Annotated in this window: 40 protein-coding genes; 20 read left to right on the top strand and 20 right to left on the bottom strand. The window is 42.4% G+C overall.

The window, feature by feature from the left end; all coding sequences use genetic code 11:
- Positions 1 to 144 precede the first annotated feature (144 nt).
- From VB775_RS19990 to VB775_RS20005, 4 genes are all read left to right on the top strand, one after another.
- A complete protein-coding gene (locus VB775_RS19990; RefSeq protein ID WP_281006696.1) occupies positions 145 to 384 on the top strand; it encodes a thioredoxin family protein in 240 nt (79 codons plus the stop codon).
- Positions 385 to 395: 11 nt separating this feature from the next.
- Positions 396 to 1,397 (top strand): permease, encoded by a 1,002-nt coding sequence (locus VB775_RS19995; RefSeq protein WP_281006695.1) that lies wholly within the window; start codon positions 396 to 398, stop codon positions 1,395 to 1,397.
- A 17-nt stretch (positions 1,398 to 1,414) separates the two neighbouring features.
- Entirely contained in the window at positions 1,415 to 2,575 is a 1,161-nt protein-coding gene (arsB, locus tag VB775_RS20000) for an ACR3 family arsenite efflux transporter (RefSeq protein WP_342593579.1), read from the top strand.
- 71 nt (positions 2,576 to 2,646) lie between these two features.
- The gene (locus VB775_RS20005) at positions 2,647 to 3,141 is read left to right on the top strand and encodes an HNH endonuclease (protein WP_281006694.1); all 495 of its coding nucleotides are present in this window, start codon (positions 2,647 to 2,649) and stop codon (positions 3,139 to 3,141) included.
- A gap of 407 nt (positions 3,142 to 3,548) precedes the next feature.
- Here VB775_RS20005 and VB775_RS20010 read toward each other — a convergent pair whose 3' ends face one another.
- Positions 3,549 to 5,783: a PhoX family protein gene (locus tag VB775_RS20010; RefSeq protein ID WP_281006693.1), complete on the bottom strand. Its 2,235-nt coding sequence runs from the start codon at positions 5,781 to 5,783 to the stop codon at positions 3,549 to 3,551.
- Positions 5,784 to 5,979: 196 nt separating this feature from the next.
- On the opposite strand from VB775_RS20010, the gene VB775_RS20015 reads away from it, so the two are divergent.
- The gene (locus VB775_RS20015; RefSeq protein ID WP_281006692.1) at positions 5,980 to 7,071 is read left to right on the top strand and encodes a L,D-transpeptidase family protein; all 1,092 of its coding nucleotides are present in this window, start codon (positions 5,980 to 5,982) and stop codon (positions 7,069 to 7,071) included.
- Between the two features lie 105 nt (positions 7,072 to 7,176).
- Here the strand turns inward: VB775_RS20015 and VB775_RS20020 are convergent, their stop codons facing one another.
- Both VB775_RS20020 and VB775_RS20025 read right to left on the bottom strand, forming a co-directional pair.
- Positions 7,177 to 7,959, bottom strand: a complete 783-nt coding sequence (locus VB775_RS20020; protein WP_281006691.1) for an MBL fold metallo-hydrolase — start codon at positions 7,957 to 7,959, stop codon at positions 7,177 to 7,179.
- A 65-nt stretch (positions 7,960 to 8,024) separates the two neighbouring features.
- On the bottom strand, positions 8,025 to 8,624 hold the full coding sequence (locus VB775_RS20025; RefSeq protein WP_281006690.1) for an anthranilate synthase component II: 600 nt from the start codon (positions 8,622 to 8,624) through the stop codon (positions 8,025 to 8,027).
- 232 nt (positions 8,625 to 8,856) lie between these two features.
- Between VB775_RS20025 and VB775_RS20030 the strand changes: the two genes are divergently transcribed.
- Both VB775_RS20030 and VB775_RS20035 read left to right on the top strand, forming a co-directional pair.
- On the top strand, positions 8,857 to 9,768 hold the full coding sequence (locus tag VB775_RS20030; RefSeq protein WP_281006689.1) for a tetratricopeptide repeat protein: 912 nt from the start codon (positions 8,857 to 8,859) through the stop codon (positions 9,766 to 9,768).
- Between the two features lie 21 nt (positions 9,769 to 9,789).
- Positions 9,790 to 12,063, top strand: a complete 2,274-nt coding sequence (locus VB775_RS20035) for a hypothetical protein (RefSeq protein WP_281006688.1) — start codon at positions 9,790 to 9,792, stop codon at positions 12,061 to 12,063.
- A 480-nt stretch (positions 12,064 to 12,543) separates the two neighbouring features.
- On the opposite strand, the gene VB775_RS20040 is transcribed toward VB775_RS20035, so the two are convergent.
- The 3 genes from VB775_RS20040 to VB775_RS20050 are packed head-to-tail and all read right to left on the bottom strand — an operon-like array spanning position 12,544 to position 14,986.
- Complete coding sequence (locus VB775_RS20040; protein WP_281006686.1) at positions 12,544 to 13,740, bottom strand: WD40 repeat domain-containing protein; 1,197 nt, start codon at positions 13,738 to 13,740, stop codon at positions 12,544 to 12,546.
- Positions 13,741 to 13,759: 19 nt separating this feature from the next.
- The gene (locus VB775_RS20045) at positions 13,760 to 14,053 is read right to left on the bottom strand and encodes a hypothetical protein (RefSeq protein WP_281006685.1); all 294 of its coding nucleotides are present in this window, start codon (positions 14,051 to 14,053) and stop codon (positions 13,760 to 13,762) included.
- Positions 14,054 to 14,113: 60 nt separating this feature from the next.
- Complete coding sequence (locus VB775_RS20050; protein WP_281006684.1) at positions 14,114 to 14,986, bottom strand: 6-carboxytetrahydropterin synthase; 873 nt, start codon at positions 14,984 to 14,986, stop codon at positions 14,114 to 14,116.
- 243 nt (positions 14,987 to 15,229) lie between these two features.
- On the opposite strand from VB775_RS20050, the gene VB775_RS20055 reads away from it, so the two are divergent.
- The gene (locus VB775_RS20055) at positions 15,230 to 15,892 is read left to right on the top strand and encodes a Uma2 family endonuclease (protein WP_281006683.1); all 663 of its coding nucleotides are present in this window, start codon (positions 15,230 to 15,232) and stop codon (positions 15,890 to 15,892) included.
- A 32-nt stretch (positions 15,893 to 15,924) separates the two neighbouring features.
- Here the strand turns inward: VB775_RS20055 and VB775_RS20060 are convergent, their stop codons facing one another.
- Both VB775_RS20060 and VB775_RS20065 read right to left on the bottom strand, forming a co-directional pair.
- Positions 15,925 to 16,239 carry a type II toxin-antitoxin system RelE/ParE family toxin gene (locus VB775_RS20060; RefSeq protein ID WP_281006682.1) on the bottom strand — a complete coding sequence of 105 codons (315 nt, stop codon included), beginning with the start codon at positions 16,237 to 16,239 and terminating at the stop codon, positions 15,925 to 15,927.
- A gap of 6 nt (positions 16,240 to 16,245) precedes the next feature.
- Positions 16,246 to 16,503, bottom strand: a complete 258-nt coding sequence (locus tag VB775_RS20065) for a ribbon-helix-helix domain-containing protein (protein ID WP_281006681.1) — start codon at positions 16,501 to 16,503, stop codon at positions 16,246 to 16,248.
- Between the two features lie 129 nt (positions 16,504 to 16,632).
- Between VB775_RS20065 and VB775_RS20070 the strand changes: the two genes are divergently transcribed.
- Positions 16,633 to 18,705, top strand: a complete 2,073-nt coding sequence (locus tag VB775_RS20070; protein WP_281006680.1) for a pentapeptide repeat-containing protein — start codon at positions 16,633 to 16,635, stop codon at positions 18,703 to 18,705.
- A gap of 505 nt (positions 18,706 to 19,210) precedes the next feature.
- Here the strand turns inward: VB775_RS20070 and VB775_RS20075 are convergent.
- From VB775_RS20075 to argS, 7 genes are all read right to left on the bottom strand, one after another.
- On the bottom strand, positions 19,211 to 19,648 hold the full coding sequence (locus VB775_RS20075) for a response regulator (RefSeq protein ID WP_281006679.1): 438 nt from the start codon (positions 19,646 to 19,648) through the stop codon (positions 19,211 to 19,213).
- Between the two features lie 659 nt (positions 19,649 to 20,307).
- Entirely contained in the window at positions 20,308 to 23,034 is a 2,727-nt protein-coding gene (locus tag VB775_RS20080; protein ID WP_281006678.1) for a PAS domain-containing protein, read from the bottom strand.
- Between the two features lie 110 nt (positions 23,035 to 23,144).
- Positions 23,145 to 24,530 (bottom strand): phosphoglucosamine mutase, encoded by a 1,386-nt coding sequence (gene glmM, locus VB775_RS20085; protein ID WP_281006677.1) that lies wholly within the window; start codon positions 24,528 to 24,530, stop codon positions 23,145 to 23,147.
- A 262-nt stretch (positions 24,531 to 24,792) separates the two neighbouring features.
- Complete coding sequence (locus VB775_RS20090; protein ID WP_281006676.1) at positions 24,793 to 26,307, bottom strand: tetratricopeptide repeat protein; 1,515 nt, start codon at positions 26,305 to 26,307, stop codon at positions 24,793 to 24,795.
- Positions 26,308 to 26,371: 64 nt separating this feature from the next.
- Positions 26,372 to 26,968, bottom strand: a complete 597-nt coding sequence (gene clpP / locus VB775_RS20095) for an ATP-dependent Clp endopeptidase proteolytic subunit ClpP (RefSeq protein ID WP_281006675.1) — start codon at positions 26,966 to 26,968, stop codon at positions 26,372 to 26,374.
- A 411-nt stretch (positions 26,969 to 27,379) separates the two neighbouring features.
- Positions 27,380 to 27,607 (bottom strand): DUF6737 family protein, encoded by a 228-nt coding sequence (locus VB775_RS20100; protein ID WP_281006674.1) that lies wholly within the window; start codon positions 27,605 to 27,607, stop codon positions 27,380 to 27,382.
- 110 nt (positions 27,608 to 27,717) lie between these two features.
- A complete protein-coding gene (gene argS, locus VB775_RS20105; RefSeq protein ID WP_281006673.1) occupies positions 27,718 to 29,463 on the bottom strand; it encodes an arginine--tRNA ligase in 1,746 nt (581 codons plus the stop codon).
- Between the two features lie 348 nt (positions 29,464 to 29,811).
- Here argS and VB775_RS20110 point away from each other — a divergent pair, with 348 nt between their 5' ends.
- A complete protein-coding gene (locus tag VB775_RS20110) occupies positions 29,812 to 30,354 on the top strand; it encodes a hypothetical protein (RefSeq protein ID WP_281006672.1) in 543 nt (180 codons plus the stop codon).
- Here VB775_RS20110 and VB775_RS20115 read toward each other — a convergent pair.
- Entirely contained in the window at positions 30,351 to 30,899 is a 549-nt protein-coding gene (locus tag VB775_RS20115; protein ID WP_281006671.1) for a 2'-5' RNA ligase family protein, read from the bottom strand. The genes VB775_RS20110 and VB775_RS20115 overlap by 4 nt on opposite strands.
- 221 nt (positions 30,900 to 31,120) lie before the next feature.
- Here VB775_RS20115 and VB775_RS20120 point away from each other — a divergent pair, with 221 nt between their 5' ends.
- The 10 genes from VB775_RS20120 to mtnA all read left to right on the top strand — a co-directional run bounded on the left by VB775_RS20120 (position 31,121) and on the right by mtnA (position 40,316).
- Positions 31,121 to 31,672, top strand: coding sequence for a hypothetical protein (locus VB775_RS20120; RefSeq protein ID WP_281006670.1), 552 nt, complete (start codon positions 31,121 to 31,123; stop codon positions 31,670 to 31,672).
- 31 nt (positions 31,673 to 31,703) lie between these two features.
- A complete protein-coding gene (locus VB775_RS20125) occupies positions 31,704 to 31,850 on the top strand; it encodes a hypothetical protein (RefSeq protein ID WP_281006669.1) in 147 nt (48 codons plus the stop codon).
- A 152-nt stretch (positions 31,851 to 32,002) separates the two neighbouring features.
- Positions 32,003 to 33,601, top strand: coding sequence for a lysine--tRNA ligase (gene lysS, locus VB775_RS20130; RefSeq protein WP_281006668.1), 1,599 nt, complete (start codon positions 32,003 to 32,005; stop codon positions 33,599 to 33,601).
- A 194-nt stretch (positions 33,602 to 33,795) separates the two neighbouring features.
- Positions 33,796 to 34,845 (top strand): metal ABC transporter solute-binding protein, Zn/Mn family, encoded by a 1,050-nt coding sequence (locus VB775_RS20135; RefSeq protein ID WP_281006667.1) that lies wholly within the window; start codon positions 33,796 to 33,798, stop codon positions 34,843 to 34,845.
- A 140-nt stretch (positions 34,846 to 34,985) separates the two neighbouring features.
- Positions 34,986 to 36,344: a ribosome biogenesis GTPase Der gene (der, locus tag VB775_RS20140; protein WP_281006666.1), complete on the top strand. Its 1,359-nt coding sequence runs from the start codon at positions 34,986 to 34,988 to the stop codon at positions 36,342 to 36,344.
- 68 nt (positions 36,345 to 36,412) lie between these two features.
- On the top strand, positions 36,413 to 36,679 hold the full coding sequence (locus tag VB775_RS20145) for a hypothetical protein (protein ID WP_281006665.1): 267 nt from the start codon (positions 36,413 to 36,415) through the stop codon (positions 36,677 to 36,679).
- Positions 36,680 to 37,099, top strand: a complete 420-nt coding sequence (locus VB775_RS20150) for a type II toxin-antitoxin system VapC family toxin (RefSeq protein ID WP_281006664.1) — start codon at positions 36,680 to 36,682, stop codon at positions 37,097 to 37,099.
- 100 nt (positions 37,100 to 37,199) lie between these two features.
- Positions 37,200 to 38,630 carry an adenylate/guanylate cyclase domain-containing protein gene (locus tag VB775_RS20155; protein WP_281006663.1) on the top strand — a complete coding sequence of 477 codons (1,431 nt, stop codon included), beginning with the start codon at positions 37,200 to 37,202 and terminating at the stop codon, positions 38,628 to 38,630.
- A 143-nt stretch (positions 38,631 to 38,773) separates the two neighbouring features.
- Entirely contained in the window at positions 38,774 to 39,139 is a 366-nt protein-coding gene (locus tag VB775_RS20160) for a hypothetical protein (protein ID WP_281006662.1), read from the top strand.
- Positions 39,140 to 39,212: 73 nt separating this feature from the next.
- Positions 39,213 to 40,316 (top strand): S-methyl-5-thioribose-1-phosphate isomerase, encoded by a 1,104-nt coding sequence (gene mtnA / locus VB775_RS20165; RefSeq protein WP_281006661.1) that lies wholly within the window; start codon positions 39,213 to 39,215, stop codon positions 40,314 to 40,316.
- Between the two features lie 34 nt (positions 40,317 to 40,350).
- Here the strand turns inward: mtnA and VB775_RS20170 are convergent, their stop codons facing one another.
- The 4 genes from VB775_RS20170 to VB775_RS20185 all read right to left on the bottom strand — a co-directional run bounded on the left by VB775_RS20170 (position 40,351) and on the right by VB775_RS20185 (position 43,616).
- On the bottom strand, positions 40,351 to 40,872 hold the full coding sequence (locus VB775_RS20170; protein WP_281006660.1) for a hypothetical protein: 522 nt from the start codon (positions 40,870 to 40,872) through the stop codon (positions 40,351 to 40,353).
- A 397-nt stretch (positions 40,873 to 41,269) separates the two neighbouring features.
- Complete coding sequence (locus VB775_RS20175) at positions 41,270 to 41,497, bottom strand: hypothetical protein (RefSeq protein WP_281006659.1); 228 nt, start codon at positions 41,495 to 41,497, stop codon at positions 41,270 to 41,272.
- A 61-nt stretch (positions 41,498 to 41,558) separates the two neighbouring features.
- Complete coding sequence (locus VB775_RS20180; protein WP_281006658.1) at positions 41,559 to 43,379, bottom strand: S8 family peptidase; 1,821 nt, start codon at positions 43,377 to 43,379, stop codon at positions 41,559 to 41,561.
- Between the two features lie 87 nt (positions 43,380 to 43,466).
- A complete protein-coding gene (locus VB775_RS20185; protein ID WP_094529854.1) occupies positions 43,467 to 43,616 on the bottom strand; it encodes a DUF2256 domain-containing protein in 150 nt (49 codons plus the stop codon).
- Positions 43,617 to 43,989 lie beyond the last annotated feature (373 nt).

The following is a 43,989-nucleotide window of genomic DNA, read 5'->3' on the forward strand; positions in this document are numbered from 1 at the left end:
GTAGTTTTTTCTTCTCGTCTTCTGAAAATTCGATTGTAATCATGAATTAATTTTGGCGGCAGTATTAAATTCTTTAGCCGATTATCCCATTTTCTCAAAGCTCAAGTTCTGACCGTCTAAAGTATATATAATTAGGAGTAAGTAATGGATACGGTCAAAATTGAAATTTTGGGTACGGGTTGTAAGAAATGCCAACAGCTAGAGAAAAATGCAAAACAAGCAGTGACAAACCTGAATCTTACGGCAGAAGTTTTGCATATTACCGATCCTGTGGAGATTTCCATGCGCGGTGTAATGACAACTCCCGCGATCGCCGTTAATGGCAAAGTTGTCGGCAAAGGTTTAATCAGTGTCGAACAGATCCAACCGCTATTACAAAATTAGAGGGGGAAATCATGTTCGATCCCTTCTATCCCTTTGATTGGTTAGCCACGCAGATTGTATCGGGATTAATGGGAATATCGGTAAAATCCCCCCTTGGTTCCAGCTTGCATTTTTTCTTCTATGATGTGCCGAAAGTATTGACCTTGCTGGCGGTGATTAGCTTTGTGATTGGCACTCTCCAAAGCTTTATGTCTCCTGAAAAGGTGCGCCACTTCCTTGAGGGCAAACGCACATTTGCAGGAAATATAATGGCGGCGATGTTGGGAGCAATTACACCTTTCTGCTCCTGTTCGGCAGTACCGCTATTTATTGGATTTTTGCGGGCGGGTGTCCCGCTTGGGGTCACCTTCTCCTATTTGATTTCCGCGCCGATGGTGGATGCAGTTGCCATTTTCTTGTTGTGGAGTCTATTTGGACTACAAGCAACTTTAATCTATGTTGGGTTTGGTGTTAGCTTGGCAATTTTGGCAGGTTTTATCATTGGCAACTTCAAGCTAGAAAAGTGGGTGGAGCCATCAATTATAAAAATGCAACAGCTTTGCCAAACAGGTGAGGTTGAAACAGAAGACGAATCCTTTAGCCCTGTAATTTCATGGAAAGAGAGAATTTCCGAAGCACAATTTCAGACCACAGAAATCTTAAAATCAGTATGGCTTTATGTGGTGATTGGGATTGCGATCGGTGCTGGCATTCATGGCTACGCGCCAACGGAGCTAATCACTCAGTGGGCGGGGCGCGATAATCCTTTTGCAGTCCTAATCGCAACCTTGATTGGTGTGCCACTCTATACCAATGTTGCGGGTGTACTTCCCATTGCTGAGGCTTTGGTAAATAAAGGAATGCCTTTGGGAACGGTGCTATCCTTCACGATGGCAGTAACAGCGCTATCTTTGCCTCAGATGATCATTCTCAAAAGGGTATTATTGCCACAACTTCTATTTATATTCATAGGGCTGACCACTGTGGGAATTATTACAGTGGGTTACATTTTTAATACGCTGCTACTCTACTAAATTTCATCAGGTAAACGATTATAAATACACATAATTTCCATCAACAACAATCGTCTGTTGGCTCAGGACTGAGCTTTTTTGAAAAGTACCTGACCGTTTGGGTCGCCCTTTGCATTGTGATCGGCATCGCGATCGGTCGGATCTTTCCTGATGTCACTAAATCCCTAGATGCGATGAGCATTTATGAAGTGTCAGTACCAATCGCCATTTGTCTATTCTTCATGATGTATCCGATCATGGTGAAAATTGACTTTACCCAAGCTAAAAACGCTCTTCGCACCCCCAAGCCTGTCATCCTTACCCTCGTAGTCAATTGGCTCATCAAACCCTTCACAATGGTTGCCTTTGCCACCTTCTTTTTGGGAACCATATTTCGCCCCTTGATCGCAGGTACAGAAATCCTACGAGGAGCCGAAGTTGCCCTTGCTGATTCCTACATTGCAGGTGCAATTTTATTGGGAATTGCCCCCTGCACAGCAATGGTGATGATGTGGGGATATCTGTCCTATGGTAATCAGGTTTTGACTCTGATCATGGTGGCGGTTAACTCCTTAACGATGTTATTGCTCTATGCTCCCCTTGGTAATTGGCTATTACGCGCCAGTGATTTTATTGTGCCTTGGCAGACGATGGTTCTCTCAGTTTTAATTTATGTGGCGCTACCTCTATTTGCTGGCATTTATAGCCGCTACTGGGTGATTAAAAGCAAAGGCAAGAAATGGTTTGAGCAGAAATTTTTGAAGGCGCTATCTCCCGTTGCCACGATCGCTTTACTGACCACTCTGATTATTCTCTTTGCTTTCAAGGGAGAAGTAATTGTTAAAAATCCTCTGCATATTCTCCTGATCGCCGTGCCGCTATTTATCCAAACCATCTTTATTTTTACGATCAGCTATGTTGCGGCTCTAAAATTGGGTATGGACTATGAAGACTCGGCTCCTGCGGCAATGATCGGCGCTAGTAATCACTTTGAAGTGGCGATCGCCACAGCAGTTGTTCTATTTGGCTTAAACTCAGGGGCGGCTCTAGCTACAGTGGTAGGAGTATTGATCGAAGTACCTGTAATGTTGATGCTGGTGGAATTCTGCAAGCGCACTGCTTTCTGGTTCCCGCGCCATCCTGATAAAGCCTTATTACATGATCCCCGATGTCCATCAATTTCTACAAGTCCTGAGTAATCAGCTAGATAATTATCTAGCTGATTTTTGGCTACCTGTGGTAGCATCTCTTGTAAGTTCTCTTGATGGTAATGGCAAAAGTCCTTGTACTAAATGCATCCTATGAACCGCTGAACATTACAAATTGGCAGCGAGCTATTGTGTTGGTTATAAAAGGCAAGGCTGAGCAAGTAGAACATAATGGCAAGATGATTTATCCTGGGATGCCATTACCCACGGTGATCCGAATGCTGCAATATATCAGCATTCCCTACAAAGAAATTCCGCTTACCCGTCGTAATATTCTCCACCGTGATGCTCATTCCTGTCAGTACTGTGGACATACAGGTGATGATTTGACGCTCGATCACGTTTTGCCGCGATCGCGTGGTGGTGGTGATAGTTGGGACAATATTATTACCGCTTGTGTCCGTTGTAATGTCAAAAAAGGCAATCGTACCCCTAAGGAAGCTTCGATGCCACTACGCAAGCAGCCACGTCGTCCCCACAGTGGTTTGCATTTCGAGGTGACGAAATATCTGCGATCGGGAAATCATGACGAATGGCAAAAATATATTATTAGCTGATGTTACATGGAACGCTGAGAATAGGGCTTGGAGACCAAGCCCTACAACCAATATGGAGGGATTTGGTCTCCAAAGCCTCTTTTAAGATGACATAGAAACAGTATGGCGATCTTTATTCTACGTAACATCAGTTATTAACTTAGTCCAATATCAAAACAAATAAACTCAATAATCGAGTGGTGGCGCGAAGCGCCACCACTCGATTATTGAGTTTATTTGTTTTAACGTGAGTTCAATATAGCCATTTGCGGCGTGCTTCGCACGCCGCAAATGGCGAAAAATGGTAAGAATCGCTTAGCGATTCTTACCATTTTTCGCTTTCGTCGAACTGACGTTAACAACACAAAATGGCTACGCCATTTTGTGTTGTGTATTAAGGGTTCGCTTATGCGAACCCTTAATACACATTAGATCGAGCTATTGCTAATTTTGCGAATGGCAACTACTGCTGGTTTTGGTGAATCATTAGGCTTGAGGGAGGGCCAGTTGGAGCCGATGGGAACTTTACGAGTTTGCATAAACTCTTTGCCATCTGTGGTTCGCATCGCAAATTGACGAGATTCAAATGCCATATCTTTGCGAGTGCCTCTAATTTCCCCAGGGTGCTGCACTGCTAAGAATAACGTCTGCTGATCGCTAGAGAAAAATGGTCCTGTGGTTTCACATTCCATTGGACCGAATCCAAATAGAAAAGCCTTCCCAATATCAGCTCCAGATGTTGGTAAAAACCAGATAGAACTGTTACCGTAAAGTCCGCGCAAGTCTGATTGACTAACACATTTCCCAGACTTGTCTTTGCGACTAGGAATCGCGAGGTTATACTTGTCAGTTGATATGTCGGTAACCATCCAGAGATGGCCACTGCGATCAATCGCTAAGTTATCGGGATTTGCAAAACCTAGACCTCCCTCCGTAGGTTCGCCACCTGTAGCAATCATAGACCATTGGAAGTTCATCGCATTGGGTTGATTTTCCTGCTCGTTTAAACGCATGATCCAGCCATATTCGTAAGCTTTGCCATCAGCACCTTTAAAGATTCTCAAATCTGGACTACCATCGCTATTACTAGCAGCACCTGATGTAAAAGTAATAAATAAAGAACCATCGGTGGCTACTTTAGTGTCTTCAGGACGTGCGGCACAGGTTGCGCCAATAGCATTAGCCGCATAGTGAGCATCGATTAAAATTGCGCCTTGCTTTTCGCGATCGCTACCTACATACAAATCACCCAAGGTTTTGAACTTGGACTTAAATTCCGAAATCTCCTCTTCTTTAGTTGCTCGGAAAATGCCACCTGCGGGTCTTTGGGGAAGAGGCAACATTTTCCCAGCAAGGACATCTAATCTATGTGGATTGATTGGGGTAGAAGGTTCTAAAGCTATCCAGCTACCCGTACCATCCGCATTAAACTTAGCCGCGTAGAGCATTCCTGATTCCAAAAGTTGAGAATTCCTCTTGTCTTTAGGATCGTTAACAAGCCCTTTGCTAACAAATTTATAAAGGTGTCCTCCACGGCGATCGCAACCCGAATAAAATACCAGTGGCTTGTCAGCTTCGGCGCGAATGCCTACCGCTTCATGGCGATAGCGACCTAGCCAAGTGTGCTTTGTGCCATAATCCTCAGGATTAGCAGGGTCAATTTCTACCATCCAGCCGTATTTGTTACCTGCTAAGCCAAACACATTGGCAACACCATTGAGATCACCACTGTCTTTAATGAATTTCTTCTTGCTCGGATCGAGGGAAGTTCCATCAGGCATTACTGGTTCTGGTACAAAATCTTGAAAATTCTCTTCGGCGCTAAATACAGTTCCCCAAGGGGTTGTACCACCCGCACAATTGTTAAATGTGCCGATAATGAGATCACCGATTTTATCGGTGTAGCCTAAACCCTTCTCTTTGCGAAAAATTATGGTAGCGGGACCAGTTGTCTTGAGATAGCGACCATCATCTAAACCTGAGATGCCAGTAATGCGGCGATCGGCTTTGGAATTTGTTCGCACCCATTTACCTTCAGAGGTTCGACGTACAGAAATTATACCAATTCCCAAATCAATCAGTGCTTCTTTGGAGATCAACTCAATTTTGGCTTTGAGAGGATCATTTGCGGCTAAAGACCATGCATCGATATCCTTAGTACCGAGAGCTTTAAGGGCTGAGTCAACTTCATCGAATGGTAAATTTTTGCCAATAACCTTTGCGTAGGACTGCTCCCAAGGAATACTACTAATATATTCAAAATTGACAGTTAGATATCCTTCATTCGCGCTTGTTTCAATAAGAGATAAATAGTCATTGTTATAGCCAAAACGCGAGTCACCCACTGGGTCGCCCCATGCGGCAATGACATCATAGACAAATCCTTCAGGTAAAACTAGATCGTCAGCTACTTCAAAAGTTCTATAAAATTGACTCTGTTTTGACGGTGCAATCGCATCAGTTATCAATGGCATTGGTCCTTTAATCGGTTTAAAGTTTAACTGTGAAGAAGATGTTGCGGCTAGCGCTTCACTGTTTCCTTCAGCTCCCATAAAAGGCATAGAAAATTTGGAGACTGAGCAATCGCGAGATCCTACGTCCAATAACATTGCTCCGCCAATTCCACCGATAAAAGTTAGGAAATCTCTGCGTTTAATGGTCATGTTTTTGATAACTTTCTAAAGTTAATTTCGTGAGGATTGACGATAGCTCTAACTTTAGCGTGAGGAGTTTAAGGCAAGGTAAACCTATGGATATCGTTACTCTGTTACCCTATATATGAGCTTCGAGGAATATGCTAAACTGCATAGCTACTTTGGATAATTCAGTCAAATCTAAGCGCAATAGTAATTGGAAATTATGGGGATGCGATCGCAAAATCTTTTATCTTCTTTTGTGCGCGTCATTATCGCTGCCAATATATTTACTTTTATTTCACTCAGTGGGAATCCTCAAAATGATCTTACTTGGGCAAAAAATCTAGACACTAAAAGTAATTCATCTAATCCCAAGCGCTTTTTATTCATCGATTTACAAAATCATTGGTCACGATTGTTTGTTGAAGGGTTATTGTCACAGACAGCTTTAAAAGATGCTTTAGTGAATTCTGATACAAATAGCCAATTTCAGCCCAATCGCTCTATTACCCGTGCTGAACTTGCCAACTTATTAGAGATTGCCTTTGCTAATCGCAATGTTCCCAAGATTACAACGCGCTTAAATGAGCCTGCCACCAAAGCCGAGGTCTTAGTGGCGATCGCCCGTGAACTCAACCTCAATAGCAAAGCTCACAAAACACCGCAAACATATTTGCTATCAATGTATCGTGATGCTTTAAAAGTCCCTGACTATGCTATCCCTGCGATCGCTACACTTACTCAACGAGGTTTAGTCACTAACTATCCCGATCCAAGGATTCTTGCGCCTACTAATGCGATTACTAAGAGTGAACTAGCCGTCTTGCTTTATCAAGCTCTTGCTTATCAAAAGAAATTGCCAGCACTAAGCTCTCTCTATACAATTAATCCCAATCGACAACTGTGGGATCGGGAACTGATGCAGGTGACACGCCTTGAAGTTAGCATCAGCAAGCGCAAGGTTACTGCCTTTCACGGGGAAATACCTTTGAAGACCTATCCTGTAGCAGTGGGGAAAGAAGGCTGGAGTACCCCAATCGGCAATCATCGGGTTTTACAAACGATTGAGTATCCTGCTTGGCAAAATCCCTTTACAGGTGCTGTAATTCCGAGTAGAGATCCTAACAATCCTCTAGGCGATCGCTGGATTGGCTTTTGGACAAATGGTAAAGAGTGGTCTGGTTTTCATGGCACTCCTAACCGAGCCTCAGTGGGGCAAGCGGCTTCCCATGGTTGTATCCGTATGTATAACGAAGATGTCCGAGAACTGTTTAGCCAAGTAACCGTAGGAACTATCGTGAGAGTATCGCCATAAACAAGGAGGCTTGCTTAGCAAGTCTCCTTGTTTTATGGCAATAAAAGCCTGATAAATGAACTCACCGCTGCGCGGTGAGTTCATTTATCAGGCTTAGTTAGCTGTTTATGATTTGAGAATGCGCACTACCGTAGTTTGCGGCAGGCTATTAGCATTCAGCTCTAGCGTTGAGCCTTCGAGTTTACGCACTGTGTCGGGGGGCATAAGGGCGAGGAAATCATCTACGGATGCCAATTGACAAGAATTACTAGATTTGTCAGTACGGTAATAAGTGGGGATGACAATGCGGGGATTAAGTTCTTGGACGATCGCCCTTGCTTCGGCTGGGGAATAAGCTTTTAGTTGCATTGGATCAGTGCCTTGAGGATTACCGCCAATGGGCAAGATCAAAACATCGGGACGACCCATCAAAATTCTTTGAGAAGCTGTGATTGGTGCGGCGGCTCCACCTAAATGCAAGATAAAAATACCCGATTGTTTCCAGCGCCATGCCACATTCCGACCAAATCTACGACCACCGATGCGATCATGATCCATCGTAATGCCTTGAAGATTAATCCCCTTCAGATTGTAAGAACCTGGCTCAGACAAAACTCGTGTATCCTTGGGAAGATTTTCTAAATATCCTTCATCTAATAATCGTGAGCTAATTAAAATATAGTCAGATTTTGCCGTAGGAGAGGTTAATTTGGCTGTACAACCAGCAGGACGGAAAGGATGTGTTAAAAAACGGACATTATCCCCTGAGATTAAAAAAGATAAATGTCCCAACCACTGAAGTCTTAGGGTTGAATTAGTCTGCGAGTTGGCTGCGTCAGCGATGATTCCTGCGGTAAATGCTGAGATTAGTCCACCTTGGGCGAGTCGAAGAATTTGTCTGCGGCGCATGTTGTTTAGTTAATTGAGTATTTTTTGGGTTGCGTGAGGAATGCCCCACCACGATACTTTAGGTATTAGACTGTGACGCTCAATCCTTTGAGGAAGTTTCTCAGCAAGTCTTTACCTGCCTCAGTCAAGATACTTTCGGGGTGGAATTGTACACCTTGAACGTGAGGATATTGCTTGTGTCGGACTCCCATGATTATGTCATCTTCAGTCCATGCTGTAACTTCAAGTATATCTGGGCAATTGTGGCGATCAATCACCAGACTATGATATCGAGTTGCGGTAAATGGGTTGGCTAGTCCTGCCAAAATACCGACTCCCGTATGATAGATTTGTGAGGTCTTGCCATGCATTAAGTAAGGCGCGGAGACAACTTTGCCGCCATACATCAAACCCATACTCTGATGTCCGAGACATACGCCTAAGATCGGAGTGGTTGCGTCCATTTCCCGAATAATATCTAGAGATACGCCCGCTTCTTCGGGACGACCGGGACCTGGTGAAATTACGACTCCTGCGGGGCGAAGTTGCTTGACTTCTTCGATGCTTATTTCGTCATTTCGCTTAACTATAATTTCCCCTAATGTGGGGAATTCAGGCAATAATTCCCCAAGGTACTGTACAAGGTTATAGGTAAAGCTGTCGTAATTGTCGATAACGAGAATCATGTTTACAGGACTTGTATTTGTGAAGCTTACTTACAGCAATTACCGATCGAACAATCCCCAAGAAATTTTTTAAAAGGGTTGCAAAGCAATTATTTCAAAAAATTTCTTGGTTTGGGTTGGAACTCAAATCGCTGTATAAAGCTTAGGGCTGAGTAGCGATCGCTAATTTATTACTCAAATTTAGCTTTCTCAATTTAACATTCTTTATCAAGAATTCAGACCAGAAAAGATTATGAAACCAGTTTTGGGAGTTGTCGCGTCGGTCTTAATCGTTGGGGTGTGTGCAGATGTGGCGATCGCCCAACTGCGTGAAACTCCAGCCAAAAAAGTACAGTTTCAGCAACAGGTTGTTGTCCCACCTAACGAAACTGCCGATCAGCTTTTGGAGCGTGGTAATGCCTATGTGCGTTTGGGGAATTTAGAAGGGGCGGTGGTAATTTTTCGGGCGGCGATCAAGAAAAATCCTGAGCTTACTGCTGCACATTACAACCTCGGTCTAGCCTATGTGCAGGGAGGCAAGCTCAAAGAGGCTATTTATTCTTTTCAACGGGCTACCAGACTCGATCCGAAGTTTGCGATCGCTTACAGTAATTTAGGTGCGGCGCAATTGCAGTCGGGTGATCCGACCCAAGCAATTCCCAATTTACAAAGAGCAGTTCGTCTTGATCCAAAACTCTCAGTAGCTTATTACAATCTCGGTCTAGCCTTTAAAGAAAAAAAAGACATTAATAATGCGATCTCCAATCTCAATCAAGCTCTCAAGCTAAATCCTCAAGCGCCTGAAACGATCTATAACTTAGGGCTATTAATTCAAGCTCAGGGTGATCTCCAAAAGGCGATCACCTACTATGCCAAGGCGCTACAACTAAATCCTGAATATGCAGAGGCTTATTACAATTTGGGGGCAGCTTTATTAATTCAAGGTCAGACTGAAAAGGCGATCGGGCAACTGCGTAATGCTTTGCAATTCCGTAAAAACTATGCGGAGGCTTTTTATACGCTTGGGGTGGCGCAGGTAAGGGCTGGACAGAAGCAAGAGGCGATTCAATCTTTTATTCAGGCGCAAGCATTTTTTAATCAGCAAAAAAACATTACATGGGCGCAACAAAGCGATCGCCAGATTCAACGGTTACGCAGTAACTAAATAAATTAGGTAGGTTAAAAAATGATTAACGAATCAGAAATCAAACAAAAGATTTGGAAAAAGCTTGACAAGCTAAGAGCAACAAGTAATTTCGTAATGGGTGATGGCAAAATGCTAGAACTCATCGCAGCCACGAAGGGAATGGAAACCCTTGATAGTATTTTAGATGATGAAAAATCTATTCAACTTTTGTCACGCGACAACGAAAGTTTTGTCCCGCCACTTTACGTTTTTAATTTCATCAACGAAATTGCAAAATCTGTTAACCCTAAGTCACACCTAGATCCTTGGATTACCCCTTCATCGCCTTGCAACTTTTTTGATTTTGGACAGACAATAGCTTATTGCTTAAACGAACCAATAATTGAAATCATCAATACATTTTCCCCAAATAACAAAACTAAAATTCATTTAGGTGATATTTCAAAAGAGCTACAATATGTCGGAGCAAAATTTGATTTGGTTACTTCCTTTACGCCATTTTGTGTAAGACGAAAAGAAAGGATAGAGATTGATGGAGTTTCACTACCTACCGATCTTGGCTTTGCCACAATAATGCAATCATCATTACTTTTAAATGAAACAGGAAAGGGGGTTTTTCTGACATCTCCGTCCTTTCTATTTGTTGACAAAAACAAAGAAATTTTAAGCAAGCTTGGGTTGTTTGTAGATGCAGTTTTTGCCACCCCAAATGGAATATTTCGCCCGCGTGCTGGCGTTAATGCAATTATCATTGTTCTCACTAAGCAATTAAGAGAAAATACTTTTGTTGCGGAGATATCAAGTGAAGAAAAACTTAATAAAGCTATATTTGACAACTACATACATTGCAAAAAAGGCAAAGAAATTCAACTGGGATGTTTTGTTGACATAAAAAAATTTAGTTCAGTTCAAGATTTAATTTTAGAAGATGAGATACAAAGATTATCTGAGCGCATTGGAAATCCAGTAGTTGATTTAGGTGAAATAATACTGTCTATTAACAAACTAGATAAGAAACAAAAGAATCAATTTGAATATCTACCGAATTCAATTTATTTGTCAAACTTTAAAAGCCATATAGTTGCTAATCCATCAGAAATAGATGTGGAGTCAGATTCTGGATATCAAATTCAGCTTGATGAATCAAAAGCAAATTCTATTTATGTTGCAAACTATTTGAATAGTTATACTGGTCAAAAACTAAGACAGCGTACTGTAGTTAAGGAAATCTTAAACTCTTATCAAGTACTTAATTGTCCTTTGTACTTGCCAAATATAGAAATGCAATCTGAAATAGGTGAGATCAACAAAAAAATTGACAAATTTTCTTCTCATTTAGAAGAATTAAAACAATCTCTATGGAAACACCCCAAAAATTATAAGTCAATCTCTAAAGAAATCAAAAATATTAATACAGAAGACAAGCTTGAAGATTGGATTGAAACCTTACCTTTTCCGCTTTCTTCCATTTTATGGCGTTACCACGCTACAAAAGACAATGGAAGAAAAGTTGAACATCTTTTTCATTTTTTTGAAGCATTATCAGAATTTTTCTCGATGATCATGTTGAGTGCATTAGTCAAAAACCAAGATTTCTATACTCAAGAATGTCATAAATGGATCAATAAAGACGAAAAATTCAAGGACTGGTATCTGAAAGCAACATTTGGTAGTTGGAATAATCTAACTTCAAGCCTTGCAAAGGAGACAAGAACGTATCTTAACGCAGATAAAAATACACAAGACTTTTGTAAACAAATTTATGGAAATCCAGATTCAGCTTTTCTAAATATGCTTACTAGCAAAGACATAGGACGTATTCTTAATGATGTTTGTCAATATCGCAATCGTTGGAAGGGGCATGGAGGAATTGCTGGTGAAGAAGAAATTAAGAACAGAGTTGCTGATCTTGAACAAAATTTAAATGAGTTGAGAAAATATATTGCAGATGGCTTTGAAGACGCAAAAGTTATTTCGGCTAAACAAGGTGAGTTTGAAGAAGGTGTTTTTACTTTCACCGTCAAAGAACTTGTTGGGGCTAAATCGCCATTTAGGGAGGTTGAAATCAGGTCACTGATTGCTCTTGACAAGAAAAAACTGTACTTGGTTCATTCAAGCCAAACCCAGCCTGTTGAGTTACTACCATTCATAAAATTCTTTGAAGATCCTGACGCAGTGTATTTTTATACAAGCATTGAAAGTAAAAATGTTCGTTGGGTGTCATACCACTTTGAAAAGAAACCTGAGCGACACGAACCAGCAGAGAGCGATTTATTTAAGGCGTTTGAGTTCTTGAAAGGCAACATCAGTTAATCGATCGCTAAAATCTCAACTATTGATGGCACTTGAGAAACTACAAGAAAAATGAGTTTGACCAATTAATTTTGTGACTAAACTCATGAACAAAAAATCGAAACCAAAGCTATCGATTAAACATATCTTTGATGTTGCCCAAACAGGCTGGGAAATCCGCTACGTTTCAGAACGTTTTAAAATTCAAGTATTTCCTCAACATAGCCAAACAAAAAAAATTTGTTCTGTTGAGTCTGTCCAATCGTCTAAGCCCATTATTCCAACGCACGATACAACTCCAATTGAAATAATCCTGCTCTGGTTTGTGTTAACTTCGCCTTTGGTACGTCTAACCCTGTATATCTTTGGACGAAAGCGCTCATAAATTCCGATCTGAATCTGAATTATCTAACTACTTACATTGTGTAAGTAGTTAGATAACAGACAACTTAACACTTGCCTACTTAACATATGCAATTCATACCTTGCCTAAAGATTATGTTAAGGGACGCTCCATACATGAATATTGCAGTCTTCGCCGCCACTGACTAGAGTTTGTCCATCTTGACTAAGGGCGATCGCATTGATCAGGTTGATATGTCCATTAAGGGCTTGAATTTGTTCACCTGTTTCTAAATTCCACACGCGGATTTCTTTATAACTGGCACTAATCAAGGTTTTACCATCACGACTAATAACCAGCGACTTCACCCAGCCCCAATGCCCTTCTAAGGTGCGAATCGCTTTACCTGTTTGCAAATCCCAGACTTTGATACGAGTGTCGAGACTACCACTGACAAGGGTGCGTCCATCGGGACTGATCGCAAATGATAGAACTCGCGCTGAGTGTCCGATAAATTCCCAACGTTGCTTGCCCGAAATTAAATCCCATACCCGAATCGTTGTGTCCCAACTGCAACTGGCGATCGCCTTACCATCAGGACTCAGAGCAACGGAATCCACCAAACTGGTGTGACCTCTGAGGGTACGAATTTCTGTGCCTGTTCTGATATCCCAAAGTTTAATCGTGGTGTCTTGACTGCCTGTAACTAACGTTTTGCCATCGGGCGTAATTGCTACTGAATTGACATAGCCGATATGTCCTGTCAATGTCAGCAGTTCCTTTCCCGATCGCGCATCCCAAAGTTTGATCGTTTTATCACGACTACCACTGACTAGTATGCGACCATTCGCACTGAGGGCAATGGACGTAACAATATGATTGTGTCCGCGAATTGTGCCAATCTGTCGATGTTGAGTTCGATCTTTTCCTAAGTCCCAAACCTTGATCGTGAAGTCTGCACCAGCACTATATAAAATCCTGCCATTAGCCGATAAAGCAAGTGTAGCGATCGCCTCGGCATGACCTTGCAAAGTATCAACAATATCAAATAGATGATATTGACTATAGTTAGCTAAAGCTTGACGAATATGCGATTCAGGTCTGCGCCAGAGTAATAATAGAGCCGTGCGCTGTACTTTGAGCGATTCATCTTCTAGACCCCGTAAAATCAATTCCAAACCCGTTGCGCCATAGTTGAGGGCTTCTCTCAAAGCGGCAATTCTTGGCGCGATCGCAGGGCTACTTAATCTGCGTTTTACCCCTTCCAAACCGCCTAACACAACAGCACCGAGCGGCGGTGGTACTTGACCGCCGAGAACTGCATCCTGTGCGGTTGGCTTCAGCTTCGTAATCATTCCCTTACTGGATGCTTACCTATAATTCTGTAAAGGTGACAGCACAGGTGTTTGTACCTTCGCCCATGCCTTTGTGATAAAAGGTCAATTTGTAATTAGGAAATTTTTTCGATTTCTGCACCATGTCAGATGCGACGAGTAACAAATGGCGATCGCTAGCTGACAAATGCAACAATCCGCGCTTAATTTCATTTTTGATACCATCTTCGAGGGTATTAGTTAGCCTTGTGATTACCTTATCTAACTCAAGGCGATCGATAACGATTTCTTCTTCTGGCTCACTTTTAATTGCCGAAACATTTACGTCAGACATGATGAAATATTTTTTAACTGGTTCTTTGGGGATGAGCGATGCTTGACATCGCTCATTTGATTAGGCAGCCTTAGCCAAAGCTTCTTCCAATGAATGCTCAATGTTTGAGAGTTGATATTCGCCGTAAACTTCACAGGAGTTATTAGGGCTTTCAATCAACTTAATACTGTGCAACTTTGCGCCGATGTCGCGAATTGGCTGAGTCAAAACTTTTTGAATATAGACTGCAATATTTTCAGCTGTTGGCACAACTTCCGCAAAGTAAGGAATATCTTTATTCAGGAATGTGTGATCCATTGGATCAAGTACATACTGATCTAAAGCTTTTTGAAACTCACTTAGATCGGCAATCATGCCAGTGCGTGGGTCGATTTCGCCAGAAATGGAGACATCCAAATGGTAATTATGCCCATGACCATTCACACGAGCGCATTTGCCATAAATTTCTGTGTTTTCTTCGAGAGAGAGGGTATCTAGAGCGAGGCGATGAGCCGCAGAAAAGTGAGTGCTAATTGTTAAATTTGCTTGCATGTCATTACCTTGATAATCAGCCCAGAGTTCAGGATGTTCGTATAAGCGGATATTTACCAGTGGTAGGTGCGGCGCTAAACGCTGCCAGATCACACGGGCAATATTTTCAGTGGTAGGGAGAGTCTGCTGAAACTCTTCCCATGCTTGGTTAAGATAGGAAAAATTTAATTGAGTCGTAACTTCACGGGCGATCGTGTGTTTGACATCTGAGAGGTTAAGTACCATGCCAGTGTTGTCAATTTCGCCTTGCATCCCAACATACAAAACGTAGTTATGACCGTGGGGTGGAAAGTTTGTACATAAGCCAAATTTGGCTTGATTTTCCTCGTCTGGAATTTCGGGTAGCCAGTAACGATGACTAGCAGAAAATTCGGCTCGGCGATTAATTACACATTTAGCCATCAGGAATAAGCCACTAAAGACAAGGCTTGAAGAATTGTAAATTTATATTAATACGTTAGCATTTTCAGCGATCGCATCGTGACTAAGTATATTTACGGCGTTGATCGGAGATCTCTATAATTAGCTAGGAGGCAGCGCAGAGAGCTACCTCCTAGCTATATTTGCGGCGATCGCTATAATTAAAAAATATCTTTAAAAGTCCCCTGCTGTTAGTGCGATCGCATTGTTTGAGTTACCACTAAGATGAACGACGCGATTATTGAGACCGTTGCCGTTTTACGCAATTATTTAGCAGAAAATTTTTCTGAGCGATCGCCTGTTGTCCTTGCAGATCAATTTTTATATTACGCGCAGGGTTTTTCCAGATTGCGAGTTGCGCCTGATGTGATGGTGATTTTTGATATTCCGCAACAGCCCTATGACAATTACAAAATTTGGGAAACAGGCAAAATACCCAGCATAATTTTTGAGATGACTTCAGAAAGTACTCAAGCTCACGACCAATTGAAAAAGCGGGAGCTTTATGAAAGTATTGGGGTTTTAGAATATTGGCTTTTCGATCCTAAAGGTGAATGGATTCCCGAAAAATTACGCGGCTATCGTCGTCAAGCTAATCTGCCAAAAAAGGAAGAAGATTCACTGGTTTATGAGGCGATCGCTGATGGCTTAAGTCAAGTTTTAGGATTGCGCCTCGAAATTGAAGGCTCTCTGATTAATTTCTATCGCCAAGATAATGGTGAAAAGCTCTTAATCCCCAGTGAGCTATTTGCAGCTTTGCAAACACAAACTCAACGGGTCGCTGATGCCCAGCAACGAGCAGAATCTGCGGAAGAACGAGCAAGACTTGCTGAATTAGAGGCGCAAAAATTGCGCGATCGCCTAGCATCATTAGGCATTGAGGTCTAATATCTGATAGCAAGTAGCTAAGTAGCTACTTGCTATTCGGTAAGTATAGATTCGAGATCTTGAGCGCCATGTAGAACCCGAAGGATTTCAACAGTTTCAGGAGATTGAATCAGATAAAAAATGATGTATTTTGTAAACCCTTTAATTTGGTACTGGCGAACTTGAGTTAGTTGTGGATGGCTGAAGTTACTAAGTCTGCCGATCGCTGGGAACTGACCAATAACATTAAATGTGGCTTCCGCAGAGTAGAGAAATTGATCGCTTGCATCAAGATTTTCCAGACTAATATTGGTTGCATGGGCAATTAAGTCCTGAATTACGATCGGGCGTTTGCTGATGTTAGCCATTGGTTATTAGCTATTTTGAGTGCGATCATTGTAATTGTTGCGGACTGATTGACGGATTTCATTCCAATCGTCGTTCGTCATGGGGGTTGGCGCTCCTGAAGCGATACCTTCGAGAATGAGTGGTTCAAGGTATTGTTTGCGTGATCGATCTTGCTGAATTAAGGATTGAATGTAGTCATTGGCGTTGGTGTAATATCCTGATGCTATTTGCTCTTGCAGATACAGAGTCAAGGCTTCGGTTAGGGTGACTGTTAGGGTTGTCATCGTTAGTCTGATGTAACTATATTTTTCGAGTATAAGTCATTTGTCTAGTGCGCTACGGGTTGTAAATTTGGCAGAAAATTTTGAAGAGTCATCGTAAAATTAATCCAAATTTCTGGAAGTTTTAAGGCTATGACCTCTAAGGCGAAAAACTATGCTGGTCAAAATTTGCGAGGGCGATCGTTTAAGGGAGAAAATCTCTCAGGTTCAGACTTTAGCGGCGCGGATCTTAGGGGTGCAGATTTCACTGATGCGATTTTGAGAGGGGCAAATTTCACGAACGTTGAAACGGGGGTAACAAAATGCTGGTTAACATTACAGGTAATTACTGAATTTATAATGTCCATCATTTCGGGGCTTTTCGCTACTTATGCGGGAAACTGGGTATCCAATTTCTATAATCCCTTCACTGAAATATCTAGAAGCATTTTTAGCATATCAATCATAGTCTTTGTTATCACTATGATGTTTTTTGCCATTATTCAGCAAGGCTTTACTACAAAAGCCTTTAGCACTGTAGTTGTGACTGTAGCTTTGACTTTATTTTTAGTCGGGACTATAAATGGGTTTTCAGCCAATCTGATGGTGACATCCATGGGTGTATTTTTGGTTGGGGCTATTGGTATATCAGGGGCTGTGGTCATGGCTGGAGTTGCAACTGTAACCATGACTATGACCGTAGCAATGGGTTGGACTTTGGATGAGGCTATAACTGTTATTTTGGGTTGGTTTTTAGCTTTATTGTTCGCAGTCAATAGTATTGGGGGTATTAATCTAATTTGGAACTGGACTTTTGTTTTGATTTTGGTACTAATAAGCATTTATGCCGCATCGCGTGCATTAAGAGGGGATACTAAATTTGACCTAGTAATGAAGTTTGTTGCAGCAGCTACATCAGTTGGTGGGACAGGTTTTCGCGGTGCAGATTTAACGGATGCCCACTTTATAGAAGCAAATTTGAAAAGCAGTGACTTTCGCAATTCTCGCAAGCAGACTACAAATTTAACTCGTACTCTTTGGCAGCAAGCTAAAAAATTAGAGAGATCGCGTTTAGGTACATCAATTTTAGCAAACCCCGAAGTACGCGAATTATTAGTTACAGGCAAACCCAACCAAAGCAAATCCTACGAAGGCTTAAACTTGCGCGGTGCAAACCTTGACGAAGTTTATTTAGAAAAAGTCAACTTCAAACGCGCCATCCTCAGCGAAGCAAGTTTCCGTAATGCAAATCTCGAATGGGTAAACCTTACCGAAACTCAAGCCATTGGGACAGATTTCACAGGCGCACAAATGACAGGTGTTTGTCTAGAAGGTTGGAGCTATGACCACACCACCAAACTAGATGATGTCGATTGTCGCTTTGTCTTCGAGCTAGAGCATCCCAACGCCAAGGGCAGTCGAGAACGCCGCCCCCACGATCCTGACAAAGAATTTGCAGCAGGTGACTTTACCAAACGCTACAGCGAAACTCTCAACGTCGTGCAACTACTCATCCGCAACGGTATCAACCGCGAAGCCTTCATCGCCGCATGGGAAAAACTTACAAAAAAATATCCAGACATAAATCCTGACGACATCCAAGTGATCAAGAAAAAAGGTCAAGATGTTGAATTAACGGTTGCCGTTCCAGAAGATACGGATAAAGGTCAAGTTGAACGCAGTTTTGATAGTGGTTACGAAACCAAACTAAAGGAAATTGAAGCAAAACATCAATCTCAGTTATTAGAGGAGAAAGATCGCACTATTGAGACTATGAAAGATATGTACTTTGCTTTAGCTGAGTCAAAGAAAGGTGATGTTACAGTAATTACAACCACAGAGGCGAAAGCAATGACAGATCAAAGTCCCGTCACTTTTACAGCAAGAGATATCACTAATAGCGTAGTTAATCTCGGCAAAATCAAAGGCAATGTCACTAATGCAATTAATCAAATACCATTTCAAAATACTGGTGAGAGTCCTGATATCAAGACTCTCTTAACTCAACTGCAAGAAGCAATTAGCGCAGAAAAAGAGCTTACTGATGAAGACAAAGCCGATGCACTAGAAAAGGTGGAAGAACTTGCCCAAATTGCCCTGAGCGACAAACCCGAAGAAAAATCAACCCTTGCTAGTAAAGCAATTAGAGCCTTAAAGCGCATTATTGACACTATTCCCACTATTACCAAAATCGTTGAAACCATCAGCAAAGTTTTCGGTTCATAGACAATCCTAAAGATCCCCGACTTTTTCTTTGTTAGCACGGATAACTTTTGCGTGTCATAAAAAAAGTCGGGGATCTGGGAATCCATAGGTTACTTTTGCTGATCGCCTCGCGTAGAGCGATCGCGCTATTATTAACGAGAGTTCAAGCAACGATGGAAAAACATTATGGACTTATTTTTTAGCTTTGTAATTGGTGCGGGTGTATTTTTTTACATTGGTAGTTCCTCATTCAAAATAGTTAACCAAGGTGAAGAAGCAATGGTAAGAATCGCTTAGTGATTTTTACCATTTTTCGCCATTTGCGGCGTGCGAATCACGCCGTAAATGGCTATATCGAACTCACGTTTGCTTAGGACATAAACCCAAAAAGATGAGAGGCGGCGCTTCGCGCCGCCTCTCATCTTTTTGGGTTTGATTTGTCATAGCTATCTCTTGCGTTGATATATAGCAATTATCAGCAATTCCCATTATAAAAATCGTTCTCATTATGAACATTGCTGAAAAATTATTGATCAACTGGCGGTATCTGATTTAGCATCATCCAGTAAAATCCTACTTTTTGTGACATTTCTACAAACTGTTGAAAATCTAAAGGTTTGACAATATAACTGTTAACACCTAGGTCGTAACAAGCTTTTAAATCTCGGTTCTCGCCTGATGAGGTCATGACTACAACCACAATATTACGGGTACGCGGAGATTGACGAATCATTTCTAAAACTTGAATACCATTGATTTTCGGCAGTTTTAGGTCTAAAAGCACTAGCCTAGGCAATGGCTGAGTAGGTGGTTGCCCATCGCGCCCAAATAGATAATGGATCGCCTGTTCCCCATCTGAGACTACATTTATTTGATTGACAAAGTTATAGCTGTCTAAAGCAATTTGGATTAATTCAACATCATTAGGATCATCTTCAACAAGCAGAATTTGGGTGGGTTCCATATATTTAGACCATAAGAATTACTAGAACTATTGCGTTTTGCAGGTTTGGGCGTACTCATTTGTATGGCTGTCACCATTCTTGGACGAGTGGCGGTGCGAAGCACCGCCACTCGCTTCTTTGGTTTTGATTTGTCCTCATGTAAGTGACTATAGCTATAAAACAAAAAACAATAAGAAACCATTTAAGAATTTTAGTTTTAGCCCCCCCCTAGCCCCCCCATTCTGGCTACCGTGTACACACAACTACAGAAATTTGCTAATCTCATCAATTACCCCACCCTAACCCTCCCCTTGCAAAGGGGAGGGAACAAGATTTCTAGTTTCCCCCCTTTGCAAGGAGGAATTAAAGGGGGTATTGAGACTTGTGTGTACACGGAAGCCAATTCTGGGGGGACTTAGGGGGCTAGACACCTAGAGTTTTAAACGAGATTTTAAGTAGCATGTGATTCTTAAATGAACGTCAGTTCGACGAAAGCGAAAAATGGTAAGAATCGCTAAGCGATTCTTACCATTTTTCGCCATTTGCGGCGTGCGAAGCACGCCGCAAATGGCTATATCGAACTCACGTTAAATGAGGTCTTAGAGTAAGGATTTTGGATTTTCATTTTGTCGTAGGTAAAATGAAAATTCCTATATGTGGCGCGTTGCGCCGCATAGTTCTAGAGTTTTATAAAAAAGGTGGCTCCTTGATCAGGATATCCTTCAGCCCAAATTGAGCCGCCATGACGTTGAACAATCCGTTGCACGATCGCTAAGCCAATACCCGTACCTTCAAACTCTCTTTCATTATGCAATCTTTGAAAAGCTCCAAAGAGTTTATCCGCATATTCCATTTGAAAGCCCACACCATTATCTTTAATTCTAATGGTTTGATCTGGCAAGCTATCAATTTGGATAAGAGGTTGAGGTTGGTTACGGCTAAATTTTAGGGCATTGCTAATCAGGTTGTGGAAAACTTGTTGTAGAAGTGTAGGATCGCCAACAGTAGTCGGTAAGTCACCGATCGCAAATTTGGCTAACGGATTGTGGTGAGGATCAGTACAAAGGATCTCGATCGCTTCATCAACTAGGGTGCGGATGGAGATCTCAGTTGCCTCTAGAGGTCTCCGTCCATAACGAGAGAGTGTAAGTAGTCCATCGATCAGATGAGCCATCTTTTGGCTACTGCTCTCAATCACTTGGAGATAGTGGGCTACTTTAGGATCGTTCAGAGCTTCATGGGTTTTCAGGCGTTGTTGTAGAGCATTAACAAATCCATGCATATGACGCAATGGCGCTCGGAGATCATGGGAGACAGAATAACTAAAGGATTCTAATTCGCGATTGGTATTAGCTAATTGGTTAGCTGTTTGGATGATTTTGGCTTCGGAAAGCTTTTGAGCGGTAACATCCATAGCCGTACCAATAATGCGAGTCAGTTGACCTGAACTGTCATAAATCATTTCACCCCTAGCCAGCACATAGATCAATGAGCCATTGGGTTGAATGATCCGATGCTCAAGATCGTAGGATTGTTGCAATTGCACCGCAGTTTGGACAGTATTGTCAAAATGTTCCCAATCATCGGGGTGAATATACCGTTGCAGTTGATCGTAGCTTGGGGGATGAGGACTAGGCTCAATTCCATAAATACGAAAAACTTCATCAGACCATGTGATTTTCCCTGTATTAATCTCATATTCCCAACTGCCTAGTTTGCCAATTCGTTGAGCAGTTTTGAGGTGAGTATCACTTTTGATTAATTGCTCTTCGGCTAACTTTTGCGCCGTAATATCTAAGTTAATGCCAATCAAGCGTTGAGGTTCACCTTGATCGTTACGCTGCACCAAAGCAAAGGCTTTGAGATAGCGAAGGTTGCCATCGGGCAGGACAATCCGAAATTCGGGTTCATAGTCTTGTTCACCATTTAGAGCTTTTTGTACAGCCGCTTCGGTCAATGGGCGATCGCTAGGATGTACTCGACTTGCCCAAGCTAAATAGGCATCGGCAGCTTGATCAGGATTAACTCCATAAAGTTCATAGGTGCGCTCATCCCAAAAGAGACTATTGTTCACAATATCCCATTCCCAAATACCGATCGCGGCTGACTTTAGGGCTAGGGTCAAGCGATCAGTCACATTTTGAAGTTGTTGCTCGATTATTTGCCGATCGGTCACATCACGCACAATTACCAATAGCTCATCTTCACAGTAGGGCGCGATCCGCACCTCTTCATATACAGTTTTGCCAAACTTAGTTAGTTGCTGATCGTAGATTTGGACTTCCCTTGTTGCGATCGCCTTCTCATACAGTTGCAGTTGAGCCGCTAGGGTTTCTGGAGATAAAACTTCAGAAATGTGATGCTTAATAGGTACATATTTCGACTTGTCATCGGTCGATGGCATGATGCACTGCACACAAGTTCCATCAGGCTTGAGCAGTAGTAAGAGGTCGGGTAGCGCATGGATAATTGCCAGTTTACGCGCTTCACTTTCGCGCAAATCCGCCGTGCGTTGCTCAATCCGCATTTCCAACTCTTCGTTTAGTTGTTTGAGGGCTAGTTCTGATAATTTGAGAGTTGTGATATCTCGTCCTACGGATTGAATCTCAACTAGTTCTCCTTGGGCGTTAAAAATCCCTTGATTAATCCATTGTGTCCAACCAATTTGGTTATTAGCACGGCGATCGCGATTTATCGCAATAAAGCTAGATTGGGCGGGACAGAGAGTTGACAAACCATACAAAACATTTTGCAAGTCATCGGGATCTGCAAAATCAATCCATCTTTTACCAATCAAATCCTCTAGATGACCTCCCAGCATCCGACATAAAGCTTCATTGGCAAAGGTAATCGTAGTATCCGCAAGCGATCGCAAAATTAGATCACTTTGTTGTTCTACGATCTGGCGATAGTTGCTCTCACTTTGGAAGATTACCCCTTCTACATAGAGTTTTTTATTAGTTTGCTGAAGATTATTGGTGAGATCTTGGATTGCGTAATCCGAGTTTTGGCGATCGCCCATGGCGCTAATTTCCTGAGCGATCGCATCTAAGCGAATGGGCAATCCTGAAGCATCTTTAAATATTTTTAAACGCGCCGAAAGATAACGCACCTCTCCATTAAGCGGCTGAATACGATAGGTAAGTTGGGATGATCCTGTTTGTTGGGCTTGGGCGATCGCCTGTTGCATTTTCGGCTGATCATCAATGGCAATCAGATCCAGCCATAGATAGCCATTGTCCAGCAAATCATTACAGGAGCATTGATAAATTTTGGCAGCCGCAGCATTAAAATATAGCGCCGTGAGATTGGGCAAAGCCAACGACCAGATGAGATCATCAAAGCTATCCATGATCTCAGCCAGTAAGTTATCAGGACGATCTATGAATTCTTGGGCTTGACGCATCAGGCTAGCCCTCCACTAGAAAGTTTTAAAAAAACTATCTAAAATACTTGGTTTGACTCAAGATTTTACTATAAAAGCTATAGCGCACGCGCAGCGTGCGCTATAGCTTTTTAAGCTTTGACAAACTGCTTTGCGATGAGTCCTGTCAAACTATTTGTCCAATGCTGTGCCAAATCAAGAGTCTCAGCCTCCACCATGACGCGCATCAACGGCTCTGTACCAGAGGCTCTGACTAGAATCCGACCCCGATCGCCTAAATCCTGTTCGGCTAAAGCGATCGCTTGCACTAATGCATCACAGGTCTGCCAATTGCGTCGCAACTCCCGATCTTCGACACGGACATTCTTGAGCAACTGCGGATAAGGATGAAAGCTCTGATCCATAAGTTCGGCTAAAGGTGCTTTTTGTTTAGCAAGAGCCGCAAGGTGCAATGCGGCAAGTAACCCATCACCGCTGACGGCATAATGACGACATAGGACATGTCCTGACTGTTCGCCGCCGAGCATTGCACCCGATCGCACCATTTCGGCATGGACATATTGATCGCCTACGTCGGTGCGGACTAAGTTACCGCCAAGTTTTTGCCATGCCCGTTCAAAGCCAAGATTTGCCATCACGGTGGTGACGATCGCACTATCGGGTAGTTGATTGTTTTCTAATAACTCCTGTCCCCACAGGTACAAAATGTAATCACCATCAACCACACGTCCATTGCTATCGACGGCTAAGACGCGATCGGCATCACCATCAAAGGCAAAGCCCATATCTGCCTGATGCTCTTTCACGGCTGCCCGTAATGGTTCGAGATGGGTAGAGCCGCAATTAACATTAATGCGATCGCCATCGGGTTCTTGGTGTAAGCAAATTACCTCTGCGCCCAAGTTACGAAATACTTCTAGGGAAACGCGAGTTGCTGAACCATAGGCTAGATCCAATACTACTTTCAAACCGCTTAAATCCGTAGCGATCGAGGATTGCAAAGACTCTTGATAATCAGAAATTAAATGCGCCTTTTCGTGATACTTGCCCCAATCCGTAGAGGAATTAACCAGATCAGCATGAAGCCGTGATTCGAGCAAAACTTCGATCGCCTGTTGAGTTTCGCCACAAAGCTTTGCCCCATTATCACCAAAGAACTTAATACCGTTATCTTCAGGTGGATTATGGCTCGCCGAAATCATTACACCGCCAAATATTTCAGGAGAATTAGCCGTCAAGTAGGCGATCGCAGGTGTAGGACATAGTCCAATATGCCAAACATCCCAACCCGCCGCCGTTAACCCTGCGGAAATTGCCGATGAGAGCATGTCGCCCGATGTCCGCGAGTCTTGCCCGATCGCAATTACATTTGCTCTCTTGGTCTGATTGATGGACTGATCAAGCTCAACTCGCTCTTTTAAAATTTTGCCTGCACTAATCCCAACCTCAAGCGCCAGTGGAGCCGTCAGAAAACTCCCAACATGACCGCGAATACCATCTGTACCAAATAATTTCATAAATATGTTTCCTCACACACTACATATTAAAAAGCTTTTAAGTAGCTAGGCATAATTAAAACCCAGAGCTAAAACCTGTGGCGCACGCTGCGCGTGCGCCACAGGTTTTAGGGTTTTATATTTAATTGCGCCCAGTTACTTATAGCGTTTACCAGTCTAAGTACGGGTTTGTTTTCCCACCTTCGGCGGGAAAACAAACCTGTGTACCTCGCTTACTTGAAAAGCGCTATATACCAATTCACGAAAGTGTGACAACACTTTTCTACTCACTCAACTTTAAATCAATGTATGAGGTATCGTGGCTGGCTAATACTACTACTTCCTGCCCAGCATAAACAGATTTAGGCGGATCGACAATATGGACAGCCTGCATCCAGCAAGTATCTTGACTCAAGGGACTAGTATCTAGATAAATCTCATCATCTAACCATAGACGAAACCAAAAGGCGATCGCATGGCAATTTCCATTTTGCATAATCTGGACAGCTATCTTGCGATTTTCAGGCTCGATATTAGCCCCACAGAAGTCAAACTCAAAGACCTCAAAAGGCTGACAGAGGATTTTATGTTTGAAGTTACGCAAAAATAATTGCAAGTAATCTTCTTTTTTGGAAAAAGTATTAAACAAACTCAGATCAAAACCAGACACCATATTCACACGATCCGTATGAAACACATCCTGACTCTCAACCAAAGCTGCATATACAGTTGCTGCCCTAGGAATAATCTTGGCACTGGGTTTCAGTAAGTGTTCACGGGCATGACGAATAGAAGGAACTGCATACTCTGCTAAGAGTCCCACATCAAAAATTTCGCTGACTAAGATATCGGCAGGTTCGGCTAAATCCTCACCGACTTTTAAGTCATTGGATAGTTTATTAAACGTAGTAATCTGTTGACTATAGCCATTAGCCTCCACAATTTGTCGGGCGATATTAGCGATTACATTCACCTTTTCACAGGTATATACTTGCTTTGCACCAGCCCTTGCAGCCATAAGGGCTAGTAATCCAGAGCCAGAACCAATATCTAAAACTACGGAGTCAGGCTTGACCAGTTTTTGTAAGGTCTTTTCATAGCAATCATTGCGGTAAGTATCATTCATCATTGGGAAATGCCAACGTGGTACGAACCTGTTGTAGATTTTGTTCAACTTCTGAGAAAGTTCGGGCAAGTTGGGATTTATGGCATAGGCTTGTTCATAACAAGTAATCGCTTCTTCAAACTGACCTTGTAATGCTAAACAGTTACCAATATTGCAATAGGCTTCGGCATATTCGGGTTTATGAACAAGCGCATTTTGAAAATATTGTACAGATGCTCCATAGTTACATCGGTTATATTCAATGTTGCCTAGCTCTAGAAAGGATTCAGCCAATTCTGGATTAATCTCTAGGGATTTGTGAAATGCTGATTCGGCTGCATTAATCTGTAATTGATCGCGTAGGAAATACCCATAATGAAGATAGAATACTGCGTATTCAGATTCTATTTCTAAGGTGTCTTGATAGTAAGTAAATGCTTCGTCTAATGAATTAGAACTATCTTCATTACTATTAGAAATATTTGAGGGGGATGTGACTAAGATATTGCTAGGATCATAATTCTCATCTGCGTACTGATGTCGAATATCAATAGCTCGATCATAGGCCGCGATCGCCTCTTCCCAATTTGCTTGCTGATAACAGGCTCTTGCTAAACGCAGCCACACCTGATCATCACAAGAATTTATTTCGGCTTCTTGTTTAAGGGATTTCAAAGAGTTTGCTTCAAGCATATTTACTCAAAATTAAATATTAAAAATAAAAAATGGCTCAAGTCTTGAGCCATTTTTTACAATACTAACTAGCAACTTCAAATTTTGGGCGTTGTGACACAACTTCGTCGATCAACCCATAATTTTTGGCTTCATCGGGAGCCATAAAGAAATCGCGATCGGTATCTTCGGCAATGCGTTCAATGGGCTGTCCTGTATGGAAAGCCATCAACTCATTGAGACGATTCTTGTGATACAGGATTTCCTTAGCTTGGATTTCGATATCTGTCGCTTGTCCTTGTGCGCCACCAAGGGGCTGGTGAATCATGATGCGTGTATGGGGCAAAGATAGTCTTTTACCCTTTGCACCACCAGTGAGCAAGAAAGCCCCCATACTTGCTGCTAGTCCCACACAGATGGTGGAAACATCAGGACGAATGTGCTGCATCGTATCGTAAATAGCCATTCCTGCGGTCACAGAACCACCAGGGGAGTTGATATACAAGAAAATATCTTTTTCGGGGTCATCGGCTTCGAGAAAAAGCAACTGAGCAACGATGATATTAGAAATACTGTCGTCAACCTGTTGCCCCAAAAATACGATCCGCTCCCGCAGTAGACGCGAAAAAATGTCAAAGGCTCTTTCGCCACGACCAGACTGTTCAATTACGGTTGGGATCATAGTTTATCTTTACGGTTTACTCTCATCATATTGTACTGATATGTCATAAAAGCTAACCGTTGTCTCTATTCGGATTTCACCACGCAAATATAGCGCTTTTCAATCTAGCGAGGTACAAAGGTTTGTTGCCCTGCCTTCGGCAGGGCAACAAACCAGTAGTTAGATTGGTAAACGCTATATATTAATCTTGCAGCGCTCTGCGCTCAAGTCCAAACCAAGAGAAAAATTTGAAAGCTTTGCAAAGCTTTCAAATTTTTCTCTTGTGGCTCGTTTGATCAACATTAAAACCTAAAACCAGAAGCTGTCCCGCCCGCGTATCAGGCGGGACAGCTTTCTAGTTTTTTAGTTTTATGCCTAGCTACTTGGTAGCAAGAAGCAACTTGAAGTCTTTAGCCTAATAATGCTGGGATATTAACTAATTTCTTGATTTACAACATCTTGCTGAGCTAATTTGGGGAATAGAATCACGAAAAATCCCATCCATGCAGTTATAGGAATCGCGACCAAAATCGATAACCAAACTAGTTTAAATAACAGCCAGCTACCACTAATAATCGAGATTCCAGTCAAGATGATTGACCAGGGTTGACACCACCAAGGCTTATGATTCCAAATACTATCAGGTTGTTCTAAAGTCATTTTTGAATTTCTAAATTGACAACTATTCAGGGCTTGGGAACCAAGCCCTAAACCATACATTTATTTGGTAGGGGCTTGGTTTCCAAGCCCTAAACTTTTATGATTTTGCATTACATACGTTCTAAAACACGAATACCGAGGAGATTTAATCCTAATTTGAGAGTTTTGGCGGTGATGTCACAGAGACTCAATCGCGAGATCCTTTCGGACTCTTCCGCTTGCAATACAGGGCATTGCTCGAAGAATTGATTGAACTTTTGGCTGAGTTCAAAGAGATATTGACAGAGACGGTTGGGGAATAACTCTTCCGCAACCGCATCGATCGCTTCGGCAAATTGTAACAAATGCTTAGCTAGGACAATCTCAGGATCTTGAGTGAGCTTTACCGCATCAACATTCAAACTGGCAAAATCAATCTCGCCCTTGCGTCCAATGCCCTGTACACGCACATAGGCATAGAGCATATAGGGCGCTGTGTTTCCTTGCAGAGCTAGCATCTTGTCAAAGCTGAAGATGTAGTTACTGGTGCGATTTTGCGAGAGATCGGCGTACTTGACGGCTCCAAGTCCGATCGCTTCGGCGACATCTTGTTTAAACTCCTCTGAGGCTTCAGGGTTACGGGTTTCGATGTCGGCACGGGCGCGAGTAATTGCTTCTTCGAGGAGACTCTTAAGGGCGATCGTATCACCCGATCGCGTTTTAAACTTCTTGCCATCGTCACCCATCACTAAGCCAAAGGGAACATGGGTAGTCTGCACAGTTTCAGGAATCCAATTAGCACGTTTAGCAACTTGAAAAACTTGGGCGAAATGTCCTGACTGTCCGATATCAGTAACGTAAATGATGCGAGTGGCTTTGTCTTCACGAATGCGATAGCGCAAAGCGGCGAGGTCAGTGGTTGCGTAGTTATAACCGCCATCGGATTTCTGGACAATAAGCGGCAAGGGTTGACCATCTTTATTAGTGAAGCCTTCCAGAAATACACATAACGCACCTTGATTCTCTTGCAATAAGCCAGTTTCGCGTAGGTCGGTAACTACATCAGATAAGAACTGATTATAAAAAGATTCGCCGCGCTCTTCTAATTGAATATTCAGTGCATCATAGATCTTTTGGAATTCACGGCGCGACTGTTCGCAAAGTAATTGCCATGCTAGTTTTGCTTCAGCGCCTCCCGCTTGTAACTCCACTACAGCCTTGCGAGAAGTTTCCTTAAAGGTTTCATCTTCGTCAAAGCGTTTTTTGGCGGCGCGATAGAGTTCTACCAAGTCACCGATCGCGATCGCATCAGCTTTAGTCAGAGCATCGGGATAAACTTCGCGCAAGTAAGAAATCAACATCCCAAATTGAGTTCCCCAGTCACCAACATGGTTGAGGCGAAGGACTTCGTGACCTTGAAATTCTAAAATCCGCGCAATGCTGTCACCGATAATCGTCGATCGCAAATGTCCGACATGCATTTCCTTAGCAATATTTGGACTTGAGAAATCGACAATTACGCGATCGGGTTTTTCGACCTTGGAGATCGCGAGGCGATCGCTTTTTTGCATTTTTGCTAATTGGGTTTCTAAGTAACTAAGTTTCAGCTTTAAGTTAATAAATCCTGCTCCTGCGATCGTCGGAGCCTCGAACATATCGTCAACTTGTACGTTTGCAATTATTTGAGCTGCTACATCTTGAGGCTTTTGTTTGAGTTTTTTAGTTAAACCTAAAGCTGCATTACATTGATAATCACCAAACTTAGCATCCTTAGAAGGAGCAACAGCGGGATCGTGGTTGGCATATTCTTCACCAAAAGCTTTGGCGATCGCCTTAGAGAAGCGAATTTTTAAATCGGATAAAACGGAGGTGGTCATGGGTTAGTTGTCGCTTTTAGCCTAGGCAAATCAATATAGCGTTTTTTAAGATCGATTGACTGATGTTACATAAGTAGCTGGGCATAATTAAACCTCAGAGCCAAAACCTGTGGCGCACGCGCAACGTGCGCCACAGGTTTTAGGCTTTTAAAACCCTTACTGGGTTTGGTTTTTAATTAAGTACTGCAATACTTTCGTGAATTGGTATAAAGAGGGTTTGGAGACCAAACCCCTACCTATCCTCCTAAATGTAGGGGCTTGGTCTCCAAGCCCCATTGGATTAAGGGAACCACAGAAGCTCTTTTGCCTTCTACGGTTTATAGAGTTATTATGGTAGTCAAAAATTATATGAAAAACTTTAGGGTTAAGGCTTTTAGTCAAATTTTTAGACAGGTATGTTTGGGTGTTGGGGCTTTGGTGATCGCGCAATTATCCATATTCACAAATCCCAGTTTTGCTGCGCCGAACAATATCAAGCTGAGTGTGTATCCTAGGGATTCGGGTGGGACTTTTCCGCTTTGTCCTACTGAGGTGAGTCTCACTCAAACACCACGTCCCTATGCTGAGGGTGGTTATACTACCGATGGCTCAGCGTCTCTGGGTTGGTTTGCAAGGGAGTTTCGGATTGAGAAAAGTGATGAGTTTAGTGTGACTTGGGTAGCAAATTTGCAGGTTAAGTATCGCAGCTGTAAGGGGACAGCAGGTATCACTAAGTATAATGATGAGCAGTTTGAAGGGCATTCATATTTACGAATGCGGTTTGAGAATGGCAAGGTTTACTTGATTTTGGATATGACGGGGATGAGAGATGCGAATGGGCTAACGCCTGTAATTTTGAATAGGAGTGTGAAGAATGGTAATCCTGTTTGGACATGGGGAGGTACAGATTAAATTGATGATTGCCAAGGAAAAGTAGATAGAATATTCCATTTTTGTGCCTCATATTTCAACAGTGTCAGATTAATTGATTCAAATTCAAACTTAATCTGGCGATCACTAAATTCCGCCCAAGCTTGTTCAAAGTTCTCAGGGGTTAGGTCGCGAAAAGCAACGGTCATATGTGGCACAAAGGGTCTAGAAGCATAGGGATCGTGAATGCCGAGATTGTTGGCAAGGGTAGCCGCAATATCTACATAGAGGTTTGGCAAAATTGGATTGGGCGCAACATTGAGATAAATAACGCGAGGTGGGAATGCGGCAAATCCTGATAGGTTGATCGTAAAAGGCGATCGCGTTTTAGCAAATTTCTCTAGTTCTATTTGTAATGGTTCGAGGCGATCGCTTGATAATTCAAATGGAGGAATTAGGGTGATGTGAGGTGGAGATTTGAGAGTGGATTGAGTGCTGTAGCGATCGCGGAAGTCATGTTGAATTTGTCTAACTTCATCTTGAATAGAATCAGGTGGCAACAATGCGATAAAAAATTTTTGGTTCATTACATGAGGTGTAACTTTTTAGGGGATATTCTATCATTTTGCATAAGGTATAGCTAAAGCAATTGCCGATCAAACGAAGTAAGAAAGGCAACGCGCAAGGAGCGTGAATATTATGAAAACTGAAGATTTAAAAAACGATTGGATTGAAATTGTCCAACAACGAATTAATTAAATCGCAATTGCTTTAAAACTATAAGTTAGGTCATCCACTCCATACATCAATGAATCTCACTGAAATAAACGAACAGACAATAAAAATAGTATCAAAGAACGCTCAAAAAGCCTTTGACGCTCTACAAGCAGAAGAGTTTTCTTCTGTTCCAAAGAACCAAAAAGTTGCATGGGCTATGGCTGCAATGATTCACTGTGATATGTGCAGATTGGTTGTAGCCTTTGATGAATGTGATCGAGAAGGCTTGGCAAGGCTTCTCTGGATGGTTGATATCTCTTCAAAGCTATTTGAAGCCAAGAATTGGTATTTCGGCAAAGGCGGAAGGCTCCTCTTAGAGATTGCAAAAAATAAGAACTGCGGGGACAACGCTATTCGGGAAAAAATTAAAGAGATAAAAACCAATCACCCGATCGGAAAAGTCGAGAAGTACTCTATCTATCGGAATAAAATTGGCTATCACTATGATGAGCACGCACTGGACTTGCTAGAGCAGTTTGGCAAAGAAGATGCTGAGATCTTTTTCGATATGATATCCACATTCGCCAGATTTTCTGGTGAGTGGGCACAATTGACAAGTTCTTTGATTAAGAAGCAGTTGTAGTAGTAAGCCAAGGCTTAACTCAGATGTTAGGTTGATTTTTCTATTTCTTTCTATAGATATTTATCTCATTCAACAACAAATCAAAAGCAAGATAGAAACAATTGTTACAGAATCTCGCCTAGAACTCTCTGCTCATAATACTAATGGAAATGGAAATAGCGATCGCCATCAAAGATAAAAGGCAAATGACAACTTAATTTACGACTGGGGCAAAAAAATAGGGTCAGAAAATTTTTAATCCTGTTAGACTAGACAAGGCGCGAAATTGTCTAGATTAACAAAATCATACGCCAAACCTAACTCTTGAAAGACTTTCGGATAATTACCACTATGTTTTGGGCGGATAAATTTGCAGCAGATGCAAGCGGCGATCGCATTATAGTCAACGATTCCAAAACCCCCTCTGGGCGCGTTCATGTCGGCTCATTGCGCGGGGTTGTGATTCACGATGCCATCTATCGCGCCCTCAAACACGCAGGTAAACCCGTCACCTTTACCTACGGCGTTGACGATTACGATGCGCTCGACACCGTACCCCATTATTTAGATCAAGCCAAATTTGCACCCTATTTAGGACAGCCCCTCTGCAATGTCCCCTCACCCGAAGCATCGGCGACTGATTATGCCAAATACTTTATGGGCGAATTTCTCGAAGTATTCGAGCATTTAGGTGTGCGTCCCCAAGTTTATTACCTGCGCGACCTCTACCGTTCAGGCAAGATGAATCAATATATTGATCTCTTCTTGAACAATGCTCACCTCGTCCGCGAAGCCTACAAAGAAGTCAGCAAAGCCGATCGCCCCTCCAATTGGTATCCTTTCCAAGCCATTTGCGAGAACTGCGGCAAAATTGCGACGACAGTAGTCACTGATTACCAAGATGGTAAGGTGTTTTATACCTGTCAACCTAACGCAATGGAATATGTCAAAGGTTGCGGTCACACAGGCTGGATATCACCCTTTGATGGCAATGGTAAGTTGCCTTGGAAAGTAGAATGGGTTGCCAAATGGGAAGTCGTCGGCGTATCGATTGAACTTGCTGGTAAAGACCATTCCCAAAAAGGTGGTTCTCGCGATGTCGCTAACTCCATTTATCGCAAGATCTTCAAAAAGAATCCACCCACCCATGCCCCCTATGAATTTATTTTGGTAAATGGAACCAAGATGAGTTCCTCTAAGGGTGTCGGTTCCAGCGCTAAGGAAATCGCCGATCTCTTACCACCTGAACTACTCCGCTTCTTGATGTTGCGGACACAGCCTCGTAGCGTGATTAACTTCTCGCCGAATTACGAGACAATTACCCGCTTATTCCGTGACTATGACACTCTGATTGATAAATATCAGGCTGATACAGTCAAAGACGAAAAGGCGCTAGAGGATTTGGTTCCCTTAGTCTATTCGCAATTGAATACCGATGAACAAGTTGCAGGTTATCAAGCCTTTGACTTCAGCACCCTGATTTCACTGCTACAAATCCCTCATCTCGATCTCGAAGCCGAGATTGTTGCTAGAAGTGCGAATCCACTCACCGATCGCGATTGGGAAGTAGTCCGCGATCGCATCCGTGTTGGCAAAAAATGGTTGCAAGACTATGCCGATGAAGAAGAGAAGCTAGTTCTCTATCTGGACTCAATGCCTGAAAAAGCGAAAAACCTCACCGCCGAACAGGTTACTTATCTGGAGACATTAGCGACTAATCTCGCTGGTGATGTTAACTGGGAAGGTGAAGCATTACAAACGCTATTATTTAGTACTTCCAGACAAATTGAAGTCTCTCAGAAGAGTGCTTTTGCCGCAGTTTATTACACCTTCTTAAATAAGGAGAAGGGGCCAAAAGCAGGAAGTTTACTTTCCTATTTAGAGAAAGATTTTGTGATTCAGCGGATTAAAGAAGCGATCGCTTTAAATCTCACAACTAGTGGTTCATAAAAAAAGCGGCGCATTGCGCCGCTTTTTTTATAGCTGTTGCCAAGTATAAAACCAAAGCACAAAATGGCTCCACCATTTTGTGCTTTGGTATATAAAGATGTTATGATAATGATTATCATTTTCTGTAATAAAGTATAAAAATGTCTCTGCCGAACTCTGCAAAATTGACCTCAAAGCTATTCACAAAAAAAAGCTTGAGACTTTCTTCAGCTTTTAGTGCGGCTCTGATAGCGATCGCGGCTAGTCTTGTTTCCTGCACTGTGGCTACTGATGCGAATAAACCCCCTACAGCAACTACTCAAGCCACTACCTCACCAGTTACCAAAACCGAAGAACAACCTCTAGTTGTGGCAACTAACTCCGTAGCCTGTGGTTTGGCTAGACAAATTGCAGGGGATACGATTAATCTCAAATGCTTAATCGAAGCAGGAACCGATCCCCATATTTATCAACCTAATCCTGAAGATCGGAAAGCGATCGACTCCGCCAAGTTAGTTATCTATGGTGGTTATGACTTTGAGCCAAGCTTGATCAAACTCATTCAAGCAAGTTCCAATCCTGCGCCCAAAATAGCCGTTAATGAGGTTGCAGTGCCTAGCCCTATCATGTCGGCAGATGGTCATAGTCACAGCCATGATCACGATCACGATCACGAAAAAGAAAAAAAATCAGGCGAGAAAGAAGCCGATCCTCATGTTTGGAATAATGCTCAGAACGGAATTAAGATTGCTCAGTCGATTAGTAAGAGCTTAATAGCTCTACGTCCCGATCAAGCGGAAACCTATACCCAAAATACTGCCAAACTTGTTAGCGAACTAGAACAGATCGATATTTGGATTAAAGCTCAAATTGCCACAATTCCTGAAAGCTCACGGAAGTTAATCACTACCCATGATGCTCTGGGTTACTATGCTCAAGCCTATGGACTTTCTGTTGAAGGTGCTTTGAATGGGCTTAGTACTGACGAGCAAACAACGCCAACTAGAGTTAAAGAACTGGTGAATGTGATCAAATCCAGTCAAGTACCAACTATTTTTGCAGAAGTATCGATCAATCCTAAATTGATTACCACCGTTGCTAAGGAAGCAAATGTCAAGGTGTCTGAACGGGTACTCTATGCTGATGGGCTAGGCGCAAAGGGTAGTGAGGCTGAGACCTATGCAGGCATGTTGATCGCCAATACGCGCACGATTGTCGAAGGTTTAGGCGGCAAGTACACCCCCTTTCAATTAAAAACGCCTTAAAGAGCCTTGCTCTTTACGACATAAACCCTAAACGAGAAAGGCGGAGCTTCGCGCCGCCTTTCTCGTTTAGGGTTTGATATTGACGAACTCATCAAATTAAAGTTATAGTAGTGAGTTCGGAATTCCAAAACTGTAAAGCTATGCCCCTCCCGATTGTTGCCGTTGTCGGTCGCCCCAATGTGGGCAAATCCACTCTCGTAAACCGCCTGTCGGGTGAACAATACGCGATCGTCTATGATGAACCGGGCGTAACCCGCGATCGCGTCTACCGTGATTGTTTCTGGGGCGCACATGAATTTCAAGTCGTGGACACAGGCGGCTTAGTATTCGACGATGAGACAGAATTTTTACCAATGATTCGCGAACAGGCGGAAATAGCCATTCGTGAATCGGCGGCGGTGATTTTTGTGGTCGATGGTATGGCAGGGATCACCGATGCTGATGAGCAATTAGGCGGCTGGTTACGACGACAAAATATTCCTGTATTACTTGCGGTTAACAAATGTGAAGGTTCTAAATATGGACTTTCATTAGCAGCAGAATTTTGGAATTTGGGCTTAGGTGAACCGATCCCGATGTCGGGAATTCATGGTAACGGTACGGGCGAATTGCTAGATGAGTTAATCAAGCATTTACCAGCACCCGAAGAAGTAATTAAAGAAAGCGACGAAATCAAAGTAGCGATTATCGGTCGTCCGAACGTTGGTAAGTCCAGCTTGTTAAATGCTTTCATCGGTGAAAATCGTAGTATTGTGAGTCCGATTTCTGGCACAACTCGTGATGCGATCGACATGTCAGTTGAACGCGATGGCAAAAAATACCGTCTGATCGATACTGCGGGTGTGCGTCGTAAAAAGAATATTGATTACGGTATTGAATTTTTTAGCATTAACCGTGCGTTTAAGGCGATCGGACGTTCTGATGTCGTTTTACTAGTAATTGATGCCCTCGATGGCGTTACCGATCAAGATCAAAAATTGGCAGGTCGGATCAATGATGAGGGTAAAGCTTGCGTAATTGTGGTCAATAAATGGGATGCGATCGAAAAAGATTCCTATACTATTTACGATTACACGGCTGACGTTAAGAGCCGTCTGATGTTTGTGGAATATGCACCGATTATTTTCGTGAGTGCGCTTACAGGTCAGCGCGTCACCCAAATTCTCGATCGCATTGACATCGCCGCCGAGCAACATAAGCGCCGCGTTCCTACCGCAATCTTAAATGAAGCGCTCAACGAAGCAGTCACATGGCACGCACCACCCACCAGTCGCGGCGGTAAGCAGGGCAAAGTCTACTACTGCACCCAAATTTCCGATAGTCCACCAACAATCATCCTATTTGTGAACGATCCCCATCGTTTCAATGACAACTACAAGCGTTACATCGAAAATCAATTCCGCAAAACCCTCGGTTTTGAAGGCACGCCCCTCCGATTTATCTGGCGCGGCAAAAAAGATCGCGAAGTCGAAAAGTCCAAGAACTCAGCATTAAGATAAACACAAAGGGACGCAAAGCGTCCCTTTTGTTTTAGTTATACTTTTACAAGTAGTAGAGGTGATTTAACATGACAAGCCCGATAGTTAGTAATTTAACCGTCGATGAACTTAAAGATGTAATTGCCAGTTTTGTTGAAGAATATGAAGAAAAAGTGTCAGATGCTCGAATCCAACTTAAGCAAGTAGAAAACCTCTTAGGTTCTTTGCCCCATGTTAGCCAAGATAATCCTTGGCTAAAAATGGCTGGTATGCACCAAGATAATCCCTTATTTGAAGAAGTAGCAGCCTCTATCGAAGCCAATCATCAAGATATTACTGATGAGGAATTGAGTTAGATGAGTTTGTGGATACTTGATACTAACCATGTGATTTACTTACAAAATTCTCATCCTAATGTTCTGAAACATCTTTCTACTGTTAATTCCAAAGATGTTGCGATAACAGCAATTACTGCCGAGGAACAAATTCGTGGTTGGTTTAAGGTCATGAATGTTAATTCTGATCGTTGTGTCTGGGCTTATAAGGGTTTTAAGGATACATTGACATATTTGAAAAAAGTTAATGTGCTTGACTTCGATGAAAATGCATATCAAATTTATCAAGATCTCAAAAAGAAATTAACTAATAAAGTTGGTACGAAAGACCTCCAAATTGCAGCGATCGCGCTTTCTGTTAAGGGAATCGTAGTTACGAGTAATCACAAGGATTTCTGTAAAGTACCTGATTTGCAAATTGAAGATTGGACTATTTCCTGAAAACAAAATGATTGCTTTGCACTTTTGTTTTCTTAAGCACTATGACGGTTGCGATGATGACGTTACTACGGTTGAATAAAGTCAGTAGCATGGAGCACTCATGGAAGAGCGATCGCAAGCGCTGCTGAGCTTAGCTAAAGCAAAACTATCAAGACGGATTACCTTTTGGATTTTTATCAGTATTGTCGTCATTGAGGCGATTATTCTGGTTCCGTCTTATTTTCGGCGTGAACAAGAATTGATCAATCAGGTTGAAGAAGTCTCGGCTATTCAAGCGAGATTTTTTTTGCAAACCTCTAAATCGATGAAAGCAGAGTCAGGGTTTATAGATTTAGCAAAATCGATCAAGCGGGACACCAATATCGCAGGATGGGCGGTAGAAGATGCCAAAGGTCAGCGCCTTGATCAAAAGGGCGAAATCCCGACCCTCACCGCCGCAGATGTACGTGATAAACCGATCGCACGGTTTCGTAGTGCCGATGGCAATCGTTATGATGTTGCATGGAGTGGCAACCAGTTTGGTAGTGGTTATGTACTAATAGTTCGCCACAATGTCGAATTTATTCAGCAAGAGTTAGTTACTTTCGTATGGCGAATTATTGGGTTAGTAGCTATTATTTCCCTGTTTGTAACCGCTAGTACCTTAGTGATTTTGGGGGCGATCGTCATTTTGCCAATTTTAAAATTGCGCGAAGATCTTGAACTAGTTGCTGACTCCATTAGTCAAGAACAAATGAATTTACAGTTTCACTCGATGATTGCCCCACGAACTGATGAATTGGGAGATGTCATGGCAGCATTCAATCAGATGTATGCCCGAATTATCAAAGAGATATCAGAGCGTAAACGTGCTGAAGCCATTATTCAAAAGGAAAAAGACACATCTGAACATTTACTGCTGAACATTCTGCCCTATGCGATCGCTGAACGCCTAAAACAGGGAGAAAAAATTATTGCCGATGGTTTTAGTGAAGCCACAGTTTTATTCGCGGATATTGTTAGTTTTACAGAGCTATCCGCAAAAGTTCCACCAGTTAAATTGGTGTGCTTACTAAATGAAATTTTTTCTGAATTTGACGGATTAGCCGAAAAGTATGGGCTAGAAAAAATCAAAACTATTGGTGATGCCTATATGGTAGTAGGGGGACTACCCATGTTTCGTCCAGATCATGCTGAGGCGATCGCTGATATGGCTTTAGATATGCAAAAAGTAATAGGTCGCTTTGCCAGTGATTTGGGCGAACCATTCAAAATTCGGATTGGGGTCAATACAGGGCCAGTTGTCGCAGGAGTAATCGGCATTAAGAAATTTATTTATGATTTGTGGGGTGATGCGGTTAATGTTGCGAGCAGGATGGAGTCTCATGGATTAGCCGATCAGATCCAAGTCTCTGACTCCACCTATTTAATTTTGAAAAACAAATATAATTTTGCCGATCGTGGCAAGATTATGATTAAAGGTAAGGGAGAAATGCAAACTTACTTTTTAATTAATAAAATACTCCCATCCCAGTCTAAAAATAGACATTAAAGTCCAAGAATTAGTAGTGCGGCGCTTAGCGCCGCACTACTAATTCTTAAGTGCATAGGGAATAGTTAACTAAAAACCAAATAAAACATAAATTTTAATTGCTCAGCCTTCATAAAGGAAATGAGTCTCTCTCCCCAACAACGATGACAGCCATAGAAGAAACTAAATTTGAAGCTTATACTCTAGGAGCCGCAACCTTTGATTTAAGTGGGCTTCCGAAAGAATACTACACTCTAGTAGATGGTAGTAAGAGCATCATTTGGGTGCAACCAATTTTCCAAGCACTAGGGCTAAAGTCATTGTTAGCGGCTTCATTACCTGTTGAGAACTTTACCCATGCCGTAATCTATGGCAAGGAATATACGGCGGTGGTAATCAAGCAGCAAGGGAATTATTTAGCTTTACTAATCGAACCCAATGTCGAACTACCTGATGATCCATTTTTACTTTGGGCTTATTCTTTTGATGCAGCTTCTCTTAAAAATAATCCTAAGTTTCAAGTAATTTAAACTTTTGAGAGTTGATATTTGAGCATGATTGAGAAAAGATAAGGCTATTATCCGAGGATGACCAAGAAAAATTATGAATTCTACCTATAAAGCATTTTGGTTAGAAGATGGCGATCTGGTGGTGATTGACCAGACCCAACTGCCCTTTTGTTTGGTGACTAAAACTTTAAAAACTAGCGCTGATGCAACCCTCGCGATTCAGGATATGACTGTACGTGGTGCAGGGGTGATTGGTAATGTTGCGGCTTTTGGCGTGTATTTAGCGGCTAGGGAGAGTAATGGTGATTTAGAAAAAATCAAAGCTCTCTCAGCCGTAATTCGTAGCGCTCGTCCGACCGCCGTAAATTTGATGTGGGCTGTCGATCGCATGATTGCTGTCCTAGAAAAATCGGCACAACAAAAGCAAGCCCAAAAGCAAGATTTAGTAGAAATTGCCCTCAAAGAAGCGATCGCCATTGCCGATGAAGATGTGGTTGGCACAAGAAATATTGGTAAATTTGGCTGTGAATTGATTGAGGCGATCGCCAAGACTAAGCCCAAAGGCGAACCCGTGAATATCTTGACCCATTGCAATGCAGGATGGTTAGCGATCGTGGATCGAGGTAGTGCCTTAGCGCCTATCTATGAAGCTAGCGATCGGGGGATTAATATTCATGTATGGGTTGATGAAACTCGTCCACGCAATCAGGGCGCAAATCTAACCGCATGGGAACTCGGACAGTCCAAGATTCCCCATACACTGATTGCGGACAATACAGGTGGATTATTAATGCAGTATGGCAAGGTCGATCTTTGCATTGTGGGAACCGATCGCACTACCCGTAGCGGTGATGTGGCTAATAAAATTGGTACATATCTCAAGGCTCTAGCTGCCTTTGATAATCATGTTCCCTTTTATGTGGCTCTACCAAGTTCTACGTTTGATATGCAAATATCAGATGGAGTCAAAGAGATTGCGATCGAGACTCGTAGCGCTGATGAAGTTCTCTATATGCAAGGATTACAGGATAACGGCGATATTGGCAAAGTAAGAGTCGCTCCATTGGAAACTACAGCATTAAACTATGGATTCGATATTACGCCTGCAAGATTGGTAACTGGTTTGATTACTGAGCGGGGCATTTGTGAAGCTGCGGAAACTGCGATCGCTGGTATGTTTCTGGATCTAATTCCCTAAGATAGAGACGGCTCTGCCATCTCTATCTTAGATTTTATTGCCTTACAAGTTTTACAGGTTGCTCGTCAATTTGTATCGTCTTGCCATCTGCTAGCAATGTATAGGACTGATTAAGTGAACGCGGATTAGCTTTTTTACCATTAAAAGTTTCTAACTGTGACACTAGTTTTCCATTTTTGATGAATAACAGCCCTGTTGTTTTGATTGTTTCCTTTTTACCATTCGTAGAAGTAATATTGACTAATGCTTCAAATGCACCACTAGGCTTGATAATCCATTGCCCTGAAATTGATGCTATACCATATCTCTTTGCTTCAGCTAAGAATTCAGGTGTAAAGACCGTCTTATAGGTTCCCGCAATTTTAGCAATCTTGATCTCAGACTGCTTTATCTTTGCAGAAACAGATGCATTTTCAGAAGCATAAACTGCTTGCCAAGGCTGAAAGGTCTCTATGCTAGCGATCGCTGAGAAAGCCATAGTCACTGTGGCGATCGCTCCTAATATTCCCAAATTCCTGTAAGGCTGATGCTGATTGTGATCCTTGCTGTACGACATGAGAACCTCACAAAAAACTGTTTATAGGGTTAAGTATCTGGACATAATTAAAAACCAGAGGCAACCACTGTGGCGCACGCGCAGCGTGCGCCACAGTGGTTGAGGTTTTATATTTAATTACGCTTAGCTAAGTAGCTAGGTATAAGTAAACTAAAAACCTAGAAAGCAGTCCTGCCCGCTACGCGGGCAGGACTGCTTCTGATGTTTTAATTTGGTGAGCTAGTTAGAGCGTGTTTGAGAAGTTTTTACCCCCTCTAACGCCCCCTTGCAAAGGGGGAGGATCTGAGTTTCCGCCCTTTTGCAAGGGGGGATTAAGGGGGGTAAAAGCAGAAATTTACGCTAAATAAAAGACTTCTCAAACATGCTCTTACTTAGAATAGATGATCTCAATCAATAGTTATCCTAATCTTTGGAAATCTTCAATTTCGATAACTTCGCCGATCGCTGCCATCGTAAATACATCATCTCGGACTTTAGCTGTAACCTTTACTTTCAATCCTTCTTGCAAAATCGCTTCGGGGGCTGGTTGCCAAATCTCATACTGCTCATCAGTATCGGTTGCGATCGCCCAAGTTCCTGTGCCAATATCAATATATTCTACGGTTCCGATAATTTGGATATCCATTTATTTTCTGTAGTAATTTTCAAAACCCAAAGTGGGGATGCAAAGCACCCCCACTTTAGGTTTATATGCTAGAAGTTTCTGATTTAATCGATAGATAGGCAAACCCAAAACAAAGTAGTGAGTTGACGCTGAGAAAAGCGATCGCAGGGCTTCCATCACCAATCCACATCATCTGTGGCGCAAGCACTGCACTGGTTGCTAAGCAAGCAGAAGTCCCGATCGCTGAACCGATCGCAAACCATTTCCATTGGGGATGTCCGAGCAGAATCAGCAATAAGCCTAGGGGCAGTAATACACTTGCTGTAATCGGATTAAGTGCATTGGTATTAGAAAAAGCATTACCTAATTCAGGTAGAGAGCTTCCCGCAATACGGAAAGGAAGTTGGGTAACGTCAAATAGATAGAAGCCACGTAAAAAGAATAAACCTGCGCCGCCAAAGAAAACCCCATTATTAAATGACCAATTCCAACGGAAAGGGAACCAGCGATTGAGTAGCCACGCCAACAGATAGGAGCCAATCACCATAATTAGTTTAGGAATTAAAGCGATCGCTCCACCATCAATCCAAAAACGCGGACTTAAGTATCCATTGTCTCGCGCCCATCGCAAGAAATCAGGAATTCCTAATTGCCCTTGAGAAGCAATATTTACGGCGGCTGCCGCATTCAAATGCCCTGCTCCGTAATAGTTCAAGGTGTCATCAGTGACTTTACGGGAAGACTGTTTGAGAACTTGTAAAACCTTTTCAGGATCTTTCACTCCCGATGCTTCGATCAGAGCCACGACACCAGACACGTGAGGGGCTGCCATGCTAGTTCCTTGGAAAGCACTAAATACCGATTGCTTGGTTCTAGGATCGATCGTATTTTGCAAAATGCCGCCCGAAGTATCTCCCTTTTCGCCGTTTTTACCCCTTGCGATCGCGCCCCCAGGAGCCGCGACATCGATACCTGCACCATAGTTAGAATAGGGCGCTTTTTCACCAGTAGAACCCGTGGCGGATACCGCAATTACCTTAGGATAGCGGGCTGGGTAAAAAGCAGCATTGCGATTGGAGTTTCCTGCCGCCGCAACGATCACCACACCTTTTTTGTAGGCATAGTCGATCGCTTCTTGCATCAGCTTGCTTTCACCACCACCACCAAGGCTCATATTGATCACATTTGCGCCATTGTCTGCCGCAAAGATAATCGCTTCAGCAATATCGGAGATCGTGCCACCCCCTGAAGCAGCTAGTACTTTAATCGGCATGATGCTGGCTTCGTAGGCAATGCCCGCTACACCAAAATTATTATTTGTCGATTGGGCGATCGTTCCCGCAACATGGGTTCCATGCCCATTGTCATCGCTAGCATCTTCGCGATCGTTTACAAAGTCATATCCCTTAACAAAATTAGTGTTTTTAAGATCATCGACTTTGCTCACACCCGTATCGATGACGGCAACTGTGATACCTTTGCCCTTGGTCTTTTGCCAAGCCTTTTCCACTTCGATCGCTTTTAAATTCCACTGCTCCTTGTACATTGGATCATTGGGAGTTGTACCACCACCAATAAAGTCCATCGAATAAACATAATTAGCTTCGACATATTCAGTCAAGTTACGAAGTTCTTCCGACTGTTTGAGCTTGTCGAGGACTTGAGCATCGCCTTTAACGATGTAAAGACGGTTTGACTTGGAGAAGGGACTATTGAATTTTGGCTCAATTCCATATTTTGAGGCGATCGCCTTCAGTTCGCGATCAACTTGTTCCGATGACAAGTCATTGCGAAAATTCAATACCATCGAGTCATACTTACCTTGGACTGCTAAACCTTGATAGGTCGATAGCGCCCAAAACAAGCCTGCAAAAAACAAGCATGTGAGCAGAAATTTTTTCATAATCCTAAGCCATTAATCTCCAGTCCTCGACAGCTTTTCAGATATCAGGACAGGTGGCGCAAAGCGTCACCTGTCCTGATATTTATTTTAACTATTCCCTTTTTGCTTACGACAGCGATCGCTACAATATTTAACTTCGTCCCAGCATCTCTCCCATTTTTTACGCCATGTAAAGGGCTTGCCACAAACTACACAGTCTTTGCTAGGTAAAAAAGATTTATTGCCTTTATGAGCCATATTTACAAATATCAGTTCTAATATCTCGTAGTGCAACAACTATCCACTTATTCCTTTGAGCTTTTCATAGCGTTTGAATATGTCATTAGTAATTTTGACTGCTATCTCTTTATGGCTTGCTAAACATAGAGCGTACAAAGCTGAATTAGTTGAATTCCTCATTAGTACAGGCTTACTAACATGTCTAAAGAGAGATCTTAATTGTTCTGTATATAAACCAGCTAGCCACTCAGCCTTTATTGCTTCGGGTGCGACCTCAATACAATACAATTATTAGACAGCAGCAGGAAACCCATACTGATTGAGATTGTCCCAGAATTGCTCCCAACGAGTAGAAGTTAAAACTAAAGCTCTTAAACTCAAAATTATGCTC

The organism is Pseudanabaena sp. CCNP1317, from assembly GCF_034931345.1.
GTDB lineage: Bacteria > Cyanobacteriota > Cyanobacteriia > Pseudanabaenales > Pseudanabaenaceae > Pseudanabaena > Pseudanabaena galeata.

Coding starts and splice junctions, on each gene's coding strand:
- VB775_RS20060 (WP_281006682.1), bottom strand. CDS start 16,239: ATGGCTAACATCAGCAAACGCCCGATCGTAATTCAGGACTTAATTGCC.
- VB775_RS20030 (WP_281006689.1), top strand. CDS start 8,857: ATGAAACCAGTTTTGGGAGTTGTCGCGTCGGTCTTAATCGTTGGGGTG.
- der (WP_281006666.1), top strand. CDS start 34,986: ATGCCCCTCCCGATTGTTGCCGTTGTCGGTCGCCCCAATGTGGGCAAA.
- VB775_RS20040 (WP_281006686.1), bottom strand. CDS start 13,740: ATGATTACGAAGCTGAAGCCAACCGCACAGGATGCAGTTCTCGGCGGT.
- VB775_RS20035 (WP_281006688.1), top strand. CDS start 9,790: ATGATTAACGAATCAGAAATCAAACAAAAGATTTGGAAAAAGCTTGAC.
- VB775_RS20115 (WP_281006671.1), bottom strand. CDS start 30,899: ATGAACCAAAAATTTTTTATCGCATTGTTGCCACCTGATTCTATTCAA.
- VB775_RS20180 (WP_281006658.1), bottom strand. CDS start 43,379: ATGAAAAAATTTCTGCTCACATGCTTGTTTTTTGCAGGCTTGTTTTGG.
- VB775_RS20120 (WP_281006670.1), top strand. CDS start 31,121: ATGAATCTCACTGAAATAAACGAACAGACAATAAAAATAGTATCAAAG.
- VB775_RS20020 (WP_281006691.1), bottom strand. CDS start 7,959: ATGCGCCGCAGACAAATTCTTCGACTCGCCCAAGGTGGACTAATCTCA.
- VB775_RS20160 (WP_281006662.1), top strand. CDS start 38,774: ATGACAGCCATAGAAGAAACTAAATTTGAAGCTTATACTCTAGGAGCC.
- VB775_RS20015 (WP_281006692.1), top strand. CDS start 5,980: ATGGGGATGCGATCGCAAAATCTTTTATCTTCTTTTGTGCGCGTCATT.
- VB775_RS20100 (WP_281006674.1), bottom strand. CDS start 27,607: ATGACTTTAGAACAACCTGATAGTATTTGGAATCATAAGCCTTGGTGG.
- VB775_RS20050 (WP_281006684.1), bottom strand. CDS start 14,986: ATGGCTAAATGTGTAATTAATCGCCGAGCCGAATTTTCTGCTAGTCAT.
- clpP (WP_281006675.1), bottom strand. CDS start 26,968: ATGATCCCAACCGTAATTGAACAGTCTGGTCGTGGCGAAAGAGCCTTT.
- VB775_RS20005 (WP_281006694.1), top strand. CDS start 2,647: ATGGCAAAAGTCCTTGTACTAAATGCATCCTATGAACCGCTGAACATT.
- VB775_RS20155 (WP_281006663.1), top strand. CDS start 37,200: ATGGAAGAGCGATCGCAAGCGCTGCTGAGCTTAGCTAAAGCAAAACTA.
- VB775_RS20075 (WP_281006679.1), bottom strand. CDS start 19,648: ATGGAACCCACCCAAATTCTGCTTGTTGAAGATGATCCTAATGATGTT.
- argS (WP_281006673.1), bottom strand. CDS start 29,463: ATGACCACCTCCGTTTTATCCGATTTAAAAATTCGCTTCTCTAAGGCG.
- lysS (WP_281006668.1), top strand. CDS start 32,003: ATGTTTTGGGCGGATAAATTTGCAGCAGATGCAAGCGGCGATCGCATT.
- VB775_RS20175 (WP_281006659.1), bottom strand. CDS start 41,497: ATGGATATCCAAATTATCGGAACCGTAGAATATATTGATATTGGCACA.
- VB775_RS20055 (WP_281006683.1), top strand. CDS start 15,230: ATGAACGACGCGATTATTGAGACCGTTGCCGTTTTACGCAATTATTTA.
- glmM (WP_281006677.1), bottom strand. CDS start 24,530: ATGAAATTATTTGGTACAGATGGTATTCGCGGTCATGTTGGGAGTTTT.
- VB775_RS19990 (WP_281006696.1), top strand. CDS start 145: ATGGATACGGTCAAAATTGAAATTTTGGGTACGGGTTGTAAGAAATGC.
- VB775_RS20070 (WP_281006680.1), top strand. CDS start 16,633: ATGACCTCTAAGGCGAAAAACTATGCTGGTCAAAATTTGCGAGGGCGA.
- VB775_RS20045 (WP_281006685.1), bottom strand. CDS start 14,053: ATGTCTGACGTAAATGTTTCGGCAATTAAAAGTGAGCCAGAAGAAGAA.
- VB775_RS20170 (WP_281006660.1), bottom strand. CDS start 40,872: ATGTCGTACAGCAAGGATCACAATCAGCATCAGCCTTACAGGAATTTG.
- VB775_RS20145 (WP_281006665.1), top strand. CDS start 36,413: ATGACAAGCCCGATAGTTAGTAATTTAACCGTCGATGAACTTAAAGAT.
- VB775_RS20025 (WP_281006690.1), bottom strand. CDS start 8,624: ATGATTCTCGTTATCGACAATTACGACAGCTTTACCTATAACCTTGTA.
- VB775_RS20090 (WP_281006676.1), bottom strand. CDS start 26,307: ATGCTTGAAGCAAACTCTTTGAAATCCCTTAAACAAGAAGCCGAAATA.
- VB775_RS20080 (WP_281006678.1), bottom strand. CDS start 23,034: ATGCGTCAAGCCCAAGAATTCATAGATCGTCCTGATAACTTACTGGCT.
- VB775_RS20010 (WP_281006693.1), bottom strand. CDS start 5,783: ATGACCATTAAACGCAGAGATTTCCTAACTTTTATCGGTGGAATTGGC.
- VB775_RS20150 (WP_281006664.1), top strand. CDS start 36,680: ATGAGTTTGTGGATACTTGATACTAACCATGTGATTTACTTACAAAAT.
- VB775_RS20185 (WP_094529854.1), bottom strand. CDS start 43,616: ATGGCTCATAAAGGCAATAAATCTTTTTTACCTAGCAAAGACTGTGTA.
- mtnA (WP_281006661.1), top strand. CDS start 39,213: ATGAATTCTACCTATAAAGCATTTTGGTTAGAAGATGGCGATCTGGTG.
- VB775_RS19995 (WP_281006695.1), top strand. CDS start 396: ATGTTCGATCCCTTCTATCCCTTTGATTGGTTAGCCACGCAGATTGTA.
- VB775_RS20065 (WP_281006681.1), bottom strand. CDS start 16,503: ATGACAACCCTAACAGTCACCCTAACCGAAGCCTTGACTCTGTATCTG.
- VB775_RS20110 (WP_281006672.1), top strand. CDS start 29,812: ATGAAAAACTTTAGGGTTAAGGCTTTTAGTCAAATTTTTAGACAGGTA.